Origin of the sequence: Streptomyces endophytica, assembly GCF_026153355.1 — a bacterium.
GTDB classification, from domain to species: Bacteria; Actinomycetota; Actinomycetes; order Streptomycetales; family Streptomycetaceae; genus Streptomyces; species Streptomyces endophytica.
Genome location: NZ_CP110636.1, coordinates 1,610,790 through 1,668,460, shown reverse-complemented (window position 1 = coordinate 1,668,460; position 57,671 = coordinate 1,610,790). Strand labels below are relative to the sequence as shown.

Below are 57,671 nucleotides of genomic sequence, written 5' to 3'. Positions count from 1 at the left end.
CTGCGCCATCTTGACCGCGGGGCAGATGCCGATGTCGCTGATCAGCTGCACGAAGTAGGTGTTGACCGACTTCGCGGTCGCCTCCTTCATGGCGTACGGGCCGACCTCCTTCCGGTTCTCGTTCTGCGTCGTCTCGCCGCTCCCGTTCCACTCGCCGTCACAGGTCTGCACCGGGCTCGGGTACGGCATCCGGTACGGCGAGGGGTACTCCTGCTCGGGGCTGGTGCCCTGCTCCAGGGCGGCCGCCGCGATCACCGGCTTGAAGGTCGAACCGGGCTGGTAGCCGGCGCCGCCGCCCATGTTGTGGTCGACCGAGAGGTTGATCATGGTCTGGTTCCCGCGGAAGCCGTACGGCCGCGACTGGCCCATGCCGAGGATCTTGCCGGTGCCCGGCTCCACGATGGTCGCGGCGGTGGCGACCTGGTCGTCCTCGTAGACGTGCTTGGCGATGGAGGCCTGGATCGACTTCTGGGTCTGTCGGTCGAGGGTGGTGCGGATGGTCAGGCCGCCCTGGTCCCAGCGCTTCAGACGGGCCTTGCGGGTCTTGCCGAAGGTTCTGTCGCCGAGAAAGGCCTTGCGGATGTAGTCGCAGAAGAAGCCGGCGCCGTCGGTGGCGGTGATGCAGCCGTTCTTGGGCCGGCTGATGGCCAGCTTGATCGGCTTCTTGGCGGCCGCGTCGGCCTGCTCCTGGGTGATGTCCTTCAGGTCGGCCATCCGCTGCAGCACGGTGTTGCGCCGCCGGGTGGCCTCCTGCGGGTCGTTGACCGGGTCGTAGCGGCTCGGCGACTGGACGATCCCGGCGAGCAGCGCCGACTCCTCCAGGTTCAGATCCTTCGCGTGCTTGCTGAAGTACCGCTGGGCGGCCGCCTCGACGCCGTACGCCTGCTGGCCGAAGAAGGTGATGTTGAGGTAGTTCTGCAGGATCTTGCGCTTGCCGAGCTCCTTCTCGACCTGGATCGCGTACTTGAGCTCCTTGACCTTGCGGCCGATCGTCTGCTGGGTGGCCTGCGCGACCTTGTCCGGGTCGTCGCCGGCCTCCTCGACGAACACGTTCTTCACGTACTGCTGGGTCAGCGTCGACGCGCCCTGGGAGACGCCGCCGGACTGGGCGTTCTTGTTGAGCGCCCGCAGGATGCCCTTCACGTCGATGGCGCCGTGCTGGTAGAACCGGGCGTCCTCGATGGCGACGATCGCCTGCTGGATGTACGGCGACATGTTCTTGAGGCTCACGACCGTGCGGTCGCGGGAGTAGACCTTGGCGATCTCGCCGCCGTCCGAGTCCAGGATGGTGGTCCGCTGGCTGAGCGGTGGCGTCTTGAGGTTCGCCGGGATCTCGTCGAAGCCCTCGACCGAACCCTTGGCGGCGAGGCCCAGCGCCCCGGCCGCCGGCAGCGCGAGACCGGCGAGCACCGCTCCGGCCAGGACGCTGACACCGAGGAACCTGGCGGTCCGCTGCGTCGTGGACAGACCCCCGCCATCGCGCTTCTTAGCCATGGGAGGCAGCCTAATCCGTTGCCACATACGTGCGGACGGAGCGGGGGGTGCGGGGCCGCTCGTACACCGGGTGGTGACCTCGGGGTGGTGCGGCCGTGACCTCGACGACCTCGGCGGCGACCCGCTCGGGTTTCCGCCCCGGGCCGTGCGTGACCTCGGGGGCATCCCGAGTCGATCTCCGGATCCGGCCGGATCCGATCTCCGTGCTCGGCCGGATGTGATCCCTCGATGGCCGTACGGGCGCGGTCGCGTCGCACGTGAGGTGCCGAGGTTCCCATTCGCCGGACAGGGGCGCACCTGTTCGCTTAGCCTGTACTCAGCTGCCACAGCCGAATGGTTACGCGTCAGTTCGTCAACCCCTACTCCTCGCGGACCGAGCCCCCACGCGTCCGCGTGTGCCCACAGAAACCCCGTGTCAGGGCGGCGAACTGTCCCGCCTTATGCGCTATGTGACGTATGCCGCACGGTCACTCCGTTGGGTGATCTGCCGCGTACGCATAGTCCGTTCGGGCCATTCAAGATTGGGCCCGAAGGGGGTGTTGCGCCCTGTCCGCCCGCCGTAACGTCCTCAACTGGCAACGGTGAATATGCCGTTTGCCGCCGTGGGGGAGCCTCGATTCGGGAGAGGACGGCGCCAGCATGAGCTGGGTAACCGACTGGAGTGCACAGGCAGCCTGCCGCACTACCGATCCGGACGAACTGTTCGTTCAGGGTGCGGCGCAGAATCGCGCCAAGGCGGTGTGCACCGGATGTCCGGTGCGTACGGAATGCCTGGCCGACGCCCTGGACAACCGGGTGGAATTCGGCGTGTGGGGCGGGATGACCGAGCGGGAGCGGAGGGCGCTGCTGCGTCGCCGCCCGACCGTGACGTCATGGCGTCGCCTCTTGGAGACGGCGCGCACGGAATACGAGCGCAGCACCGGCATTCTGCCGATGGACTGCGAGGACGAGACCTTCGACGAGTACGCCGCGGTCGGATAGCCGGACGGCCGGGATGCACCGGCCGGCGGAACAGGGCCGGTTGGGCGCTGGGCCCGGGTGTGGTTCGGTGCGTGCGTCGACGGTGGTTCGGGCGGTGGTTCAGCCGTTGCGGTGGTTCAGCCGTCGGTTCGGCCGGCGGTCGTGAGTCGTCGGGTCAGTCGTCGGTGTCGGGGTCCGTTGTGGTGCCGTCCAGCGCCAGGCGGTCGCCGATGGCGCGCAGGCCCGCGAGGTCGTGGACGTCGCCGGGCAGCGCGGCGACCTCCGTCACCGGGACCTCGGGATGGAGCGCGGTGAAGCGGTCACGGGTGCGCCGTTCGCGCGCGAGGACCTGCATACGTTCCGCGTGCAGGCGGAGGAGCCCGGCGGCCAGTTGAGCCGCCGAGGCGGAGGTGGGTGCTACCGGGTCCGCGGCAGCGGGGGAGAGGCCGCCAGCGGTACCGGAGGCATCCTTCCCGCCGTCGAGATCCACAATGCCGGTTGGTTCAAGATTATTTTCGGTGTGGACGCCATCGGAGCCGTCCTCCTCCGTGAGGCCCTCGCCGAGGGTCTCCGCGGCGGCCAGGGCCCGCTCGGCGCTGAGTTGGGCGGCGCCGCTGCCGTGCACGCGGTTGAGCACCAGGCCGGCCAGCGGCATCTGCTCGGCGGCCAGCCGCTCGACGAAGTACGCCGCCTCGCGCAGCGCGTCCCGCTCCGGCGCGGCGACCACGAGGAACGCCGTACCGGGGGCCTGCAGCAGGCGGTACGTGGCGTCGGCGCGGGTGCGGAAACCGCCGAACATGGTGTCCATGGCGGCCACGAACGTCTGGACGTCGCGCAGGAGTTGACCGCCCATGAGCTTGCTGAGCGTGCCGGTCATCATCGACATGCCGACATTCAGGAACTTCATGCCGGCCCGGCCGCCGACCTTCGCGGGCGCCATCAGGACCCGGATGAACTTGCCGTCCAGGAAGGAGCCGAGGCGCTTGGGCGCGTCCAGGAAGTCCAGCGCGGAGCGGCTCGGGGGCGTGTCGACGACGATCAGGTCCCACTCGTCGCTCGCGCGGAGCTGGCCCAGCTTCTCCATGGCCATGTACTCCTGCGTGCCCGCGAAACCGGCCGACAGCGACTGGTAGAAGGGGTTCTCCAGGATCGCGCGGGCCCGGTCGGCGTCCGCATGGCCCTCGACGATCTCGTCGAAGGTGCGCTTCATGTCCAGCATCATCGCGTGCAGTTCGCCGCCGGCGGCCTCGTCCACGCCCTTGACCCGGCGGGGGACGTTGTCGAGCTCGGAGATGCCCATCGACTGCGCCAGCCGCCGGGCCGGGTCGATGGTCAGCACCACGACCTTGCGGCCGCGCTCGGCGGCGCGCACGCCCAGGGCGGCGGCGGTGGTGGTCTTGCCGACGCCGCCGGAACCGCAGCACACGACGATGCGGGTGCGCGGGTCGTCGAGCAGTGCGTCGACCTCCAGCCACGGGGCCGAGGCGTCCAGCGTCGTGTCGTCGGAGGTCATATGGGCCCCTGTTTCCGCAGGTCTCTGGCCAGTTGGTACAGCCCGGCGAGGTCCACTCCCTCGGGGAGCAGCTCCAACTCGTAGGTGGGCAGGCCGATCGCGGTCAGCTCGGCGTACTCGGCGCGCTCCAGCTCGACCCGCTCGGCGTGCTCGCGGGCCTGCTCCAGCAGGGGGTCGATCAGCCGGTCGGCCAGCCCGCCGCGGCGGGCCCCGCCCAGCCCGGCCTGCGAAAGCGCCTTGGCGACGCCGGCACGTGCCCCGCGGGCCGCGAGAAGGTCGAGATCGCCGTTGTCCAGCAGCGCGGGACGGGTCATGTTGATGACGATGCCGCCGACGGGGAGGCCGGCGGCGCGCAGCTCGGCGACGCCGTCCGCGGTCTCCTGGACGGGCATCTCCTCCAGGAGCGTCACCAGATGGACCGCGGTCTCCGGTGACTTCAGGACCCGCATCACGGCCTGCGCCTGATTGTGGATCGGGCCGATCTTCGCGAGACCGGCCACCTCGTCGTTGACGTTCAGGAAGCGGGTGATGCGGCCGGTCGGCGGGGCGTCCATCACCACCGCGTCGTAGACGAACCTGCCCTGCTTGTCCTTGCGGCGGACCGCCTCGCACGCCTTGCCGGTCAGCAGGACGTCCCGCAGGCCGGGGGCGATGGTCGTGGCGAAGTCGATCGCGCCGAGCTTCTTCAGGGCCCGGCCCGCGCTGCCGAGCTTGTAGAACATCTGGAGGTAGTCCAGAAGGGCGCGTTCGGCATCGATGGCCAGGGCGTGGACCTCGCCGCCACCTGGTCCCACCGCGATCTTGCGTTCCTCGTAGGGAAGCGCTTCGGTCTCGAACAGCTGGGCAATGCCCTGCCGGCCCTCGACCTCGACCAGGAGGGTACGGCGCCCCTCGGTGGCCAGGGCGAGGGCGAGGGCAGCGGCGACCGTGGTCTTGCCGGTGCCGCCCTTGCCGCTGACGACATGGAGCCTGCTCACGCAAAGGAGCCTAACCAGTCCGCGTCGCGGCTACGCACGGGATACGCCTGGGAAGACCCGGAGATCCGTCCGTGCCGGACCCGGAGCCGGGTCAGGGATGTCCCGTAGGGGACGGCCCGGCCCGGGCCCGGGCGGCCCGCGGTGGACGGCGTCCGCCACCGCACCGGACAGGCATTACGCTCGGCCCATGACCAAGTGGGAATACTCGACCGTGCCGCTGCTGGTGCACGCGACGAAGCAGATTCTGGACACCTGGGGCGAGGACGGCTGGGAACTGGTCCAGGTCGTGCCGGGCCCGAACAACCCCGAGCAGTTGGTGGCCTACATGAAGCGGGAGAAGCAGGAGTACAAGGCGTGAGCGCGGCGGAGGACAAGATCGCGGAACTCGGCCTGAAGCTGCCGGACGTCGTGCCCCCGCTGGCCGTCTACCAGCCCGCGGTGCGCTCCGGCGCGTACGTCTTCAGCTCCGGCCAGCTGCCCATGGTGGGCGGCGCGCTGCCGGCGACCGGCAAGGTGGGCGCCGAGGTCAGCCCGGAGCAGGCCCAGCAGCTCGCCGCGACCTGCGCGCTCAACGCGCTGGCCGCCGTGAAGTCCGTCATCGGCGACCTGGACAAGATCCGGCGCGTGGTGAAGGTGGTCGGCTTCGTGGCCTCCGCGCCGGACTTCACCGGCCAGCCGGGCGTCCTCAACGGCGCCAGCGAGCTGCTCGGCGAGATCCTCGGCGACAAGGGCGTGCACGCCCGCTCCGCGGTGGGTGTGGCGGTGCTGCCGCTCGACGCGCCGGTCGAGGTCGAGATCCAGGTCGAGGTCGCCGACGAGGCGTAGGCGTTGCCGGTTCCGGCCGCCGGGACGGGGCTTTGTGCGGGCCGTACGGTCCGCAGGGCCTTCCCGGCGGCTTCATGGCGGCCGCGGGACGCGCGCGCCTCGTAGGAGCGCGCTCCCGCCGGCCCGCCGGAGCGGCCGCCGGCTGCGGCCCGGCGGAAAAGGACCCTCGAACATCCGCGCGTGAGCGCATAGCATCCGGCCATGTCGTCCACGACGAATGGCCAGTGGTACCCACCGGAGTGGCCGGGCCGCATCCGGGCGCTCGCGAACGGCGAGCTCACCCCTGCCGAGCCCCGCCGGGCCTCGACCGTCCTGCTGCTGCGCGACACCGGGACCGGCGGCCCCGCCGTCCACATGCTGCGCAGACGCACCTCCATGGCCTTCGCCGGGGGCGCGTACGCCTATCCGGGTGGTGCGGTCGATCCCCGTGACGAACGCCCGGTGGCCTGGGCCGGCCCGTCGCGCGCCCAGTGGGCGGTCCGGATGGGCGTCGATCCGGCCACCGCGCAGGCCATCGTCTGCGCGGCGGTACGGGAGACGTTCGAGGAGGCCGGCGTGCTGCTCGCCGGGGAGTCGGCGGACACGGTCGTCGCGGACACCACGGGCGAGGACTGGGAGGCCGACCGGGCCGCCCTGGTGGCGCACGAGCTGTCCTTCGCCGACTTCCTGAGCCGCCGCGGCCTGGTCCTGCGCTCCGACCTGCTGGCCGCCTGGGCGCGCTGGATCACCCCGGAGTTCGAGCCCCGGCGCTACGACACGTGGTTCTTCGTCGCCGCGCTGCCCGAAGGCCAGCACACGCTGCCCCAGGGACTGCCGGTGGGCCCCGGGGGGAACGCCGTCGCGGCCGGTGAGGCGGACCTCGCGTTGTGGACCCGGCCGGGGGAGGCGGCCGCCGGGTACGACCGCGGTGAGCTGCTGATGATGCCGCCGACGATCGCCACGCTGCGCGCGCTGGAGCCGTACGCCACCGTCGCGGACGTGCTGGCCGCCGCGGAGGCGCAGGACCTGACGCCCGTATTGGCGCGGGCGCGCCTGGTGGGCGGTGAGATCGTACTGAGCTGGCCGGGCCACGACGAGTTCACCAAGCACATCGCGCCGGGGGGCGGTGCCGGGGACGGTGCCGCTGAGGGCGGTTCCGCCACGGGCGGTTCCGTCGCGCACGGGGCCACGGAGGCGGGCGGCGATTCCGACGGTCCCTCAGGGGCCCAGCGGGCCACCGGCGTCCCGGGAGCCACCGGCACGCCCGGAGTCACCGGCACCTCGGGAGGGACCCCCACATGACCGAAGCAGCCGCTCTCCCGGGGCAGCCCCGGGGCGGAGTGATCTCCGGGCCCGCCACTACGCGGGCGCACTGCGTGCTGGCGCCCAACCCGTCGGCGATGACCCTGGACGGCACCAACACCTGGATAGTCGCCGAGCCGGACTCCGACCTGGCCGTCGTCATCGATCCCGGGCCGCTCGACGAGGGCCACCTCCAGGCCGTCGTCGACATCGCCGAACGGTCCGGCAAGCGCGTCGCGCTGACCCTGCTGACCCACGGGCACCCGGATCACGCCGACGGCGCCGCCCGGTTCGCCGAGCTGACCCGGTCGCCCGTCAGGGCGCTGGACCCGGCGCTGCGCCTCGGTGGGGAAGGGCTCGCCGCGGGGGACGTCATCACCACGGGCGGTCTCGACCTGCGGGTGGTGCCCACCCCGGGGCACACCGCCGATTCGCTGTCCTTCCATCTCCCGGCCGACCGCGCCGTCCTGACCGGTGACACGGTCCTGGGGCGCGGCACCACCGTGGTGGCGCACCCCGACGGGCGGCTGGGCGACTATCTCGACTCGCTGCGCCGACTGCGCTCCCTCACGGTGGACGACGGGGTGGCCACGGTCCTGCCGGGCCACGGGCCGGTGCTGAACGACGCCCAGGGGGCGGTGGAGTTCTATCTGGCGCACCGTGCGAACCGGCTCGCCCAGGTGGAGACCGCGGTCGAGGCCGGCCACCGGACCCCGGCCGAGGTCGTCGCCAATGTGTACGCCGATGTCGACCGCTCCTTGTGGCCGGCCGCCGAACTGTCGGTGCGGGCACAGCTGGAGTACCTCGGGGAGCACGGGCTGATCGAGGAGTGACACCGTCGGGGCGGGATGCCCCGGCGCGGTGTTTGCCCGCCCGGTGTCCTACGGGCGGGGAGCCTTCGCCCCGTGGACGGCGAGGTATTCGCCTGCCAGCCAGGGGGCCAGGCCGGAGAGCAGCTCGTCCAGCAGGTGGGGGTACGCGGCGGGAGCGCGGGCGGGCGGGCTGCGACGCGCATCTGGTCGGCGTGCGCCGGGTAGTAGCGGCCGAAGATCTCCGCGGACTCGGCCAGGTCGCTGGTCCAGCCGCCCCAGCGGGGCATGACCAGCGTGAACCCGGTGCGTACGAGCCGCCGCGTCACGCCCCGGGTGAGCCGGGTGCGCGCGGCCTCCGTAGTGGCCGCCTCGGCCTTCTTGCGCAGTCCGGGAGGTCGCGGAAGAGATCCCCGTTGGTCTCACGGGCAAGGAGCGAGGTGGGGCGGTAACGGGGCAGCCGGTCGGCGAGGTCCGGACCGTCGAGCGGGGTGCACAGACAGGCCACGAACCAGCCCAGGTCGTGCCGCTCCAGGTCGCTCAGCAGCCGGTCGGCCCCGAACAGCAGCAGCCCGACGCCGTCGACCTCCCGGAACGCGGTGTCCAGCGCCTCCTCGACGGCGCGGGCGGCGGCGTGGTCGTCGTCGGACGGCTCGTCCCGTAGGGCGAGGAGGGCGTCCAGATCGGAGACACCGGGGGCGGCGGTGCCACGGGGGATGCTGCCGAAGAGGTAGCTGCTGTGCAGGCGATCGCTGAAATGATCGGCGATACGGGAGCGCAGCCCCGCCACCACGGGCGCGAACGCCGGGGGCACCCGCTCCAGCGAGCCCTCCCGCACGAAGCAGCCGTCGTGGTCCAGGCCCCTGCCGGTGCCGGTGCCGGTGGCGGTGGCGTTGTGCGTGCTGTCGTGGGTCCCGTCGGGCGTCATGGCGCCACTATGGCGAGGGAGTGCGGCGGGGACGACCGTATTTCGCGGGAGGTTGGGGGTGCGGGGCCCGGGCCACCACGGCGAAGAGGCCGCTCACCCGGGGCCGCCTGCTCGGGACCGCCCACCCGGGGCCGCTCACCAGGGACCGCCCACTACGGCGAAGGGCCCCGCCGGAGCAGGGCCCTTCGCCGTAGTGGCAGGTGTGTCAGCGCGAGCGCTTGGCGAGCCGCTCGACGTCCAGCAGGATCACGGCGCGCGCCTCCAGGCGCAGCCAGCCGCGGCCCGCGAAGTCCGCCAGGGCCTTGTTGACCGTCTCACGGGAGGCGCCCACCAGCTGGGCCAGCTCCTCCTGGGTCAGGTCGTGCACGACATGGATGCCTTCTTCGGACTGCACGCCGAAGCGGCGCGACAGGTCGAGCAGGGCGCGTGCCACGCGGCCCGGCACGTCCGAGAAGACCAGGTCGGACATCTGGTCGTTGGTCTTGCGCAGTCGGCGGGCGACCGCACGCAGCAGGGCCGTGGCCACCTCGGGGCGGGCGTTCAGCCAGGGCTGGAGGTCGCCGTGCCCCAGGCCGAGGAGCTTGACCTCGGTGAGGGCGGACGCGGTGGCCGTGCGCGGGCCCGGGTCGAACAGCGAGAGCTCACCGATCAGCTCTCCGGGACCGAGGACGGCGAGCATGTTCTCCCGGCCGTCGGGGAGGTGCGGTGCAGCTTCACCTTGCCCTCGGTGACCACGTACAGGCGGTCGCCGGGGTCCCCTTCGTGGAACAGGGCGTCGCCGCGGGCGAGCGTGACCTCTCCCATTGAGGCGCGCAGCTCGGCCGCCTGCTCGTCATCGAGCGCCGCGAAGAGCGGTGCGCGCCGCAGAACGTCGTCCACGAGATCTCTCCTTGTCGACATGCTCCGGGGGACTGTGGTCCCCATCATGCCGGAATGCAAAACAGTGCGATCAATCACAAGTTTGCCGGACCGGTGGCCAGAGCCATAAGGCAGGGGGCCGATTGGAGTCAGGGATCACGGTGATCGAGCCGGATGTCAGTGGCTGGCCTTAGTCTGGCCGAGTGTCCAATACGCCGGTGAGAGCAGAGGACTGGGGGCCGGACGAGTGAGCGCGGGACGTGATTCCGCTGTGGGCGAACAGGCGTCCGGCGGAGCTTCCGAACCGGACAAAAGTAACAAATCGCCTTCCGGGGTGAGCTCGACCCGGAAGCCGACCGTCCGGAAATCCGGCGCGTCGCGGTCCGCGGCACAGGACACGAACGAGGCGGGCCCGACCTCGGTACGTACCAGCTCGGCAGGGAAGAAGGCCGCCGTGAACGAAACCCCCGAGAAGCCGGTGGCCGCGAAGAAGGCCGTCACGAAGAAGGCGACGGCCAAGAAGGCCGTCACGAAGAAGGCCGCCACCACGAAGGCGGCGGACCGGACCGCGCCCGCGAAGAAGACGGCCACCAAGAAGACGGCCACCACCAAGAAGACCGCGGCCAAGAAGACGGCTGCGAAGAAGACCGCCGCCAAGAAGGCCCCCGCGCGCAAGGCCGAGTCGCGCGCTGCCATGGTGCGCCGGGCCCACCAGATCAACGACGGACTCGCCGAGCTGTATCCGTACGCGCACCCCGAGCTGGACTTCAGCAACCCCTTCGAGCTGCTGGTCGCCACGGTCCTGTCCGCCCAGACCACCGACCTGAGGGTCAACCAGACCACTCCGCGGCTGTTCGCGGCCTGCCCGACGCCCGAGGACATGGCCGCCATGCCCCCGGAGGAGCTGGAGGAGCTGATCCGCCCGACCGGCTTCTTCCGGGCCAAGAGCAAGGCCCTGCTCGGCCTGTCCGCCGCGCTGCGCGACCGCTTCGGCGGTGAGGTCCCGGGCCGCCTGGAGGATCTGGTCACGCTCCCCGGGGTCGGCCGCAAGACCGCCAACGTGGTGCTCGGCAACGCCTTCGGCGTCCCGGGGATCACCGTCGACACCCACTTCGGCCGTCTTGCCCGCCGCTTCGGCTGGACCACCGAAGAGGACGCGGTCAAGGTCGAGGCGGACGTCGCGGCGATCTTCCCCGAGAGCGAGTGGACGATGCTCTCGCACCGCGTCGTCTTCCACGGCCGCCGGGTGTGCCACTCCCGCAAGCCCGCCTGCGGCGCCTGCGCCATCGCCCCGCTGTGCCCCTCGTACGGCGAGGGCGAGACGGACCCGGAGAAGGCCAGGAAGCTGCTGAAGTACGAGCTGGGCGGCCAGCCGGGCCAGCGCCTGAAGCCGCCGCCGGACTACCCGGGGCAGCCGGCGCCTCCGCTGGCGCCCCCGGCCGCCGCTTCATGACGGCAGCCACGACGCCCCCTCGGGGGACCGATGATCCACGCCAGGCCTGAGGGGGCGCGTATGCGGAGTGCACGGGAGCAGCAGTACGGCGAGGAGGCGGGCGTCAGCGCGGCTCCCGGCGGGGAGGTCACGGTCTCGGCCGACGGCCTGCCCGAGTGGCTGGAACCGGTGGCCCGCGCGGCCGCCACGGTCGAGCCGCACCAGCTCAGCCGCTTCCTGCCGCCCGAGGACGGCGGCCGGCAGTCCGCGGTGCTGATCCTCTTCGGCCACGGTCCGCGCGGCCCCGAGCTGCTCCTGATGGAGCGGGCCGGCACCCTGCGCTCCCATGCGGGCCAGCCCTCCTTCCCCGGTGGCGCCCTCGACCCGGAGGACGGCGATCCGGAGGGCGCCGGTCCGGTGCGGGCGGCGCTGCGCGAGGCCCGGGAGGAGACCGGGCTGGATCCGTCCGGTGTGCAGGTCTTCGGCGTGCTGCCACGGCTGTACATCCCCGTCAGCGGCTTCGTGGTGACCCCGGTCCTGGGCTGGTGGCGGCGGCCGAGTCCGGTCGGCCCGGTGGACGAGGCGGAGACCGCCCGGGTGTTCACGGTCCCCGTGGCCGATCTCACGGATCCCGCCCATCGTGTGACCACGCGCCACCCCAGTGGTCACGTCGGTCCGGCCTTCCTCGTCGAGAACGCCCTGGTCTGGGGCTTTACGGCCGGAGTGATCGACCGGATCCTGTACTACGCGGGGTGGGAGATTCCGTGGGACCGTGACAAGCAGGTCCCGCTCGACTGGCGCTCGTGAGACGGTGTCCGGCGTGAACGTCCTGGACATTCTGCTGCTGGTCGCGGCCGTGTGGTTCGCGATCATCGGGTACCGGCAAGGTTTTGTCGTCGGCATCCTTTCCGTGATCGGCTTCCTCGGAGGCGGCCTGATCGCGGTCTATCTGCTGCCCTTGATCTGGAACGAGGTCACCGGCGACGCCACGCCCGGTACCTTCGCGGCCATCGCGGCGGTCGCCATCGTGATCGTGTGCGCGTCCGTGGGCCAGGCGCTCACCACCCACCTGGGCAACAAGCTCCGCCGCCACATCACCTGGTCACCGGCGAGAGCGCTGGACGCGACCGGCGGCGCGCTGGTCAACGTCGTCGCGATGCTGCTGGTGGCCTGGCTGATCGGCTCGGCGCTGGCCGGGACGTCGCTGCCCACGCTCGGCAAGGAGGTCCGTAACTCCAAGGTGCTGCTCGGGGTTTCCCGGGTGATGCCGCCGCAGGCCAGCACCTGGTTCGCGGACTTCTCGTCGGTGCTCGCGCAGAACGGCTTCCCGCAGGTCTTCACGCCGTTCTCCAACGAACCGATCCACAACGTGCCGGCGCCCGACCCCCAGCTGGCCACCAGCCCGGTGGCCGCGCAGGCCAGGCGCAGCATCGTCAAGGTCGTCGGCACCGCCCCGAGCTGCGGGAAGGTCCTCGAAGGCAGCGGTTTCGTGTTCGGCCGGCACCGGGTGATGACCAACGCCCACGTGGTCGGCGGGGTGAACGAGCCGACCGTCCAGGTGGGCGGCGAGGGCCGGACGTACGACGCGAAGGTCGTGCTCTTCGACTGGCGGCGCGACATCGCCGTCCTGGACGTGCCCTCCCTGGACGCCCCGGCGCTGCACTTCGCCAAGACGGACGCGAGCAGCGGCAAAAGCGCCATCGTGGCCGGCTTCCCGGAGAACGGCGGCTACGACGTCCGCGCGGCCCGCATCCGCAGCCGCATCCAGGCGAACGGCCCGGACATCTACCACCGCGGCACGGTCGGCCGTGACGTCTACTCGCTCTACGCCACGGTCCGGCAGGGCAACTCCGGCGGTCCGCTGCTCACCCCGAACGGCGACGTCTACGGCGTCGTCTTCGCGAAGTCGCTGGACGACTCGCGCACCGGCTACGCGCTGACCGCCGACGAGATCCGCCAGGACATCGTCAACGGGCGTACGGCCGAGCGGCAGGTCGACAGCCAGGGCTGCGCGATCTGAGCGCCCTCACGGGGCTTCAGGGGGGCGTACGCCCCCTGTCGTCGCCGGCGCGGGGGGTGCGGTCAGGTGCGGGGATGGCGCAGGCGCGCGCTCATCCAGCGCGCCCGGCGGCGCAGGATGCGCGGAATGCCCATCGGATGCGCCGGATCGGGGGACGCGCCGGACCTGAGGTCCGGAGTGCCCCTGTCCTGAGTGCCCACTGCAGCGGCACTGCTGCGGCGGTTGCGTGCCACGTCACGGTAGTCGTGCGTCCAGCCCATACCCTCGACTCTGCCCGTGGCCCAAGGTCCGTAACCGCCTCGGGGACGGCCAATTGGCCTATGCGCCGGGCAAGTCGCCATTCGCCATACGAACGTTCGAGCGCCGGGTGAGCGCGCTCCGCCGAGCGGTACGCGCCGTCCTGGTCAGCGGTCCGGTTCCGGGTCCTTCAGCCAGTTGATCAGCTCGGTGGAGAACGCCACCGGGTCCTCCTCGTGCGGAAAGTGCCCGAGGCCGTCGAACAGCCGCCAGCGGTACGGGGCTTCGACGTACTCGCCGGAACCGGCCGCGCTGCGGGTGCGCATCACCGGGTCCAGCGACCCGTGCAGATGCAGGGTCGGGACCCGGACCGGCAGCTTCATCCGGCGGTTGAACTGGATGCCGTCGGGGCGCGCCAGCGACCGCACCATCCAGCGGTACGGCTCGATCGAGCAGTGCGCGGTCGACGGGATGCTCATCGCCCGCCGGTAGACCTCGACGGCCTCGTCGTCGGGGAGTTGGGGGCCGGACCAGTCCCGGATCATCCGGCCGACCAGCGCCGCGTCGTCCGCGGTCAGCCGCCGCTCCGGCAGCCAGGGCCGCTGGAAGCTCCAGATGTGCGAACTCCGGGCGCTCTGGCGGACGTCGGCGAGCATCGCCGCGCGCCAGCGCCGCGGGTGCGGCATCGAGGCCACCGCGAGCCGGCGCACCAGTTTGGGCCGCATCACCGCCGCGGTCCAGGCGAGATAGCCGCCGAGGTCGTGCCCGACGAGCGCGGCGTCCGGTTCGCCCAGGGACCGTATGACGCCGGTGACGTCCAGCGCGAGGTTCGCCGGGTCGTAGCCGCGCGGCGTGCGGTCGCTGCCGCCGACGCCGCGCAGGTCCATCGCGACCGCGCGGAAGCCCGCGTCGGCGAGCGCCGGGAGCTGCTGCCGCCAGGTCCACCAGAACTGCGGGAAGCCGTGCAGCAGGAGCACCAGCGGGCCGTCGCCCATCTCGGCGATGTGGAAGCGCGCGCCGTTCGCCGCGACGTCGCGGTGCGTCACCTCTCTGTCGCCGGGGACGTCCAGGCGGACGACCGAGGCGGTGCTGTCAGGGGCTGTCATACCGATGAGCGTGTCACAGACTCCAGGACCGGATGGTCCTTGGTCTCGATGCGCGGGTGCGGCTTGGCGTTCTGCAGCACGGCCGCGGTCTCCCTGGCGGAGTTGATCGACTTCTCCGGCTTCTTGATCTTCTTGATCTTGGCCATGGCGATGAGGGCCAGCAGACCGGCGAGGACCAGGAAGGCGCCGCCCACGATCAGGAAGGACCAGGCGAGCCCCAGGCCGAGGTTGTGGATGCCGTACGCCGCCGCGAAGCTGAGCACCGGCAGCGCGAACAGCGCCAGTGCGCCGGCCACCATGAACGCGGCGCTGCCGATGCCGGCCCGCTTGGCGTCCTGCCGCAGCTCCGCCTTGGCCAGCGCGATCTCGTCGTGCACCAGTGCGGACATCTCGGCGGTGGCCGAGGCCACCAGCTGTCCGAGGCTGCGGTCCGCGCCTGTGTCGGCTGCGCTCATCGCCGTCTCCCTCATCTCGTCAACCGGATGCAAAGCCTCTCAGATCATGCCGGACCATCGTCTCCGGCGTGCGTGCCGGAGGCCACTTCGGCAAGCCGCCGGTGTTCGGCGGCCTTTGCCTCGTGGATCGCCGCCATCCGAAGGTGATATTCCGGTTTGTCGAGCTCGTAGACGTCGGGGATGCCGTCCTGGTCCTCGTCCCGCTCCTCGTCCTCGGTCAGCTTCTTGTACTTCGCGTTGCGGATCTTGAGCAGGACGCCCGCGAAGACGGCCGCGAGCAGCGAGCCGACCAGCACCGATGCCTTGATCTCGGCGGTCAGTGCGGCATCGCCGGCGAAGGCGAGCTCGCCGATCAGCAGGGAGACGGTGAAGCCGATCCCGGCCAGCGAGGCGACCGCGAAGACGTCCGGCCACTTGAGGTCGGGGTTCAGCTCGGCCCGGGTGAAGCGGGCGGTGCACCACGTACCGCCAAAGATGCCCAGCGCCTTGCCCACTATCAGGCCGAGGACGACACCGAGCGTCTCCGGGCGGGTGAAGACCTCGTGGACGGCGCCGCCGGAAAGCGACACCCCCGCGGAGAACAGGGCGAACAGCGGCACCGCCAGCCCGGCCGACAGCGGGCGGACCAGGTGCTCGATGTGCTCGCCGGGGGACCGGGTCTCGCCGTCGCGGCGGTGGCAGCGCAGCATCAGGCCCATGGCGACGCCCGCGATGGTGGCGTGCACCCCGCTGTTCTCCATCAGCGCCCAGATGACCACGCCGAGGGGCACGTAGACGTACCAGCCGCGGACGCCCTTGCGCAGCAGCAGGTAGAAGACCGCCAGGCCGACGGCGGCGAAGCCGAGCGCCAGGAAGTTGATCGTCGAGGTGAAGAAGACCGCGATGATCAGGATCGCGAAGAGGTCGTCGACGACGGCGAGGGTGAGCAGGAAGGCGCGCAGCGCGGAGGGCAGCGAGGTGCCGATCACGGCGAGGACGGCGAGCGCGAAGGCGATGTCGGTGGCGGTGGGGACGGCCCAGCCCTGCAGCGAGCCGCCGCCCAGGACGGTCACGGCGACGTAGACGAGCGCGGGGGTCACCATGCCGCAGAGGGCGGCGATGACGGGGAGCGCGGCGGCCTTGGGGTCGCGCAGTTCACCGGCGACCAGTTCGCGCTTGAGCTCGATGCCGGCGACGAAGAAGAAGACGGCCAGCAGGCCGTTGGCGGACCAGTGCTGGAGCGAGAGGTCGAGGCCGAGGGAGGCCGGGCCGAGGTGGAAGTCGCGGACCGCCTCGTAGCTTCCGCTGAGGGTGTTCGCCCAGATCAGCGCGGCCACGGCGGCGACGAGGAGGAGGACCCCGCCGACGGTCTCGGCGCGCAGTGCTTCGGCGACGAAATTCCGCTCGGGCAGGGACATCCGCCCGAGGAATATGGAACGGCGGTTGCTCGTGGGCGCGCTCACGCGGTGACCTCCGGCCTTCGGCAGCTGTGTACGGCTGTGTCAGTTGCCGACCAGACTTCCCGGCGCACCCAGAGTTTCTTAGCGCGTCATTGACGCCCTTCCCACTGTACCGGGCGGGTGCGAGGGAGTACTCGGTGGCCTCACTTTACGGGCAATTCGGGCGGGTGGCCGCCGGGGCGGAGGGCCGAGTGCCGGGGGATGTTGCCGTACGCGCGAGGGGGCACCGGGCCGCTGCCGGCCCGGTGCCCCCTCCGCGAACGGTCCGGCTCAGTCCTCGGAGGCCGCGCTCGGCAGCTTCGCCTGGATCAGGTCCATCACCGAGGAGTCGGTGAGCGTCGAGACGTCCCCGAGGTCGCGGTTCTCGGCGACGTCACGCAGCAGCCGCCGCATGATCTTGCCGGAGCGGGTCTTGGGCAGCTCCGCCACCGGCAGGATCCGCTTGGGCTTGGCGATCGGGCCGAGCTGCTGGGCGACATGGGCGCGCAGCTCCTCGACCAGCCCCTCGTCCTCCGCCGCGCTGCCGCGCAGGATGACGAAGGCGCAGATGGCCTGGGTGGTCTGCGGGTCGGTGGCGCCGACGACCGCGGCCTCGGCCACCTTCGGGTGCGAGACCAGCGCGGACTCGACCTCGGTGGTGGAGATGTTGTGCCCGGAGACCAGCATCACGTCGTCGACCCGGCCGAGCAGCCAGATGTCGCCGTCCTCGTCCTTCTTCGCGCCGTCGCCGGCGAAGTACTTGCCCTCGAAGCGGGACCAGTACGTGTCGAGGTAGCGCTGGTCGTCGCCCCAGATCGTGCGCAGCATGGACGGCCACGGCTCGGTCAGGACGAGGTAGCCGCCGGCGCCGTCGGGGACCTCGTTGGCGTCGTCGTCCACGACGGTCGCCGAGATGCCGGGCAGCGGCAGCTGCGCGGAGCCGGGCTTGGTCGCCGTGACGCCCGGCAGCGGGCTGAGCATCATCGCGCCGGTCTCGGTCTGCCACCAGGTGTCCACGATCGGTGCCGAGTCCGCGCCGATGTGCTTGCGGTACCAGATCCACGCCTCGGGGTTGATCGGCTCACCAACCGAACCCAGGACGCGCAGCGACGACAGGTCGAACTTCGCCGGGATGTCGTCGCCCCACTTCATGCACGCCCGGATCGCGGTCGGCGCGGTGTAGAGGATCGTCACGCCGTACTTCTGGACGATCTCCCACCAGCGGCCCTGGTGCGGGGTGTCCGGGGTGCCCTCGTAGAGCACCTCGGTCGCGCCGTTGGCGAGCGGGCCGTAGACGATGTACGAGTGGCCCGTCACCCAGCCGACGTCGGCGGTGCACCAGTAGACGTCCGACTCCGGCTTCAGGTCGAAGACGGCGTGGTGGGTGTACGACACCTGGGTGAGGTAGCCGCCGGTGGTGTGCAGGATGCCCTTGGGCTTACCCGTCGTCCCGGAGGTGTAGAGGATGAAGAGCGGGTGCTCGGCGTCGAACGCCTCGGGGGTGTGCGTCTCGCTCTGCCGGTCGACGATGTCGTGCCACCACACGTCGCGGCCCTCGTGCCAGGCGATGTCCTCCTGGCCCGTACGGCGCACCACGAGCACGCTGCGGACGTTCTCCGTGCCGGGCCTGGTCAGGGCCTCGTCGACGGCCGGCTTGAGGGCGGACGCCTTGCCGCGGCGGTAGCCGCCGTCGGCGGTGATCACCACGCGGGCGTCGGCGTCGTTGATCCGGGTCGCCAGCGCGTCCGCGGAGAAGCCGCCGAAGACGACCGAATGCGGCGCGCCCAGGCGGGCGCAGGCCAGCATGGCGACGACCGTCTCCGGGATCATCGGCAGGTAGATGGCGACCCGGTCGCCGGCCCGCACGCCCAGCTCGGTGAGGGCGTGGGCGGCCTTGGAGACCTCGCGCTGCAGCTCGGCGTAGGTCAGCGAGCGGCTGTCGCCCGGCTCGCCCTCGAAGTGGATGGCGACCCGGTCGCCCAGGCCGTTCTCCACATGGCGGTCGACGCAGTTGTAGGCGACGTTCAGCTTGCCGTCGGCGAACCACTTCGCGAAGGGCGGGTTGGACCAGTCGAGGGTCTGGGTGGGCTCGGTCTCCCAGGACAGGCGACGGGCCTGCTCGGCCCAGAAGCCCAGCCGGTCCGCCGCGCCCTGTTCGTACGCGGCAGCCGTGACGTTGGCGTGCGCGGCCAGCTCGGCGGGTGGTGCGAACCGCCGTTCCTCTTTGAGCAGGTTGGCCAGGCTTTCGTTGCTCACGACTTCTCCCAATCACAGGGGTGTCCGATGTGTCCCAGGCCATAGCTCATCAGCCCGCACCGGCCCCTGACAAGGGCTGTGGACAAAAAGTGGTGTAGACCTGTTGACGGCCAGTCGGTTCCGTGCTGCCGAGCGGGCTGCCGTGCAGGTCAGGCCTGACCGGGGACGCCTCGCCGCGGACCGCGCGGAACCGCCCGGTGGCCTCGTCGAGCACGTACGCCTGGGCCTCGCCGACGTGGAAGTACATCCCGTGCAGGGTGAGTGTTCCCTCCGCCACCCGGCGCGCCACGCAGGCGTGCGCCCTGAGGTGGTCGAGCTGCTGCCGGACGTTGACGAGTGCCAGCCGCTCCTGATCGTCGCTCACCGGACGGCCGCACAGCGCGACTTCGCCCCGGCCCAGCCGTCCGATGCGCTGCATCCGGGCCAGGCTCGGCAGGCCGTGCCGCAGCCAGCGGGAGAGCGGGGTCGGCTCGCCGTCCTCGGGTGCCGCGGCATTCAGCAGGGCTCCCATGGCGCCGCATCCGGAATGCCCGCACACCGTGATCGAGCCGACCCGCAGGACCTCGACCGCGTACTCGATCGCCGCGCCCACGGAGTCGCACGAGGCGTCCGAGCCGGGCGGGGGCACCAGATTGCCGACGTTGCGCACGGTGAACAGGTCGCCCGGGCCGCTGGCGGTGATCATGCTCGTGACCAGCCGGGAGTCGGCGCAGGTCAGGAACAGCTGGGTGGGCCGCTGGCCCTCGCGCGCCAGCCGCGCCAGCTCCTCGCGCACCAGCGGGGCCGTATGGCGCTGGAACGCGCTGATCCCGCCCAGCAGTTGGCTGCCGCTCTCCGGAGCCGGGTCCTGGTCCGGGCCGGGCCGGGTGCACTCGTGGTGGCGCCACGGTGTCCACGGCCGGCAGGAGTGCGCGTCGGCCGGCTCGGCGACCGGCCGGGCCGAGCGGCCGCCGAGGGTCACCCAGCCACCGTGTGCCCGATGGGCCGCCGACCAGGACTGCAGCGCCTCGTAGGCGGCGTGGTCCATGAAGGAGCCGCGGAGTTCGATGACGACATCGGTGTGGGCCGGGACCAGCGCCAGCGCCCGGGTCAGCCGCGGCACCGCCAGGAACGTCAACTGGCCGCTGATGCGCACCCGGTAGCCCTCGCCCTCCTTCGTGACGGTGACGCGCGTGTGGGTCAGCCGGCGCAGTGCCAGGAAGGCCGCGACGGCGATGCCGGTCAGCACGCCCTGGAGGACGCCGAGCAGGACCACCCCGCCCAAGGTGGCGGCGTAGACCGGGAATTCGCGGTGCCGCTGTACGTGCCGGATGTGCGCAAAGCTCACCATCCGTACGCCGACCACCATCACCAGGGCGGCCAGTGCGGCGAGCGGGATGAGCTCCAGGGCGGCCGCCGCCAGGCCGGCGCACAGCAGCACCCACACGCCGTGCAGCACGGTGGCGCGGCGGGTGGCGGCGCCGGCCCGCACGTTGGCCGAGCCGCGGATCGCGCCGCCGGAGACGGGCAGGCCGCCGAGCAGGCCGGAGACGGTGTTGGCCGCTCCCTGGGCGGCCAGTTCGCGGTTGAGCCGGAGGCGGCCGGTGGGAGCCTCGGACCGCTCGGCGGCGAGCCGGTCCACGGCCACGGCGGACAGCAGCGACTCCATACTGGCGACGAAGGTGACGGTCAGCACCGCGGCGGCCAGGGCCGGAACGGACGCCTCCGGCAGCGTCGGGAGCGTGGGCACCTGCCAGGACGGCAGCGCCACACGCGGCACCGCCGACCCCGCGCCGACCGCGGTCGCGGCGGCCACCGCGACCAGCGGCGCCGGCAGCGCCCGTGCCCACCGCCCGGCGCGGCCCGGCAGCCGCCCCCAGCCGGCGAGTACGGCCACGGTGACGGCGCCGATCAGCAGCGCGGTGGGGTGCGGATGCGCCAGCTGGCCGGGGAGGGCAGCGATGTTGTCGAGCGCCGAACTGTCGGGCCGGCCGCCGAGCACCACATGGAGCTGCCCGATGGCGATGGTGGTGCCGATGCCGGCCAGCATGCCGTGCACGATCGCCGGGCTGACGGCCAGCGTGGCCCGGGCCACCCGCAGGGCGCCCAGGGCGAGTTGGGTCAGGCCGGCCAGGACCGTGATCGCGCAGGTGGCCCGCCAGCCGTAGCGCTGGACGAGGTCGGTGGTGACCACTAGGAGGCCGGTGGCGGCGCCGCTCACCTGGAGGGGCGCGCCGCCGAGCAGACCGGCGACGATGCCGCCGACGACCGCGGCGATCAGTCCGGCCTGGAGCGGGGCCCCGGTGGCCAGCGCGACGCCGAGCGACAGCGGGACGGCGAGCAGGAACACGACGGCCGAGGCGGAGAGGTCCCGGAGCCAGGCGGCCCGGCCGGTCCGCTTCGTCCGGGGTTCGGCTGCCTGGGGGCCGGGCTCGGGAGGAACGGCCGCTCGAAGGGAGCGGGGCGGCTGCGGCGGCGATTTCTCGATCTGCGACATTCCCGTCTCCTCCGGGGCGACGCGGTCGCGCGGGGCGCGATCGTGGGCGGCGGTGTACTGCGGCGGGTCGCGAGCCGGCCGGTGGGCGTCGTGGTGGGTGACGGTCCGGTGACTCTCAAGCAGCGGTAAACGAAGCGTAATGACGCGTAAAGGTCCGGAGAAGGGTTTGCAGGCATTCGCCCCAATTCACCCCTCTATCGGGTGAAGATCCTGGCTCCGGCGTTGCCGAGGCGGGTAAACGGGGGCGGCCGCCCCGGTGGGCCCGGCGCGAGCCGTGCGACGACTCGCGCCGTCCGGTGATCAGGCCGGCTGCGGGGTGGCCGCCCCCTCGGAGAGGACGAACGCCGGGTCGACCTGGGCCGCGAGATCGACGCCCGTCTTGGCGTTGCCCCAGCTCTCCGCGTTCTTCAGGTGGAAGTGCACCATCTGGCGCGTGTAGCGCTCCCAGTCGCGGCGTCCGTAGGAGGCGTCGGCCGCGTCGTGCAGTGCCTCCAGGGCGCGGCGGTTGGCCTGCTCCAGATAGGCGAAGCGGGCCGGCCGGCCCTTCTCCATGGCGCGCACCCATTCCGAGTGCCCGACCGTCACCAGCAGGTCGTCGCCCGCCGCGTCGCGCAGGAAAGCCAGGTCGTCCGGGCTCTGCACCTTGTTGCCCACCACCTTGAGGGGGACCCCGAAATCCCGGGCGTACTCCTTGTACTGGCGGTAGACCGCGACGCCCTTACGGGTCGGCTCGGCGACCAGGAAGGTCATGTCGAAACGGGTGAACATCCCGGAGGCGAAGGAGTCGGAACCGGCCGTCATGTCGACCACGACGTACTCCCGCGGCCGTCAACAAGGTGGTTCAGGCAGAGTTCGACGGCGCCGACCTTGGAGTGGTAACAGGCCACGCCGAGGTCCGACTCGGTGAACGGCCCGGTCGCCATCAACCGGACCGGGGTGCCGTCCAGTTCCACCGTGCGGGCGCACGCGTCGTACACGGGGTTGTCCTCGCTGACCCGCAGGAGGCGCGACCCCTCGCCGGGGGGGTCGTCTTGATCATGGCCTCGGCGGACGGGATCCGGGGATTGCTGCCGCGCAAGTAGTCCTTGAGCAGCGGGAGATGGGCGCCCATCGCGGGAAGCGCGGCGGCCTCCGCCTCGTCGAGGCCGAGGGCGGCCCCCAGGTGTTGGTTGATGTCGGCGTCCACGGCGATCACGGGGACCCGGGCCGCGGCGAGATGGCGGATGAACAGGGAGGAGAGGGTGGTCTTGCCGCTGCCGCCCTTGCCTACGAAAGCGATCTTCATGTTCACGAAGGGTAATCCGGCTGTTCCTCTGAGTGAGAGGTCTGCGTGAAGAAGACCACTCCTTCGAGGGGTTCGGGCCGACGGTGCGTAGGGTCGTACCCATGGCTGGCAACTCCCCGGGACCACCCCCGCACCCCGAAGGCGAGCGACGATCCGCTCGCGACCCTGGCCTTGCTCCCGGGAGTCACCGACTCCGTGGACTCCGTACGCAAGGGCGTCGACCGGGTCTACGGGCACCGGATCATGCGGCGCCGCAGCAACGAGGTCAGTTCCGAGGCGGCGCTGCGCGGAGCGCGCGGTTCCGCGGCCCTGTCGGGCGCCGACTGGGCGCTCGAAGAGGTCAGGCGCCGGACCGACTTCGGCGTCGAGGGCGAGTCGCTGACGGTCGGAGCGGCCCTGCGGCTGACCGCCGAGGCCGGCCAGCTGCTGAGCGTGTGGCGGCAGTCGCCCCTGCGGGTGCTGGCGCGGCTCCACCTCGTGGCGGCCGGCAAGGAGGCGGCGGACGACACGGTGGGGCGGCCCCGGCTCGCCGCGGAGCCGGTCGAGGAGCCGCTCATCGAGCTGCCGCTGCCGGACGCCGACGAGGTGGCCGGGCGGCTGGACGGCCTGTCGCGGCTGCTGCTGGCCGGCACGGAGGCGCCCGCCCTGGTGCTCGCCGCGGTGGTGCACGGCGAACTGCTGGCGCTGCGGCCGTTCGCCTCGCACAACGGGCTGGTCGCGCGGGCCGCGGAGCGGGTCGTGCTGATCGGCAGCGGACTGGACCCCAAGGCGATCTGCCCCGCCGAGGTGGGGCACGCGGAACTGGGCCGGGCGGCCTACGTGGCGGCCCTGGAGGGCTACGTCTCGGGCACCCCGGAGGGCGTCGCCGGATGGATCGCCCACTGCGGACGCGCGGTGGAGCTCGGCGTACGGGAGAGCACGGCGGTCTGTGAGGCCCTCCAGCGCGGCGCGGCATGAGCGGCGGAGGCGCGGTATCCGGCCGGTGAGGGCGGCGGTATCCGACCCGGTAGCCGGAATTCCGGAACGCATTGCTTGATTTGGCCCGACACAGGGTTGCGGCGGTACCAATCGGTGGTACCGCCGCTGGCATGTCTGCCGGGTTACCAGGCGTGCTCGAATATTTGCCCATCAGGTCGGAATCTTCGTCCGGTTACCTGGTGCGGCTGGCCCGTAATCGACGGGTCGGCGTCGCGTGGGTGCCCGGCATTCATGCATCGGTCCGTGGGCCACTTTGCTGCGTTAAAGGTGTTCCTCTCGGATGTCCTTGGTCTCGCGGGCCGTTAAGTCCTTTGTACTACTCGTGCCGGGCAAGCGGAACCCCGGGCCGCAGATCTTTACGTTTGGCTTCAAACGCGGTCAATACGGGCGGCGCGGCCGATCCGGCCAATACGAGCGAGGGGCGGCTTAGCGGCTTTCCGCCGGCTCGCGTACCAGACCAGGGTGGCGGTGGCGGCCGCCGCGCCCACCGCGGCCATCGCGGCGAGCGCCGGCCGGGACGGCATGGACAGCGCCGGCAGCCGCTGCTTGAGCGGAACCGGGCGGTTGAAGGAGAGGATCGGCCAGCCCCGGGCGACGGCCTCGCGGCGCAGCGCGCGGTCCGGATTGACCGCGCACGGATGCCCCACGGCCGACAGCATCGGGACGTCGGTTGCCGAATCGCTGTACGCATAACAGCGCTCCAGGTCATAGCCCTCCGACTCGGCGAGCTCCCGGACGGCCTCCGCCTTGGTGGGACCGTAGGCGTAATACTCCACCTCTCCGGTGAATCGGCCGTCCTCGCCGACGACCATACGGGTGGCCACGACCCGGTCGGCACCGAGAAGTTCCCCGATCGGTTCGACCACCTCGGCACCCGAGGTGGAGACAATGACGACATCACGCCCGGCGGCGTGATGTTCCTCGATGAGTGAGGCCGCCTCGTCGTAAATGATCGGGTCGATCAGATCGTGCAGTGTCTCGGCGACGATCTCCCGCACCTGGGACACATCCCAGCCGCGGCACAAGGAGGAGAGATATTCCCGCATCCGCTCCATCTGATCGTGATCGGCGCCGCCCGCGAGGAACACGAACTGGGCATACGCAGTGCGCAGTACGGCCCGCCGATTGATCAGGCCGCCTTGGTAGAACGACTTGCTGAAGGTCAGCGTGCTCGACTTAGCAATGACGGTCTTGTCCAAGTCGAAGAACGCGGCAGTACGGGGCGTCGAGTGAGGCACGGAGTGGTTTTCCACGGGGCGAGCATAGGCGGCCCACCATTCGGCGTAAGGTCTGGCGCGTGGGTTTGCCTGAGAAGGCTCTCGGGTACACCATGGAAGTCACGGATCGTTCGCGACCGTGCTAACCCGGTCCGGCTCCTCCCCCCCCCGAGTCGGCCGTGGGGACGACCCCCGCTCTCCCCCCGCGGGGGTCGTCGCATGTCCGGGGGCCTTTTCCGCCGTGAGGCACCGATCCGCCCGTCTTTGCGCCCGCTCGGGCCCTGCCTTCACGACGCCGTCCTCCCCTTACGCACCGTAGTCAACTTGCTGCTCTGAGGAAGGCCTCGACGGGTCGCCCCCTCGTGCCCCTGGAGCACCTCGCGAGGCCCTCTTGTGTCACGGAAGTGGCCGCCGGTCGCTGGAATAGGTGACGGGGATATTCACAGGCGCGGAGTTGTCCACAGATTTGGACCAAGATCCACTCGGATTTCCCGATCCCTGCATCGTAAAAGTCCGCGAGTTCGCGGAGTGCGAGTCGCGTAGCGATAGGGGACGGGACATGGCTGGAACCACGCGATCGGAAGGGCCGGCCCGGGCCGGCGAAGAGTGGGGCGGCCCGCTGATCATCACCGAGGACGAACGGCTCCTCGACGACCTGCTGCGGCTGTGCGCGGCGGCCGGCGCGCTGCCCGAAGTGGCGCACGGCCTGCCGGCCCGCAAGGGAGGCTGGGAAGCGGCGCCCCTGGTCATCGTCGGGGCCGACTGCGCGGGCAGGTTACGCGGTGCCGGGCGGCGTCCGGGCGTGATCCTCACGGCCCGGGGCACCGACGACCGGGAGACCTGGCGGCAGGCCGTCTTCTTGGGCGCCGAACGGGTCCTCGGCCTTCCCGACGGGGAGCGCTGGCTGGTCGACCGGATCGCCGACGCGGTCGAGGGGGACGGGCCGCCGGCCCTCACGGTCGGCGTCATCGGCGGCCGCGGCGGCGCCGGGGCGAGCACCCTGGCCGCCGCGCTGGCCGTCACCGCCGCGCGGACCGGGCGGCGCACGATGCTCGTCGACGGCGACCCGCTGGGCGGTGGGCTGGACGTCCTGCTGGGCGGGGAGAAGGAGAAGGGGCTGCGCTGGCCGGCCTTCGCCGAGTCGCGCGGCCGGGTGGCGTGCGGCGCCCTCGAGGAGTCCCTGCCCCGGCTGCACTCCCTACGGGTCCTCAGCTGGGACCGCGGCATCGAGGTCGCCATTCCGCCGCCGGCCATGCGTGCGGTCGTCTCCGCGGCGCGCCGGCGCGGTGGGGTCGTGGTGGTGGACCTGCCGCGGCGCGCCGACGAGGCGACGGCGGAGGCGCTTTCCCAGGTGGACGTCGGACTGCTGCTGGTCCCCACGGAGCTGCGGGCGGTGGCGGCGGCCCAGCGGGTGGCCGCCGGGGTGCAGCCCCTGGTCCGCGATCTGCGGCTGGTGGCGCGCGGAACCCCCGACCGCCACGGACACGGCCTGCCCCGGCCGAGATCGCCCGCCTCATGGATCTTCCGCTGGCCGGTGAACTCCCTTGGGAGCTGGGCCTGTTCGCAGACCTTGCCCGCGGTCTGCCGCCGGGCTCCCAGGTGCGCGGTCCGCTGGCGGGCTTCTGCGCGGAGTTCTGGTCCCGGGCGACGGCGGGCCGGGACGGCGGCGCGCTTCCGGGAGCGGAGCGGAAGGGTGCGCCCGGCGGCGCCGGCCCCGCGGCCGCGGGCCCGGACGGAGCGGACGGAGGCCGGCCGTGAAAGAGGGCGAGGGCCTGCTAGAGGCGGTGCGGCGACGGCTCGCCGAATCCGGGGCGGAGCCGACCCCGGCCCGGGTGGCGGTGGCGCTGCGCGAGGAGGGGCGGCTGCTGGGGGACACCGAAGTGCTGGGCGTGGTGGGGGCGTTGCGCTCCGAGATGGTGGGCAGCGGACCGTTGGAGCCGCTGCTGGCCGCGCCCGACGTGACGGACGTCCTGGTCACCGCGCCGGACGAGGTGTGGGTGGACCGCGGCGGCGGCCTGGAGCGCACGGACGTCCGCTTCCGGGACGGCACGGAGGTCCGCCGGCTGGCCCAGCGGCTGGCGGCGGTGGCCGGCCGGCGGCTGGACGACGCCCGGCCCTGGGTGGACGCCCGGCTACCGGACGGCACCCGGCTGCACGCCGTCCTGCCCCGGTGGCGGTCGGCGGGACCTGCCTGTCCTTACGGGTGCTGCGGCCCAGGGCCTTCGCGCTCGCGGAGCTGGTGGCGGCCGGGACGGTCCCGCCCGGCGGCGACCGGCTGCTCCGGGCGGTGCTGGCGGCCCGGCTGTCCTTCCTGATCAGTGGCGGTACGGGCTCCGGAAAGACCACGCTCCTCAGCTCGCTGCTCGGCCTGGTCGGCCCGGCCGAGCGGATCGTCCTGGCCGAGGACTCGGCGGAGCTGCGCCCCGACCACCCCCATGTGGTGCGGCTGGAGACCCGGCCTGCCAATCAGGAGGGCGCGGGCCGGGTGACGCTGCGGGACCTCGTACGCCAGGCCCTGCGGATGCGGCCCGACCGGCTGGTGGTGGGCGAGGTGCGGGGTGCGGAGGTCACGGACCTGCTGGCCGCCCTCAACACGGGCCATGAGGGCGGTTGCGGCACGGTCCATGCCAACGCCGCCTGCGACGTCCCGCGCGCCTGGAGGCTCTCGGCTCGACCGCGGGCCTGGATCGGGCCGCGCTGCACAGCCAGTTGGCGGCCGCGCTCTCCGTCGTCCTCCACCTGGTGCGCGACCGGACCGGCCGCCGCCGGATCGCCGAGGTCCACGTCCTCGAACGCGATCGCGACGGCTGCGTGGTGACCGTCCCGGCGGCGGTCTGGAGCCCGGACGGCTTCCAACGGGCCCCGGCTGGGACCGGTTGAGCCGCCTGTGCGAGCGCGGCGGGAGCGAGTGGTCATGAACGGCGCCGGGGTGGCGCTGGTGGGCGCGGTGGTCTGTGCGGTGGCCGCGGCCCGGCTGGCGGCCGGGAGGCGGGAGGACGTACGGCGGCGGGCCCGGGCGGTCCTCGGGGGTGATGCGGGCGATCGCACTGCCCAGGGGTGGTCCCGCTGGCTGGGGGAGGAGGTGCGGACATGGTGCGCGGGGCGGCTGACCGACGGGGAACGGCGATGGCGCCTCGGGCGCCGGACCGACATCGGACGGGAAGTGTGGTGTCTGCCGGCCGGGCTGGCGCTGGGCGTGCTGGGCGGTTCCGTGCTGCCGGTGCTCGCGGCACCGGTGGCCGGGTACCTCGTCCGGCGGTGGCTCGCCGGCCGTCGGGCGGAACGGGCCCGCGAGCGGCGGACCACCGAGGTGATCGGGCTGTGCACGGCGGTGGCGGGTGAGCTGCGGGCCGGCCGGCAGCCGGCCCAGGCGCTGTACGCCGCGGGGGCACCCCCGGCGCTGGGCCCGGCGGTCCGGTCGGCGGCCGCGGCCGCGCGCTACGGCGGGGACGTGCCCCGCGCGCTACGGGCCGCGGCGCGGCAGCCCGGGGCCGAGGGGCTCACCGCCGTGGCGGCGTGCTGGCAGGTGGCGGTCGAGGGCGGTGCGGGCCTGGCCTCCGGTCTGGAGCGGATCGCGGCCGGACTCCGCGCCCGCCGGGAACTGCGCGAGGAGCTGCGGGCCCAGTTGGCCGGTCCCCGGACGACCGCGCTGATGCTCGCGCTGCTCCCGGTGGGCGGCCTCCTGATGGGCGCCGCATTGGGCGCCGACCCCCTGGGGGTGCTGCTGCACTCCCCGGCCGGCTGGGGCTGCCTGGTGCTCGGTGGGCTCCTGGAGTGGGGCGGGGTGGCGTGGACGGCCCGGATCGTCGCGGAAGCGGAAGGCACGGGCGGTACGGGCGGCACGGAGGGCGTGCGAGGCGCGCCAGGGGCGGACAGCGCGGAAGGCGCGAAGGTGCGGAACGTACGGAACACACGGAAGGCGCGGAAGGCGCGGAAGTGCCGGACGAGGCCGCGGGCGTACGGAACCCGCACAGAAGGGACATGTGGTGAGCGCAATGGCGGGGGCGGGGATCGGCGCCGCGGACGTTGTCCACAGGGTGGGGATGACGGTGGGCGTCGCGGTGGCTGTCGCGGCGGTGGTGCTGTGCGCGATGGCGACGGGGTGCGGCATGGCGGTGCTGGACGAGGTGCGCCGGCGCCGGGTCGTACGGAGACGGGTGGTGGCAGTCCTGGGCCACGGGCCGGACGGGGACGGTCGTCGGGGGAGCGGTGACGGGCCGTCGGGTCGAGCCGGCTCCTGGTGCCCGGACGGCGCGCGGGGCGTCCGCGGGGAAGGCCCGGGACGGCCCAGCGGGAGCCGGTGGGCCGGCGAGATGGGCCGGGCCCCTGGGCGCGGCGGTCTTCGTGACCCTCCTCATCGGCGGGGCGATCGGCGTTCTGGCGGGACTCGTCGCGGGTTTCGTGGCGCACCGCAGGCTGGCGCGCCACCAGGAGGCGCAAGCCGCACGGTCGGCGGCCGAGGAGGTGCACCGGCAACTGGCGCCGGCCGGCGATCTGTTGGCCGCCTGCCTGGCGGCGGGAGCCGGCCCACGGGAAGCCGCCGAAGCGGTCGGCCGGTCCCTCGACGGACCGGTGGCCGAACGGCTGCGGCAAGTCGCGGCGGAGCTGCGACTGGGAGGCGAACCCGCCGTCGTATGGGGGAGGTTGTCCGCACTGCCGGGTGCCGGGGAGCTCGCCCGCTGTATGGAGCGCGCCGGAATATCCGGTGTGCCGGCGGTGGAATCCGCGTCCCGGATCGCCGCCGCTCTGCGCGCCGAACGGGACAGAGCCGCGGCCGCGCGGGCCCGACGGGCCGGCGTGCTGGTCACTCTCCCGCTGGCCGGGTGCTTCCTCCCGGCGTTCGTCCTGCTCGGGGTGGCACCGGTGCTCATCGGGCTCGCGGACGGCCTGCTGGGGCGCAACTGACAGCGAGGGCTGACCGCGAGGGCGGACGGCGAGGCCTGAGCCGAAATGGCGACGCGAGACGGCGCCGCCAGCCAACGCCAACGCCAACGACCCAACAACGACGACAACAACAACGACTCAAACAACGACCACAACCGAACAACAACAACGACAACGACCGCGACCCAGACAAACGACCCAGACAGACGACCAGACAAACGACCAGACAACGACGACGAACCGGTCGGGAGGCGGCCGGGGAACGGGGGTTGGAATGTTCCGGCGATGGAGGAAGCGGCTGTGCGGGAGGGCGGCCGACGACCGCGGGATGGCGACGGCCGAGTACGCGATCGTCACGCTCGCGGCCTGTGCGCTGGCCGTGGTGTTCTACCGGCTCATCACGAGCGGCACCGTGCGTGCGGCGCTGCGGTCATTGATCGAGCAGGCGCTCCATGCGCCGTCGTAACGGCGGATGGCCGCTCCGCGGGGCCCGCGCGGCCCCGCGGAGGGCGCGCGACGCCGGCTCTGTGACCGCGGAGACGGCTCTGGTCCTGCCGGTGCTGGTGATGGTCGTGGCGGCCCTCATCTGGGGATTGATGGCGGCCTGTGCCCGCATCGAGTGCGTGGACGCGGCGCGGGCCGGGGCCCGGGCGGCGGCGCGGTCGGAACCGCGGGCGGCGGTGCTCTCGGCCGCGCGGCGCGTGGCGCCCCGGGGCGCGCGGGTGGCGCTGGCCCGGGAGGGCGATCTGGTGCGGGTGCGGGTCGAGGCCGCACTGCCCGGTGTCGGGGAGCTGACGGTACGCGTCGGAGGGGAGGCGGTGGCTCTTGCGGAGGAAACGGTGGGGCGATGAGGGCTCGGCGACGGTCTGCACGGTCTTCGCCGCCGCGGCACTGTGCGCGGTCTTCCTGGCCCTGATGGGCCTGGGCCAGGCCGTCACGGCACGCCACCGGGCGGGTGGCGCCGCCGACCTGGCCGCTCTGGCCGCCGCGGACCGCGCCGTACGGGGCCCGGGCGCTGCCTGCGCGGCCGCGGGCCGGGTGGCGGCTGCGCAGCACACACGACTGGTGCGCTGCGCGGTCTCCGGCCCGATCGCGGACGTCTCGGTGGAAGCAGGCAGCGGTCCCTTCACCGCCCAGTCACGCGCCCGCGCCGGCCCGACGACCCAAGGGACACCCGCTGCCCGTACAGCGGCCCAAGGGACGCCCACTGCCAGCACAGCTGCGCAGCGGACGTCCGCTGTCCGTACGGAGGCGCAGACGAGTTCCGTCGCCCGTACGGAGGCGCAGGGGCGTTTCGTGGCCCGTACGGAGGCGCAGGGGCGTTTCGTTGCCCGTACGGAGGCGCAGGGGCGTTTCGTGGCCCGTACAGCGGCGCAGGAGCGTTCCGTTGCCGTACGGAGGCGCAGAGGCGTCTCTTGGCCCGTACAGCGGCGCAGGAGCGCTCCCCAGCCCGTACGGAGGCGCAAGGGCTGTCCCTTGCCCGCCAGGTGGCACACGGCGCACCCGCCGCCGCTCGTACGGCAGTGGAAGGGAGACCCCCTGCTTGCCAGGGTGCGCGTGGGGCAGCCGCCGTTCGTGCGGCGGCGCAGGGGAGGCCCACCGGTCACCGCGGAGTACGAGGGACGGCCCCTGCCCGCCCATCGCCCCCGGCGCGTACGTCAGACCGCGGTCTTCGGGGCCCCGCGGAGGAGTTCGCCCAGGAGGCGGATGGCGCCGCGTTTGTGGAGGGGGTCGTTGCCGTTGCCGCATTTGGGGGACTGGATGCAGGACGGGCAGCCGGCCTCGCACTCGCAGGAGGCGATGGCGCTGCGGGTGGCGGTGAGCCAGTCGGCGGCCGTGTGGAAGGCGCGTTCGGCGAAGCCCGCGCCGCCCGGGTGGCCGTCGTAGACGAACACGGTCGGCAGCAGGGTGTCCGGGTGCAGCGGGACGGAGACCCCGCCGATGTCCCAGCGGTCGCAGGTGGCGAAGAGCGGCAGCATGCCGATGGAGGCGTGCTCGGCGGCGTGCAGCGCGCCGCCGAGCTGCTGGGGGCCGACGCGGGCGGCGTCGAGCTGGTCCTCGGTGACCGTCCACCACACCGCGCGGGTGCGCAGCGTACGCGGCGGCAGATCGAGCTTGGTCTCGCCCAGGACCTCGCCGGTGATGAGCTTGCGGCGCAGGTAGGACACGACCTGGTTGGTGACCTCCACGGAGCCGAAGCACAGCCGGGCGTCCCCCCAGGGGACCTCGGTGTCGGTCTCCAGGATGGAGATGGCCGTGGTGTCGCGGGCCGTCGTGGAGTACGGCGGGCTGGCCTCGTCGACGAGCGCGACGTCGTCGTGCAGGTCGAGCTGGCGCACGACGTAGGTACGGCCCTGATGGAGGTGGACCGCGCCGTCGTGCACGGTGGTGTGCGCGGCGGCGGCGTCCACGGTCCCCAGCAGCCGCCCGGTGCCGGCCTCCACGACCTGCACCGGCGCACCGCCCTGGCCGCGGATGTCGGTGAGGTCGGCGGCCCGTTCGCGGCGCGTCCAGTGCCAGGCGGTGGCGCGCCGCCGCAGCAGGGCCGCGGCCTCCAGCTGTGGCATCAGCCCTTCGGCCGCGGGCCCGAAGAGCGGGAAGTCGGCCTCGGTGAGCGGGAGTTCGGCGGCGGCGGCGCACAGGTGCGGGGCGAGCACGTAGGGGTTGTCGGGGTCGAGGACGGTCGACTCGACCGGCTGGTCGAAGAGCGCCTCGGGGTGGTGGACGAGATAGGTGTCCAGCGGGTCGTCGCGGGCCACGAGCACCGCCAGCGCGCCTGCCCGGCCCGTCCGGCCCGGCCGGCCTGCTGCCACAGGGACGCGCGGGTCCCCGGGTAGCCGGCGATGACCACGGCGTCCAGGCCGGAGACGTCCACGCCCAGCTCCAGCGCCGTGGTGGCGGCCAGGCCGAGGAGTGCGCCGCTGTGCAGGCTGCGTTCCAGGGCGCGGCGCTCCTCGGGCAGATAGCCGCCCCGATAGGCGGCGATCCGTGCGGGCAGCGAGCGGTCCACCTCGGCGAGCCGTTCCTGGGCGATCAGCGCGATCAGTTCCGCGCCGCGCCGGGAGCGTACGAAGGCGACCGTGCGCACGCCCTGGACGGCGAGGTCGGTGAGCAGGTCGGCGGTCTCGGCGGTGGCCGTGCGGCGCACCGGGGCGCCCTGTTCACCGTGCAGCTCGGTCAGCGGCGGCTCCCAGAGCGCGAAGACCAACTCGCCGCGCGGCGAGGTGTCCTCGGTGATCTCCACCACGGGCAGACCGGTGAGCCGGGTCGCCGCCCGGGACGGTTCGGCGGCCGTGGCGGAGGCGAGCAGGAAGACCGGTTCGGCGCCGTAGCGGGCGCAGACCCGGCGCAGCCGGCGGATCACCTGGGCGACGTGCGAGCCGAACACGCCGCGATAGGTGTGGCACTCGTCGATGACGACATAGCGCAGCGCGCGCAGGAAGGAGGACCACCGGGGGTGGGCCGGCAGGATGCCGCGGTGCAGCATGTCGGGGTTGGTGAGCACGTAGTTCGCGTACTGGCGGACCCACTCGCGCTCCTCGACGGGGGTGTCACCGTCGTAGACCGCGGGCCGCACGGCGTTGCCCAGCGGGGCGGCCAGCTCGCGTACGGCGCGCCGCTGATCGGCGGCCAGGGCCTTCGTCGGGGCCAGATACAGGGCCGTGGCGCCCCTGCCGTTGGGCGCCTGTGAGCCGTCCAGGAGCGTGGAGAGGACCGGCGCCAGATAGGCCAGGGACTTGCCCGAGGCGGTGCCGGTGGCCACCACGACCGACTCGCCGCGCAGCGCGTGTTCGGACGTCCGTGCCTGGTGGGCCCAGGGACGCTCGATTCCGGACGAACGGATCGCGTCGATCACTTCCGGCCGGATCCGATCGGGCCAGTCGGCATGGCTGCCGATGCGCGGGGGCAAGTGCTCCGTATGAGTGATGCGCGCAGCGCGGGTCGCGCCCCGGGCGAGACGTTCGAGAATCATGCCTGGGGAAGGGCGCGCGCCCGCATCCGGCGGGACTCGATTGGAGGCCATCGGCACCGAGTGTGTCACCGGAGTGACGGACAATGCTCAAAGGGCGTCGTGCACGCCTGCTGGTAAGTGATTGAATGCCATCGCGGCTGCCAGATCCGCCCCTACCTTCGGTGGGGAGGCCCCAGGGGGGCGACCGCTCGATAGCAAGGTGCTGGAGGATCCGTGGACCTGTCCCTGTCGACCCGGACCGTTGGCGACCGTACGGTCGTCGAGGTCGGTGGCGAGATTGATGTATACACCGCGCCCAAGCTGCGGGAGCAGCTGGTCGAGCTTGTGAACGACGGAAGCTACCACCTCGTGGTGGACATGGAACGTGTCGACTTCCTCGATTCCACTGGGCTCGGCGTCCTGGTCGGCGGACTCAAGCGGGTGCGCGCCCATGAGGGCTCGCTGCGCCTGGTCTGCAACCAGGAGCGCATTCTCAAGATCTTCCGTATCACCGGTCTGACCAAGGTGTTCCCGATTCACACCTCGGTCGACGAAGCCGTCGCAGCCACTGACTGACGGCTTGCCGGGCCCCCGCGCCGGCAGGCGCGGGGGAAGGAAGGAGTGGGGGGTACCGGACGGCTGTCCGGCCCCCTGCGTCGCACGCCCGCATATCGAGGGGGATGGCATGGCCACCGTCGAACTCCGTTTCAGCGCCCTTCCCGAGCACGTCCGCACCGCGCGACTGGTCGCGGCTGCCGTGGCACGGCGGGCCGGGGTGGACGAGGCCGTCCTCGACGAGGTGCGGCTCGCGGTCGGCGAGGCCTGCAGCCGGGCCGTGGGGCTGCACGAGAGCCATGACATCGCGTCGCCGGTGCGGGTGCTGCTGATCGAGGACGAGAAGAAGTTCTCGATCGAGGTCGGCGACGGCGTGCCCGGCGGGACCACCGCGGCGGGTGCCCGGGGTGCCGGCGAGGCCGAGGGCGCCGCGGAGAGCGACGCCGAGGGCGAGGACGAGATGGGCCTCGCGGTCATCAGCGGGCTGGTCGACGACGTCGAGGTGACCGCCGGTGAAGAGGGCGGCATGATCCGCATGAGCTGGCCCACGACGACGGCGGCAACGATCCCGTAGCCGCGACCGGGGCTGCCCTGCCGCGGCCCGTACCCGCCGGTACCCGCGCTCGTGCCGCGCGTCTGAGGTCTTCCTGCCGTTCCCCTGAATGTTCCTGGCGTGCCCCTGCACGCCGCTCTGCGCGGTGACCACGGGCTTCCGCCACCCGCTCCCCATGCGTTGCGATCCGGACTCGATCTGACGGGCCCTCATGGGCCGTCGTGAGTTCTCACGGGCCCTCAGAGGGGCTTCTGTGGGCGGTGGGTCACCCGTTCGGCCGCGGCCGGGCGGCTCAATTCTCTCCGGGGTCACCCGTGCCTCATTCGGCGCAACCGCCGGGGCGGTGTCCTTGAGCAGCGGAGATCAATGCGTGATCAAGCAGTGATCAGTACGACGAAGAGATCATCTGCCGACGGTCAGTGAATTCAGCGCATTCCTTCGTCCGGGCGAATTCCGGGCGCCGTCTACCTTTTGATCTTCGCGACTACCGGCGAATTCCCTTTGAGGCGCCCTGTTTTGATCAACCGGGGCTCCCTACAATCCGTCCACATCTCTTGCTCAGGACGCCTGAGCGTGCTTCCGCGCGCCCATGTGCCAAACGTCAAGGAGGACGAATGGCGGGGCCTTACACCCCTCAGTTGCTTGACACCCGCTCTTTTCTGGCCGGGCCGTCACTGACCGCGGGCAACCGCGGCATCGTGCTGGTGATCGCCGTGGTGGCGCTGGCGGCGCTGGCCGTCGCGGCGGTGCTGGTCCGCCAAGTGCTCGCGGCCGGCGAGGGAACCGACAGTATGAAGAAGATCGCGGCGGCGGTGCAGGAAGGCGCAAATGCCTACCTGGCACGGCAGTTGCGGACCCTCGGCGTATTCGCGGTCGTGGTGTTCTTCCTGCTCATGCTGCTGCCCGCGGATAACTGGTCGCAGCGTGCCGGACGCAGCGCCTTCTTCTTGATCGGCGCGGCATTCTCGGCGGCCACCGGCTATATCGGCATGTGGCTCGCGGTGCGCAGCAATGTGCGTGTGGCGGCGGCCGCCCGGGAGGCCACTCCGGCCGAGGGCGAATCCCGGGAAAAGGATCTTACGGCGGTATCCCACAAGGCGATGAAGATCGCTTTCCGTACCGGCGGCGTGGTCGGCATGTTCACCGTGGGACTCGGTCTGCTCGGTGCGTCCTGTGTGGTCCTCGTCTATGCGGTCGACGCGCCGAAGGTGCTGGAGGGCTTCGGCCTCGGTGCCGCGCTGATCGCGATGTTCATGAGGGTCGGCGGCGGCATCTTCACCAAGGCCGCCGACGTCGGCGCCGACCTCGTCGGCAAGGTCGAGCAGGGCATCCCCGAGGACGACCCGCGCAACGCCGCGACCATCGCGGACAACGTCGGCGACAACGTCGGTGACTGCGCCGGTATGGCCGCCGACCTCTTCGAGTCGTACGCGGTCACCCTGGTCGCCGCCCTCATCCTGGGCACCGCGGCCTTCGGGGACGCCGGCCTCGCCTTCCCGCTGCTGGTGCCGGCCATCGGTGTGCTCACCGCGATGATCGGCATCTTCGTCGTCGCGCCGCGGCGCCGGGACCGCAGCGGCATGACCGCCATCAACCGCGGCTTCTTCGTCTCCGCGGGCATCTCGCTGGTCCTGGTGGCCGCCGCGGTCTTCACCTACCTGCCGTCCAGCTACCGCGACCTGACCGGCGTCAGCGACCCCCTGGTCCTGGGCCACAGCGGTGACCCGCGGATGCTGGCCCTGGTCGCGGTCGCCGTCGGCATCGTGCTCGCCGCGCTGATCCAGCAGCTGACCGGCTACTTCACCGAGACCACCCGGCGGCCCGTACGGGACATCGGCAAGACCTCGCTGACCGGCCCGGCCACCGTCGTCCTCTCCGGCATCTCGGTCGGCCTGGAGTCGGCCGTCTACTCGGCGGTGCTGATCGGGCTGGCCGTCTACGGGGCGTTCCTGCTGGGCGGCGCGTCCATCACCCTGGCGCTGTTCGCGGTGGCGCTGGCCGGCACCGGCCTGCTGACCACCGTCGGCGTGATCGTGGCGATGGACACCTTCGGACCGGTCTCCGACAACGCCCAGGGCATCGCCGAGATGTCCGGTGACGTCTCCGGGGACGGCGCGCAGGTGCTGACCGACCTGGACGCGGTCGGCAACACCACCAAGGCCATCACCAAGGGCATCGCCATCGCGACCGCCGTACTGGCCGCCTCCGCGCTCTTCGGCTCCTACCGGGACGCGATCGCCACCGCCGTACGCAACGTCGGCCGGGCGGCCGGCGGCATGGGGCTCAGCCTGGACATCTCGCAGCCCAACAACCTGGTCGGGCTGGTCCTCGGCGCCTCGGTCGTGTTCCTGTTCTCCGGGCTGGCGATCAACGCCGTGTCGCGGTCGGCGGGAGCGGTGGTCTTCGAGGTGCGCCGGCAGTTCCGGGAGAAGCCTGGGATCATGGACTACACCCAGACGCCCGAGTACGGGCGGGTGGTCGACATCTGCACCAAGGACGCGCTGCGCGAGCTGGCCACCCCGGGCCTGCTGGCGGTGCTCACCCCGATCGCGGTCGGCTTCGCGCTGGGCGTCGGCGCGCTGGGCTCGTTCCTGGCCGGGGCGATCGGCACCGGCACCCTGATGGCGGTCTTCCTCGCCAACTCCGGTGGCGCCTGGGACAACGCCAAGAAGCTGGTCGAGGACGGTCACCACGGCGGCAAGGGCAGCGAGGCACACGCCGCCACCGTCATCGGCGACACCGTCGGCGACCCGTTCAAGGACACCGCCGGACCGGCGATCAACCCGCTGCTGAAGGTGATGAACCTGGTGGCGCTGCTGATCGCGCCCGCTGTGGTGAAGTTCTCATACGGCGAGGACAAGAACATCGGCATCCGGATCGCGGCGGCCGTATTGGCGCTCGCCGTCATCGTCGGCGCCGTGTACGTGTCCAAGCGGCGCGGGATCGCCGTGGGTGACGAAGACAACTCCGAGGAGCCCGACGGCGTCGCCAAGTCAGCCGAGACGGCGGTGGCGTCCTAACCGGAACCGACCGTTCGGAAGGGCTCACGGACCGCTCAACTGGGCGGGTGGACGGCGCTTTTTGCAGGCGCCGGACACCCGCCCTCGGTCTGCCCGGGTGGCCCTGCGCTCCTTGGTGCAAATGGCTGCAATGAGGGCCGGACCGACTGCCCGACCCAGGGACCAGGCCGTTCGGACGTGTATGTTCCGGGGCCGAGAGCCATGGAAGGGACCAATCCGGTGAACAAGAAGCTTGTGGCTGCACTGTCCGGCGGGGCGGCACTGATGCTCGCGCTGACCGGCTGCAGCGAGGACAACAGCAAGAAGCTCAATGACTGGGCGAAGAGTTTCTGCGACCCCGCGCAGGCCCCGTTCAAGCAGATCCAGGACGCCAACGCCGCCATGCAGACGGCCGACAACGGCAGCGCGGACTCCAAGAAGGTCCAGCGGACCGACTCGGCGGCCTTCCAGAAGATTTCGCAGGCGTACGCCTCGCTGGCCAAGTCCCTGCAGCAGGCCGGGGCGCCGCCCACCGACCAGGGCAAGCAGGCGCAGGAGAACGCGGTCAAGGAGCTCAACTCGCTCTCCAAGGGCTACGCGGACCTGCAGAAGCAGGTCAACAACCTCGACACCTCGGACAAGCTCAAGTTCGCCGACGGGCTGCGTGACCTGTCCAACGGCATCAACAAGCTCAACAAGCAGAGCGAGGCCGCCTTCAAGAACCTGGAGGCCGGTGACGTCGGCGCCGCGATGGCGAAGCAGAAGGGCTGTCAGAACCAGGCCGCGTCCGGTTCCCCGGTGCCCACGCCGTCCAAGAAGTCGTAACGCCTCCGCGGGCCTTTCACCGGCCCGGCGACGCGCCCGGGAAGGGCGTGCCGCCGGGCCGGTGCCGATTGTCGGTGGCAGCACGGACAATGGTCGGCGTGAGTACGCACCTCCCCACCGCCGATGTCCAGGACCCCGAGAGCAACGCCCGCACCGCCCGGCTGCGCGAGGCGCTGTTGACCGCCGCCTTCACCGCCGACGGGCTGCTGGACCTGCTGGGCGCGCCCGCCTACGCCGCGCTGGCGCGCAACGAGACCGTCCCCGCGTTGCGCGCGACCCGCGGCGACAGCCCACTGGAGACCCTGGTGCGGCTGTTCCTGCTGCAGCGTCCGGTGGGGTTGGGCCGGGCGCGGGCGACCCTGCCGGTCGAGGACTGCCTCGCCGACGGCTGGGTGGTGCAGGACGGCGACACCCTGCGCGCCACGGTGGACGTCCGCCCGTACGGCGGCCCCGAGGGGCAGGACTGGTGGATCGTCTCCGACCTGGGCTGCGCGGTCGGCGGCGCCGGCGGCATCCGGGGCGCCGGGGAGACCGAGCGCGCGCAGCTGGTGCTCGGCGTCGGCGGCGCGTCCACCACCCTCGCCGGGATCACCGTCCGCCGGCCGGTCGGCAAGGCGCTCGACCTCGGGACGGGCTCCGGCATCCAGGCGCTGCACGCCGCCCGGCACGCCACCCGGGTCACCGCCACCGACCTCAACCCCCGTGCCCTGCGGATCACCGCGCTGACGCTGGCGCTCTCCGGGGCCGGCGCGGCGGACCTCAGGGAGGGCTCGCTGTTCGAGCCGGTCGGGGACGAGACGTACGACCTGATCGTGTCGAACCCGCCGTTCGTGATCTCGCCCGTAGGGCCGGACGGCGCCCGGCTGACGTACCGGGACGGCGGGATGGGCGGCGACGACCTGTGCCGGATCCTCGTCCAGCAGTCCGCCGCGCACCTCAACGACGGCGGGTACTGCCAGATGCTCGCCAACTGGCAGCACGTCGAGGGCGAGGAGTGGCACGACCGGCTGCGCTCCTGGGTGCCGCGCGGTTGTGACGCCTGGATCGTGCAGCGCGAGGTGCAGGACGTCACCCAGTACGCCGAGCTCTGGCTGCGGGACGCCGGTGACCACCGCGCCGGTGACGAGGAGTACGCCGCGCGGTACGACGCCTGGCTGGAGGAGTTCGCGGCCCGGAAGACCAAGGCCGTCGGCTTCGGCTGGATCACGCTGCGCAAGTCCGGGTCCGACGCCCCGTCCGTCACGGTCGAGGAATGGCCGCATCCGGTCGAACAGCCACTGGGGGACGCGGTCGTGGCCCACTTCGCGCGCCAGGACTACCTGCGCGCCACGGATGACGCCGCACTGCTGGCCGGGCGCTTCCGCCTCGCCGACGGCGTGGTCCAGGAGCAGGTCGGGCTGCCGGGGGCCGAGGACCCCGAGCATGTGGTGCTCCGTCAGAACCGCGGTATGCGGCGGGCGACGAAGGTGGACACCGTCGGGGCGGGCTTCGCCGGCGTGTGTGACGGCACGCTGCCCGCCGGACGGATCCTGGACGCCATCGCCCAACTCGTCGGCGAGGACCCGGTGCTGCTGCGGGACCGTACGCCCGCCTCGATCCGGATGCTGGTCGAGCAGGGCTTCCTGGAGCCGGTGGCGGAGGAGGAGTAGGGAGGAGCCAGGGGGCGCGGCGGGGCGGCGCGGGGCTTCGTACAGGACGGGCGGAAGGCGTTCATCCGGTGTTCGCCGGGACGCCGCCCCGGGGTGCCACGCTGCCCGCATGGAGAGAGGACCCGAGGCATTCGCCGGCGTGGCGTTCGCGCTGTTCGGAGCCGGACTGCTGGTGTGGACGGGGGCGTGTGCCCGGACCGGTACGCCGGTCGCCGAGGGGGTCAGCCGGCCGGTGGCCGCGGTCACCGCGCTGTTCGCGGGGGTGCTGTTCCTGGTCGTCGGGGGCTGGCTGCTGGTGGCGCTGTAGGCGGGCGGTCGGAGGTCCGCCCGCGGTGTGCGTCCAGTTCCAGACAGTTCTGTCACAGATGGCCGATCTGTGACGGTGCGCGGAACGTCCGCGGGCCGTCCGTCATGTTCCTCGGTGAAGGTCACCACGGCCCACACACCGACAGTGAGGAACTCTCATGAACCGCGCACTCCGCTACGCCACCGTCGGCGTCATCGCCGTCTCCCTGTTCGCCGGGGGCTCGGCCGCCGCCTTCGCCGCGCCGCAGGACCTCCACGCCGCCAAGCCGGTCGTGGCCACCGCCCCGGCCGCCGCGTCGCTGACCGCCAAGGCCAGCGTGAACTCCGTCAAGGCCTGGCAGGAGTTCCGGGTCTCCGGCGCCGCCAAGGGCATCACGGCGGGCACCAAGGTCACCGTGCAGCAGAAGCAGGGCACCAAGTGGGTCTCGCTGCCCGCGCAGTCCCCGATCGCCAAGAGCGGTGCCTACTCGGTGCGGGTCAAGCTCGGCATCAAGGGCGTCAACCAGCTCCGCATCGCCGCGGCCAAGACCGTCTCGCCGGTGGTCTCCGTCACCGTCCGCTGACCCCGGAAGCCTCCGTCACCGTCCGCTGAACCCGGCGCTCACCGTCACCGTCCGTTGAGGCCGCCGGGCGTCAGCCGGCGAGATTGCGGACGAGCATCCACGCCGCGGCGATGCCGAACACCACGGCATTGCCGCGGCCCGTGAGCTGCAGCCGGTAGGCGCGTCCGCGCAGCCCCTGGACCAGCCAGCGCAGCAGGACGTACGCGATCGCCGGCACGCCCAGGACGAGCAGCACCGCGTTGTCGTGGAAGGCCCGCACCACCTCGCCGTGCAACAGGTCGTACGCCATCCGTGTGCCGCCGCACGCCGGGCACAACACCCCGGTCATCAGCCGGAACGGGCAGGGGATCAGCACCTGCCCGGACTGGTGCGGATTCGTGTGCCAGAGATAGACGGCGGCCGCCGCACCGGCGGCGAGGGCGAGCGACGCCCGCCGGACGGTGCGGCTCCGGATCGCCGCCCCGGAGGGCGGCCCGGACCGTTGCACGTCGCTCACACGCTCAACGACCGTGCGTAGTTGACCTGGTTGAGCACGAACATGACCTGCTCGCGCGACTGCACCGGGACCATCGTGGAGTGGTGCCGGCCGCCGCTGGCGACCGTGACCTGCACGAAGCCGGTCGTCGTGCGCTCCTTCATCAGCAGGAAGAGCAGCCCCAGCAGGCAGAAGAAGAAAAAGATGATGGCGAGCACGACCGCGTGGGCCGGCATCTTCTCCTCGGTCCGCGACATGTCCGTCGCGGTCCACACGGCGCCCTTGAGCGGCATCGACCCGGTCGGCGTCGTGATCGTGTCGCCGCTCACCGCGATGTCCCCGAGCGACAGCGCCATCCCGGCGGGCTGCGGACCGGCCTGGAAGCCGCCGGGACCCGGCGGCGGGGGGCCGGCCGGAGCGCCGGGGGGCGGGAATCCGGGTGGCGGGGGCGTCGAGCCGGGCTGCGGATAGCCGTACCCGGGCGCGCCGGGGCTGCCGCCCTGGGGATAGCCGTAGGCGGAGTCGGCCGGGCCGGGCGGCGTGGCGTACGGATTCTGGCCGGGCTGAGCGGGCTGGCCGGGCTGCTCCGGTGGCGGTCCGGGGTACTGGTTCGCCATGGGTGAGATTCCCCCCGAGAGTGTCACGTGACGACGGCGGTATCCGGCCCGAGCGGTGGGCCGTGCCGTGTCCATCCTGCGCCCATCCTGCCAGCAGGCTCACCTGACGTATCAAGGCGATGACAGGATCCGGGGCCGCCTTGTGACAGTCGCCTCGGCGGCACGCGGACCGCGGATCCGGATCATGCGCGGGCCTCCGGGAGGTGCCGCGGGGCCGTCATGATCCAGATGGCGCGTGCCGGACCCGTGGTGGGCGGCTGAGGTGGTCCAGGCGGCATGAAGGCATGTAGTCGGGTTACCGTTCGAGTGGCGTTGCGGGGTTTTTCCGTTTGACACGGGGGCGGGAGGTACCGTCACACTCCGCAGCGTCAAGCGTCACCGCAGTGCGCCCCCGCATCCGGCCGGGGGGCATTTTCCGCGTCGACCGGAGAGAAGAGCGAAGTTGTCCCCGACCAACGAAGCCACGAAGGGCGGCGGCCGCCGACTTGTCATCGTCGAGTCGCCTGCCAAGGCGAAGACGATCAAGGGCTACCTCGGCCCTGGCTATGTGGTCGAGGCCAGCGTGGGGCACATCCGTGACCTGCCCAACGGCGCGGCGGAGGTGCCGGCGAAGTACAAGGGCGAGCCCTGGGCCCGGCTCGGGGTGAACGTCGACGCCGATTTCCAGCCCATCTATGTGGTGAACAGTGACAAGAAGGACCAGGTCAAAAAGCTCAAGGAGCTGCTGGCCGAATCCGACGAGCTCTACCTCGCCACCGATGAGGACCGCGAGGGCGAGGCCATCGCCTGGCACCTCCAGGAGATCCTCAAGCCCAAGGTCCCGGTCCACCGCATGGTGTTCCACGAGATCACCAAGGACGCGATCCGCGAGGCCGTCGCCAATCCGCGCGATCTGAACCAGAAGCTGGTCGACGCCCAGGAGACCCGCCGGATCCTCGACCGCCTCTACGGCTACGAGGTCTCGCCGGTCCTGTGGAAGAAGGTCATGCCGCGGCTGTCGGCCGGCCGGGTGCAGTCCGTGGCGACCCGTCTCGTCGTCGAGCGGGAGCGCGAGCGCATCGCCTTCCGCTCCGCCGAGTACTGGGACCTGACCGGCACCTTCTCCACCGGGCGGGCCGGTGACTCCAGCGACCCCTCGACGCTGACCGCGCGCCTGAACAGCGTCGACGGCCGCCGCGTCGCGCAGGGCCGCGACTTCGGCCCCAACGGTCAGCTCAAGAACAGCGATGTGCTCCACCTGGACGAGGCGAACGCCCGCGCGCTCGCCGCCGCCCTGGAGAACACCGACTTCTCGGTGCGCTCCGTGGAGTCCAAGCCGTACCGGCGCTCCCCGTACGCGCCGTTCCGGACCACGACCCTCCAGCAGGAGGCCAGCCGTAAGCTCGGCTTCGGCGCCAAGGCGACGATGCAGGTGGCGCAGAAGCTGTACGAGAACGGCTTCATCACCTATATGCGTACGGACTCCACCACGCTCTCGGACACCGCGGTCGCCGCGGCCCGGGCGCAGGTGACGCAGCTGTACGGCGCCGGCTACCTGCCGGACAAGCCGCGCACGTACGCCGGCAAGGTCAAGAACGCGCAGGAGGCGCACGAGGCGATCCGCCCCTCCGGCGACCGCTTCCGCACGCCCGCCGAGACCGGGCTGACCGGCGACCAGTTCAAGCTCTACGAGCTGATCTGGAAGCGGACCGTCGCCTCCCAGATGAAGGACGCGACCGGTAACTCCGTCACCGTCAAGATCGGCGGTACCTCCGCCGACGGCCGGGACGCCGAGTTCAGCGCGTCCGGCAAGACCATCACCTTCCACGGCTTCCTCAAGGCCTACGTGGAGGGCGCCGACGACCCCAACGCCGAGCTGGACGACCGCGAGCGCCGGCTGCCGCAGGTCGCCCAGGGCGACGCGCTGGCCGCCCGGGAGATCACCGCCGACGGGCACGCCACCAAGCCGCCCGCCCGCTACACCGAGGCCACGCTGGTCAAGGAGCTGGAGGAGCGGGAGATCGGCCGCCCGTCGACGTACGCGTCGATCATCGGCACCATCCTCGACCGCGGCTACGTCTTCAAGAAGGGCACCGCGCTCGTCCCCTCCTTCCTCTCCTTCGCGGTGGTCAACCTCCTGGAGAAGCACTTCGGCCGGCTGGTCGACTACGACTTCACCGCCAAGATGGAGGACGACCTCGACCGCATCGCCCGTGGTGAGGCGCAGGCCGTGCCGTGGCTGCGGCGCTTCTACTTCGGCGAGGGCGAGGACGCGAGTGCGGTGGGTGCCGCGTCGGACGCCGGCAACGGCGACGGCGACCACCTCGGCGGGCTCAAGGAGCTGGTCACGGACCTGGGCGCGATCGACGCCCGGGAGATCTCGTCCTTCCCGGTCGGCGAGGGCATCGTGCTGCGGGTCGGCCGCTACGGCCCGTACGTCGAGCGCGGTGAGAAGGACAGTGAGGGCCACCAGCGCGCCGACGTGCCCGAGGACCTCGCGCCCGACGAGCTGACCGTGGCGTACGCGGAGGAGCTGCTCGCCAAGCCGAGCGGCGACTTCGAGCTGGGCATGGACCCCGAGAGCGGCCACCAGATCGTCGCCAAGGACGGCCGCTACGGCCCGTACGTCACCGAAATCCTCCCCGAGGGCACCCCGAAGACCGGCAAGAACGCGGTCAAGCCGCGCACCGCCTCGCTCTTCAAGTCGATGTCCCTGGACACCGTGACGCTGGCGGACGCGCTCAAGCTGATGTCGCTGCCGCGCGTCGTCGGCAAGGACCCCGAGGGCGTGGAGATCACCGCGCAGAACGGCCGCTACGGCCCGTACCTGAAGAAGGGCACGGACTCGCGCTCCCTGGAGAACGAGGAACAGCTCTTCACGATCACCCTCGACGAGGCGCTGGCGATCTACGCCCAGCCCAAGCAGCGCGGGCGGGCTGCCGCCAAGCCGCCGCTGAAGGAGCTGGGCACGGACCCGGTCAGCGGCAAGCCGGTGGTGGTCAAGGACGGCCGGTTCGGCGCGTACGTGACCGACGGCGAGACCAACGCGACGCTGCGGCGGGACGACGACGTCGAGACGATCACCCCCGAGCGCGGCTACGAGCTGCTGGCGGAGAAGCGCGCCAAGGGGCCGGCGAAGAAGAAGACGGCGAAGAAGGCGCCGGCGAAGAAGACGGCCGCCAAGAAGACGGTGGCGAAGAAGACCGCGGCCAAGAAGACCACCGCGAAGAAGACGACCGCCAAGAAGGCCACCGCGAAGACCGCGGCGGCGAAGAAGACGGCGGCTTCGGCGGAGGACTGAGGCCCACCGGGACCGGGGCCCTGCGCCCCTGGTCAGGCATGGTGTGCGGGCGGGCACGACGGATGCGTTCCGTCGTGCCCGCCCGTTTGTACGGGCGGCGCTCGACGGTGTGCGCCCTCCCGATAGGCTGGCGGGATGACGCGTGCCGAGCAGCCAACGGTCGTGACCCCCACTTCTGGCGCCCTAGCGGCGGATTCCCGCGAGCGCGCCGTGCGAGCCCTGCTGCGCTTCCCCCCACTGAAGCGGCTGTGGAGCGCCCAGTTCGTCGGGGGCATCGGCGATGCCCTGTCCATGCTTGTCCTGGTGGTGCTCGCCCTGCAGGCGGCGCTGTACGTGCCGCTGGGGGTGAGGCCGTCTTCGGCGGCGGCTATCGCGGTGCCGCCCTCGCGGTCACCGCGGTCTTCGGTACCCGGATGCTGGCGACGTTGCTCTTCGGGGCCGTCCTCCTGGGCCCGCTGTCCGCGCTCACGGCGCCCTCCGGGCCGCTGGACCGCCGCTGGACGATGATCGCCGCGGACGTGCTGCGGCTCGCACTGCTGGTCATCGCCCCCCTCTGGATCGACTGGGCCCCCGGCAACGCCCTCGCCTGGGTCCTGGTCACCGTCTTCGTCACCGGCGTCGCCGAGCGCTTCTGGACCGTCGCCAGGGAGAGCGCGGCGCCCGGCCTGCTGCCCGCGCCGCCGCCCGAGGGCGCCGCGGTCCGGCCGCTGCCGGACAACCTGGACGCCCTGCGCCGCCTCTCGCTGCGCACCACCTTCATCTCCCTGCCGATCGCGGCCCGCCCCCTGGTGGTCGTCACCCTCATCAGCAAGCTCCTGGGCACCGGCATCGACTGGTTCCAGCTCCACCAGGTGGCGCTCGCCTCCTATGTGGCGGCCGGCCTGTTCGCCGCCTCCGTGTCGATCCTGTACTTCATCGAGCTCCCCGGTGGGCAGACGCCGCGGCCGCGCTCCCCCCTGGAGGGGCTGCGCCGCCCGAAGGCCGCGAAGTCCGCGCAGGGCGAGCCGGCCGGCGCCGACAAGGCCGTACGGGCGCCATCCCGCTGCTGGTCACGGCCTGTGCGGCGGTCGCCGCCGGGATCGCCGCGGCCGTCTCGCTGGCCGTGCTGCACGCCTACGACCTCGCGGGCGGACCGGCCTCCTTCGCCCTCCTGGTGCTCACCCTCACCGGCGGTACGGCCGCCGGCATCCGCGGCGCCCACCGGGTGCTGCCGCGCTCTCCCGGCGCCGGCTGCTCGCCCTCGCGGTGGCCGCCACCGGCGTCGCCCTGCTGGCCATGGCCTGGTCCCGGACCCGACGACCGTCCTCGTCCTCGCGCTGCTGGCCGGCGTCAGCGCCGGCATCGCGGCCAATACGGGGCACGTCCTGCTGGACCAGGAGGCCGAGGAGTCCCGGACCGCCCGTACGACCGAGCACCTGCAGGCCGTCGTACGGCTCGCGATCGCGCTGGCCGCCATCGTGGCGCCGCTGCTCGCCGCCCTCATCGGGCCGCACCACCTGGGCAACGACACCTTCGACTTCGCCTACGGTGCGCCGCCTACACCCTGATGCTCACCGGCGCGCTGCTGCTGCCGGTCGCCGTCCTGGTCCTCGGCAAGGTCGACGACCGGCACGGCGTCCCGCTCCGCCGCGACCTGCGGGAGGCGCTGCGCGGCGGCGACCCGGCGCAGGCGCCCGCGCCCACCGGCTTCTTCATCGCACTCGAAGGCGGCGACGGGGCCGGCAAGTCCACCCAGGTCGAGGCGCTCGCCGAGTGGATCCGCAACAAGGGCCACGAGGTCGTGGTGACCCGCGAGCCGGGCGCCACCGCCATCGGCAAGCGACTGCGCTCGATCATCCTGGACGTCGCGACGACCGGGCTGTCCGACCGGGCGGAGGCGCTGATGTTCGCCGCCGACCGCGCCGAGCACGTGGACAGCGTCATCCGGCCCGCCCTGGAGCGCGGCGCGGTCGTCATCTCCGACCGGTACATCGACTCCTCGGTGGCCTACCAGGCGCCGGGCGGAACCTCGCCCCCACGGAGATCGCCCGGATCAACCGCTGGGCAACGGACGGCCTCGTCCCGCACCTGACCGTCCTGCTCGACATCTCCCCGAGACCGCCCGGGAGCGCTTCACCGAGGCGCCCGACCGGCTGGAGTCCGAGCCCGCCGAGTTCCACCAGCGGGTCCGGGCCGGCTTCCTCACCCTGGCCGCCGCCGACCCCGCGCGCTATCTGGTCGTCGACGCGGTCAGGACCCCGAGGCCGTCACCACCGTCGTACGGCACCGCCTCGACCAGGTGCTTCCGCTGTCCGAGGCCGAGACCAAGGCCCAGGAGGAGGCCCGTAGGGCGGCCGAGGAGGAGGCCCGCCGCCGGGCCGAGGAGGAGGCCGCGCGCAAGGCCGAGGAAGCGCGCCTGGAGCGGGAGCGCCAGGAGCAGCTCGCCAAGCTGCGCGCCGAGGAAGAGGAGCGCAAGCGCCAGGAGGCGAGCAGGCCAAGGCGCTGGAGGCCGCCCGCCAGGCGGCGGAGGCCCGGCAGCGCGCCGAGGAGGCCCGCCAGGCGGCCGAGGCCGAGCGGCAGCGCCGGGAGGCCGAGGAGCGGGCCCGCCAGGCCGAGCAGGAGCGGCTGCGCAAGCAGCACGAGGAGCAGGCCCGGCTGCGCAAGGAGGCCGAGGAACGCCGCCTGGAGAAGCAGCGCAAGGCCGAGGAGGCCCTGGTCCGCGCCGAAGAGGCCCGGATCGCGGCAGCGGAGGCGGCGGCCGCGGCGGAGGCGAAGGCGGCGGCCGAGGCGGCTGCCGAGGCCGAGGCCGCGGAGGCGCCCACCAAGGAGACGCCGGTGGCGGACCTGCGGAAGCGGCTGAGGGAGGAGAGCGGGGACGGCTCCTCGTCCGGGCCGGCGACGTCGGGTTCGGGAGCGTCCGGTTCCGGGTCGGAAAACCTCCGGTTCCGGTTCGGCGGTGCCGGTCAGGCGGGTGTCGAGCCGCACGAGCGGACGGAGTCGCTGCCGCGGCCCGAGGCGCGGGGCGGCAACGCGCCCGGCGCGGCGGACGAGACGGCGGTGCTGCCGTCGGTCCGCGACGCCGGCCCCGACGCGGGCACCGACGCCGAGCAGACGGCCGTCCTGCCGCCCGTACGGGACACCCGGCAGGGTGGTCAGGACGCCTGGCACCAGGACACCCGCGGAGCAGCGGAACGACCGGCAGGGCCGGAACGACTGGCAGGCGCGGGGACACCCGGGGCGAGGACCCCACCGAGCGGGTGCCGTCGTGGATGTTCCGCAAGGAGACGCCGAGCGGCGCCTCGGCCCCGGAGTCGGGCGCCGAGCGCACCCGCGAACTCCCGCAGATCGACCCGTCCACGGGTCACCCGTCGGAGACCCGCCGCGCGCCCGCCGGCGACCCGAATGGGCGGAAGAGACCCCGCTGGACGATCTGCCCACGCTCGCCGACGAACTGCTCGGGCCGCGTGACGACGAGGACGCGGACGACGGCGCGGCGACGACGGCCGTCGCGGGGCCGGGGCCGGCGCCGCTAGCCCGGACGGGAGCCGTCGCGGACGTCGTGGCAGGCACGGGCCGTGGCCGCAGTGGGAACACTGCGGCCACGGCCTTTTCGCGCCTTCCGCGGGCTCGTGCGCAGGCTCCCGGGGCGGCCGACGGGGTCCGCGCGGCCCCGTCCGGCCGCCCCGGCGCCGGCTTCCGGATTCGTTTGTCAGTGGGTTGCACCACAATGGTCAGGTCGCGGGCGACGCGCGGACGGCGATCCCGGCCGCGGCGGCGACCGGCGGTCACAGACACGAAGGCACCGGAGAAGAGGGACGGCGGCAGCGATGGCGGGTGGGACGACGTGGTCGGCCAGGAGCGGGTGACGGCTCAGCTGGCCGCTGCCGCCGGACGCGGGACGCCCTCGTCACCGCCGAAGCGGCGGGCCGGGCCGGGCAGCTCAGGACCGGACCGGCACGCCGCCCGCGGGCGAGCGGGGCGGTGCCTCCCAGATGACGCACGCCTGGCTGTTCACGGGCCCGCCCGGCTCCGGCCGGGCCACCGCCGCGCCGCCTTCGCCGCCGCCCTGCAGTGCGTCAGCCCCGACCGCGCCCTCGGCGGGGCCCCGGGCTGCGGCTTCTGCGACGGCTGCCACACCACCAGGTGGGCACCCACGCCGACGTCGAGATCGTCCGTACGGACCTGCTCTCCATCGGCGTGAAGGAGACCCGCGACCTGGTCCGCCGGTCCTCGCTCTCCCCGGCCGGCGGCCGTTGGCAGGTGATCGTCCTGGAGGACGCCGACCGCCTCACCGAAGGCGCCGGCAACGTCCTCCTCAAGGCCGTCGAGGAGCCCGCGCCCCGTACGGTCTGGCTGCTCTGCGCGCCCTCCATCGAGGATGTCCTCCCCACCATCCGCTCCCGCTGCCGCCACCTCTCGCTGCGGACCCCGCCGGTCGCCGCGGTCGCCGACGTCCTCGTCCGCCGCGACGGCATCGCCCCGGAGGCCGCCGACCGCGCCGCCCGCGCGACCCAGGGCCACATCGGCCGGGCCCGCCGCCTGGCCACCGACGAGCGCGCCCGCGCCCGCCGCGCCGCCGTCCTGAAGCTCCCGCTCCGCATCGACGACATCGGGGGCTGCCTCAAGGCCGCCCAGGAGCTGATCGACGCCGCGGGGGAGACGCCAAGCAGGTCGCCGAGGAGGTCGACACCAAGGAGACCGAGGAGCTGCGCGCCGCGCTCGGCGCCGCCGCCGGACGGGCGGCCGGGCTGCCCCGCGGCACCGCCGGCGCCATGAAGGAGCTCCAGGACAAGCAGAAACGCCGCGCGACCCGCACCAGCGCGACAGCCTCGACCTGGCCCTGGTCGACCTCACCGGTTTCTACCGCGATGTCCTCGCCCTCCAGATGGCGCCTCGGTGCCGCTCGCCAACGACGAGGTGCGCGACAGCCTGGAGCGCATCGCCGCCGGTTCCACCCCCCAGCGCACCCTCCGCCGGATAGAAGCGGTGATCGCCTGCCGCGAGGCCCTGGACCGCAACGTCGCCCCCCTCCTGGCGGTCGAGGCGATGACCGCCGCCCTCCGCGCCGGCTGACCACCCGCCCCGCCCCGTAAAGCCGCAGCGGACCCCCGCCCACCCGACCAGCCACCGCTCAGGACTGCCAACAGCCCACCCGCACCCGCTCTTCAGCACCACCGAAGCAGTGGCGAAGCACCGCCGAAGTAGTACCGAAGCGCCACCGAAGCCACCGAAGCACCGCCCAAGCACGAGAAGCACCACCGAGAAGCACCACCCGAGCCCCACCACCACGAGGTATCCACCACCCCGACCACCGGCTCTCCCGGCTACCAGACCAGGCTCCAGCTTTCAGGGACCGCGACCAAGGGACCGTCCATGGCCACCAGCCGTCTGCTCCGCACCTCCGCCGCCGTCGCGGCGGCCACCGCTCTGCTGATCTCCGCTGCTCCTCGGGCAGTTCGTCCCCCGATGCCCATGCGTCGTCCGCCGTACGACGGAGGCCGGCGCCCAGCGGCCCGCCGATGACGCCACCCTCCGGCCCCTGCCGGCCGCATCCCGGCCAACCTGCGCCCGTACTACGACCAGAAGCTCAGCTGGCATCCCTGCGGGGTCGCCGCTTCGAGTGCGCGACGATGAAGGCCCCCCTGGATTACGCGCACCCCTCCGCGGCCACCGACCTGAAGCTCGCGGTGGCCCGTAAGAAGGCCACCGGCCCCGGCAGCCGGCTCGGCTCCCTCATGGTCAACCGGGCGGCCCCGGCGGTTCGGCGATCGACTACCTCCAGCAGTACGCCCCGCAGCCCGCGTCGGTCCGCGCGCGCTACGACATGGTGGCGATGGACCCGCGCGGCGTGGCCCGCAGCGAACCGGTCGAGTGCCTCACCAACCAGCAGATGGACCGCTACACCCAGACCGACCAGACCCCGGACACACCGGCCGAGGTCAGCAAGCTCGTCACCGCGTACCGCGACTTCGCCAAGGGCTGCCAGGCCCGCTCCGGCAAGGTGCTCCGGCACGTCTCCACGATCGAGGCGGCCCGTGACATGGACGTCCTGCGCGCCGTCCTGGGCGACAAGAAGCTGACGTACGTCGGCGCCTCCTACGGCACCTTCCTCGGAGCCACCTACGCCGGTCTCTACCCCTCCCGCACCGGCCGCATCGTGCTGGACGGCGCCATGGACCCGCGCTGGACTCCCGCAGGATCAACCTCGACCAGACCAAGGGCTTCAACACCGCCTTCACCGCGTTCGCCGCGGACTGCGTCAAGAAGAAGGACTGCCCGCTCGGCCACAAGAACGCCGCGGACGCCGGCAAGCAGCTCGCCGCCCTGTTCAAGAAGCTCGACGCCCACCCGGCGGAGACGGGCGAGGCCCGCAAGCTCACCGAATCCCTGGCCACCACGGGCGTCATCGCCGCGATGTACGACCAGCGCGCCTGGCCGGTCCTGCGCGAATACCTCGCCCAGGCCGAGGCGGGCAACGGCCGCGGACTGCTCACCCTCTCGGACAGCTACTACGAGCGCCCCCAGCGGCAAGTACGCCAACCAGATGTACGCGAACCCCGCCGTCAACTGCCTCGACCTGGCGCCCCCCTTCACCGGCCTCGACCAGGTCCGCGCCGCCCTCCCCGCCTTCCGCAAGGCCTCCCCGGTGTTCGGCGAGAGCTTCGCCTGGTCCGCGCTGAGCTGCGCGTACTGGCCGGTCAAGCCCACCGGCACGGCTCACCGCATCCCCGCCAAGGGCGCCGCCCCGATCGTCGTCGTCGGCACCACCCGCGACCCGGCCACCCCGTACGCCTGGGCCCAGCCCTCGCCGCCCAGCTCTCCAGCGCCACCCTCCTCACCTACGAGGGCGACGGCCACACCGCCTACGGCCGCGGCAGCAGCTGCATCGACAACGCGATCAACAGCTACCTCCTGACCGGCACACCCCGCCCAAGAACAAGCGCTGCACCTGACCGCACCCCGGCCTACCGCGTGACCCACCCCACACCCCACCCGCCCACCTCTGACCACCCCGCAATCGGTTACGGACCACCCCTCACTGTGTGTAGACTGGGCCGCGCACCACGCCGCCTTAGCTCAGTTGGCCAGAGCAACGCACTCGTAATGCGTAGGTCTCGGTCGAATCCCGAAGGCGGCTCATCTTGAACCCCAGGTCGGATCTACTCCGACCTGGGTTTTTCTCGTTCAGCGATATTAGGACGGGCGCCGAAAGTGGCAGTGTGCCTGTCAGCGGTCTCAGTCTTGGTCTCAGTCATGCGTTCAGACGGGCACCGAGGGGCTTCCAGCCGGGGCCGCTGTAGAGCTAGAAGCGCATGGATTGGCTACTCATCGATCCAATCGGAGGTCGGGGGGGACGCCTTGCTGAGGGCCTCCCGTGCGGCGCTCGTGAACCGTTCCCGGCTGAGTTCTCGCGCTTGCTTGTTGCGTAGGAGTACCTCCCCCATTGAGAACGCCTCGCTCGCAGCAGCGGAGATTCGCTCAAAGTTCGCGCTCAGCGCTTCCCGTGCCTCTCCAGAAGCCTGCCGATATCGCTCCATGCCCTCCATTGCCGCCTGTAGGAGGGGTGGCCATCTAGCTCGCGCATGTCACGCCCCTGACTTCGATGGGCGGTTACAAGTTCTACAAGCTGATGGTTGCGCCGCCGCATCTCCTCCGTCGCCTCGACGCAGCCTCGGTGGGTATCGGGTGTCCGTCGACCTCTGCTACCGCAGCTTCGGCCACCTCGATGAACCGACGGCAACTTTGACGTCTTCCTGCATCGACTCCGCCAGGGACTCAGCTGCATGCGTGACTTCAGGAGGGCCCAGATTGCGATGCGTCGTGCGCGCTCCGCCATACGGTCTGCGGCCAACCGAAGATCCTCGAGGCCCGTTGAGTCTGGGGCGTCAGCTTCTGCGGATGCTTGGGTAAGACGTAGACACTCGTCCCAGGCTTCGAGGAAGCTCTCATAAGTATTGAAGCGCTGCTGTCTTAGCCAATGACCGTGCTCCACGGCGCCCTGGTCCTGAACCTGCCGTCGGACTGCCTCGCGCTTTTCTCGGCACCGAACTTGGTTGCTCGCGCTCCAACAATGGCTCCCAGCCCGGTAGCGGCTAACCCGATCACAGCGACTACGAGAGGAATCACAAAGTCCTTCACGCTGGTTCATCATGGTGGTACAGCCAGAGCTTGGGAACCTTGTGTCGTATCGACGCTGTACCCCAGGCCGAAGTGACTTCGGCCTGGGGCTTGTTGGTCAGCGGATGCGGCGACGACGTGAGCGGGTTGCGTGATTCCCGACGGAAGCAGCCTTGATCGCGGCGGGGCGCTCGGGAGCCGCAGGTCTGCCACGCGCATCAAGGCCCGACCGGCGGAGAAGAAGAAAAGGATCCAGCCATCCTGTGGTTCCAGATCGGTGCCGCCAGCGGGGTGCGGCGGCGGACCGCATATGCGCGCCGACGACCTGACCACCGAGATCGGCCACCCGTAGTCCCTCGGGGTCGAAATTCGGATCGAGCAGGATCAGCGTGCGGAAACGGGCGGCGGTGATCGGTCCTCAGGGGCGCTCCGGCACCAGGCCCCACTACGGCGGGTCCGTCACCACGACGGAAGGAACGCAGGCGCGGCTCCATCGGCACTCCCGGCGTGTCGGCGTACGGCGGGTGCGGCGGGTGCGGGGACGGCGGGTGGCGCGTACGGGGGCGGCCCCATGCGGCCCGAACCGCGCCGTGGTGCCGTACCGCACCGCACTGGCATACCGCACCGCACCGGCATACCGCACCGCCCCCGGCATACCGCAGAACCCGGCGCTTGGCGAGGCGCCGGGCGCGGCCTCACGGATGCGGCCGCCGGGTCCGGAATGGACGCGTGCCCGCAGGCCGTTCACCGGCCTCCCCGCTCATTTCGCTCCCTCCTCTCAGCACCGGCTCTGACCTGGGAAACCTGGGGAAACCTGCGGAGAGGCGCCGCGGCGAGCCAGTGGCGCAGCGCCCGCGCCCGCCCCTCACCGGACCGTCCGTGTGGCCGACCCGCCGGGCCGCAGGCACGTTGAAGGTCTACGAGTCCTCTGCGTCCACGGCCTACGTGGCGGGGGCCCGGCGTGCGCGGCCGAGCGGGAGGCTGCGGCATGCTTCGGAGATCGTTGCGAATACCCGCCGCCGGAGTCGCGTATCTGGTGACGGCGGCGATGTCGTCGTCGGCCATGGCGTCGGGGCCGGAGGAGTACGCGGACGTCGCCGTGAGCAGCGGGCGCGGGCCGGGCCCGGCACCCCCGCCGCCATGGTCATCGCGCACCGCGGCGCCTCCCGTTACGCGCCGGAGAACACGCTGGCCGCCGTGGACGCGGCACATCGCCGCGGCCTCATATGGGTGGAGAACGACGTGCAGCGCACCCAAGGACGGCCGGCTGGTGGTGATGCACGACACCACGCTCGACCGGACCACCGACGCCGCGAAGGTGTTTCCCGGGCGCGCCCTGGCGAGTGGGGGACTTCACGGCCGCCGAGATGGCGCGGCTGGATGCCGGAGCTGGTTCGGCAAGCGGTTCGCGGGGGAGCGGATCCCGACCCTCGCCGCCTATCTGCGGCGCCTGGACCGTAATGGGCAGCGCCTTCTGCTGGAGATCAAGTCCCCTAAGGACTATCCCGGAATCGAGGCCCAGGTCGTCCGGGAACTGCGGTCCCGTGGCTGGCTGGATCGCGACCATGTGCGGAGCCGACTGGTGGTGCAGAGCTTCAGCGTGACCACCGTGAAGGCCGTGCACGAACTGGTGCCACAGGTGCGTACGGGAATCCTGGAGCGCCCGATGTGCACAAACTGGCGGCCTATGCCCGCTTCGCCGATCAGATCAAACCCCCGTATGTCGGCGCTGAGTTCGCGCTGGCTGGCGGCGCGGTCCACCGGCTGCGCGGCCCGCACGGGCGCCCCTTGCAGGTCTACGCCTGGACGTGGCGAAGAACACCACCGCGCGGTCCGTGCGCGCCAGGGGAATCGAAGGTGTTATTGAATAGCGGTGGCGTCGCCGACGGTGCGCCGGCCGGCTCCGGCCCCTGACGGTGCGTGAAGGTGCTGTGGAGGGTGGATGGGTGCCGGGTGGCCGCGCCAGGCGGGGATTTACGCGATTCCCGCCGCGCAGCTAAGGTGCCTGGGATGTTCGACGCCGCCACCCTTCCCGTAAAAGAACTAAGACGCAGGATTTGGCTTTTGGGTTCCGATTTGCGGCCCGCGCGGGCCAGCTTCCGGCTTCTCCCGTGGGCCCGTTCCGGGAGGCTTCTTGAACAACGATTTTCCGGTATACGGCCAACGGCGGGTCCCGCTCCCACCGCCGCGGCAGACGCCGAACGGCACGAACGACGGCTCCGGGGCTGGCGCCCCGTACGCCTCCTCGTACTCCGCGCCGCATTCCTCCGCGTCCTCGTATGCATCCCCCCACTCGTCCCCGCACTCGTCCCCGCACTCGTCCTCCTACGCCTCCCCGGCAGCAGCGACGGCCGCGACGACGATGGCGCCCGCTGCCTCGGAGTCGTCCGTGTCCGAGCGCTCCATGGGTGAACACTCCATGGGTGAACGGGCCCTGAGCGACGGGGTCATGGCGGACGGGTCGGTGGCGGAACGTTCCGCGGCACCGGCGGACGGACGGCTCCCGGCTCGGCCTCGCACGCCAGGCCCCGGGGCCGCGCCAAGGGCCGGGGACGGGCCGCGCCGCGCACGACGGCACCGTCGACGCCAAGGCCGGCACCCGTGCCCAGGCCGCGGGCGGCGCCAAGCCGAAGTCGCGCGACGCGTTCTTCGACAACGCGAAGTACCTGGCCATCGTGCTGGTCGCGATGGGGCACTCGTGGGAGCCGCTGCGCGACGGCAGCCGGTCCGCGGCGGCGCTGTATATCACCGTCTACGCGTTCCATATGCCGGCCTTCATCATCATCTCGGCTATTTCTCGCGCAGTTTCGATATGCGCAAGGACCGTTTGCAGCGGCTGATTACCGGCGTCGCCGTGCCGTACATCCTCTTCGAAGTCGCCTATACCTTCTTCAAGAAGTGGGCGGATGACGACCCGCACTACCCGATAAGCCTTACGGATCCCTGGTATCTGACCTGGTTCCTGCTGGCCCTGTTCATCTGGCGGCTGACCACCCCGCTGTGGAAGATCGTGCGCTGGCCCGTACCGCTGGCGCTCACCATCGCCGTCCTCGCGTCCGTCTCCCCGGACATCGGCGATGACCTGGACCTCCAGCGGGTGCTGCAGTTCCTCCCGTTCTTCGTGATCGGGCTGTCGCTGCGGCCCGAACACTTCAGGCTGGTCCGTCGCAAGAAGGCCCGGATCGCGGCCGTCCCCGTCTTCGCGGGTGCACTGGTCTTCGCGTACTGGGCGGCCCGCGTATGAACGCCGCCTGGTTCTACCACCGGGATGGCACAGGAACTGGGCGCTCCGTGGTGAGCGGTGCGGTGATGACGCTGGCGATGTTCGGGTGCTCGCTGGTACTGGTGGCGTGCTTCTTCGCATGGGTACCGGGCCGCACGATGTGGTGCACGGCGCTGGGCGCGGCACCCTGTACGGCTATCTGCTCCACGGGTTCCTGCAAAGGATCGCGCTTCTGGAACTGGTACGACGTGCACTGGGTCCACACCCCGTGGGGCGCGTGCTGCTCACCCTCGCCGCCGGCACCGTCATCACGCTGCTCTGCACACCACCGGTCCAGCGGATGTTCCGCTGGGCCATGGAGCCGAAGATGACCTGGGCCTTCAAGAAGGACCCGGTGGAATGGCCCGCGGACGCACCTGACCACCGCCGAGGGCGGCAAGAACAGCACCAGGGCGCCTGCGCCGCCGGAATCCGGCGCGCGGGCGCCCCTGGCGCGTACGGGCGCCAAGCGCGTACCGCCGGTCGTGGCGCGTACCGCCGACCCTGGCGTGTACTGCCGGTCCTGGCGTGCACCGGGCCTCATCCGGGGCGGAGCCGGGCTGCCTCGGCGGCAAGCCCTAGGACGAACAGCCGATCCCACCGCGGCGACGGATCTCCTACCCTCGGAAAGGGAAAACCCAGGTCAACGGGGAGACGAAGCGTGCGTACCCATACCGCTTGGGCGGTGATCAGCTGGACCTGGAGGCGTATCTCGCCCGCATCGGCTACGAGGGCGACCGCCGGCCCACCCTGGACACTCTGCACGCACTGCACGCCGCCCACCTGTCCTCGATCGGCTTTGAAAACCTCGAGATCGTGCTGGGTCGTCCCGTCCCGCTCGACCTGGAGTCCTTGCAGACCAAGATGGTCGCGCAGCGCCGCGGCGGCTACTGCTACGAACAGAACCTGCTCTACGCCGCCGCTCTGCACCGCCTCGGCTTCCGGATCTCCGGCCTCTGCGCCCGGCCCCGTATGGCGACCGGCGCATCCGCCCGGCCACACACGCGCTGCTCAAGGTCGAGCTGGACGGTGAGGACTGGATCACGGACGTCGGCTTCGGCGCCGAGGGGCTGCTCGAACCCCTTCCGCTACGGGACGCGTCGAGTCCCACCAGGGGAGTGGACCTTCG

34 protein-coding genes, 1 tRNA gene and 13 pseudogenes (2 of these 48 cut by a window edge) are annotated in these 57,671 nt (G+C 72.0%); 32 read left to right on the top strand and 16 right to left on the bottom strand.

The annotated features are described in order from the left end of the window. Positions 1-1,494, bottom strand: partial view of a transglycosylase domain-containing protein gene (locus tag OJ254_RS07565; protein WP_265361732.1) — the 5' portion only. Its footprint begins 702 nt before the window's first position; 1,494 of the gene's 2,196 nt are visible here — the first part of the coding sequence; its start codon is at positions 1,492-1,494; its stop codon lies off the left edge, out of view. A gap of 639 nt (positions 1,495-2,133) precedes the next feature. Between OJ254_RS07565 and OJ254_RS07560 the strand changes: the two genes are divergently transcribed. After that, positions 2,134-2,475, top strand: coding sequence for a WhiB family transcriptional regulator (locus OJ254_RS07560; RefSeq protein ID WP_030412585.1), 342 nt, complete (start codon positions 2,134-2,136; stop codon positions 2,473-2,475). A gap of 154 nt (positions 2,476-2,629) precedes the next feature. Here OJ254_RS07560 and bagB read toward each other — a convergent pair whose 3' ends face one another. Together bagB and bagA are read right to left on the bottom strand one after the other, a co-directional pair. After that, positions 2,630-3,967, bottom strand: coding sequence for an ATPase BagB (bagB, locus tag OJ254_RS07555; RefSeq protein ID WP_265361731.1), 1,338 nt, complete (start codon positions 3,965-3,967; stop codon positions 2,630-2,632). Continuing rightward, a complete protein-coding gene (gene bagA, locus OJ254_RS07550; protein ID WP_265361730.1) occupies positions 3,964-4,944 on the bottom strand; it encodes an ATPase BagA in 981 nt (326 codons plus the stop codon). The genes bagB and bagA overlap by 4 nt, the downstream gene beginning before the upstream one ends. A gap of 187 nt (positions 4,945-5,131) precedes the next feature. On the opposite strand from bagA, the gene sp36 reads away from it, so the two are divergent. The 4 genes and pseudogenes from sp36 to OJ254_RS07530 all read left to right on the top strand — a co-directional run bounded on the left by sp36 (position 5,132) and on the right by OJ254_RS07530 (position 7,883). Further along, positions 5,132-5,302, top strand: coding sequence for a Sp36 family protein (sp36, locus tag OJ254_RS07545; protein WP_261956499.1), 171 nt, complete (start codon positions 5,132-5,134; stop codon positions 5,300-5,302). Next, positions 5,299-5,769, top strand: a complete 471-nt coding sequence (locus OJ254_RS07540; protein WP_265361729.1) for a RidA family protein — start codon at positions 5,299-5,301, stop codon at positions 5,767-5,769. Before sp36 ends, OJ254_RS07540 begins: the two co-directional genes overlap by 4 nt. A gap of 201 nt (positions 5,770-5,970) precedes the next feature. Next, positions 5,971-6,894 (top strand): annotated as a pseudogene (locus OJ254_RS07535) (NUDIX hydrolase); the annotation flags it as partial. Positions 6,895-7,046: 152 nt separating this feature from the next. Then, positions 7,047-7,883 (top strand): MBL fold metallo-hydrolase, encoded by an 837-nt coding sequence (locus OJ254_RS07530; RefSeq protein WP_265361727.1) that lies wholly within the window; start codon positions 7,047-7,049, stop codon positions 7,881-7,883. 48 nt (positions 7,884-7,931) lie between these two features. Here the strand turns inward: OJ254_RS07530 and OJ254_RS07525 are convergent. Both OJ254_RS07525 and OJ254_RS07520 read right to left on the bottom strand, forming a co-directional pair. Then, positions 7,932-8,787, bottom strand: a pseudogene (locus OJ254_RS07525) (nucleotidyltransferase domain-containing protein). Between the two features lie 205 nt (positions 8,788-8,992). Next, positions 8,993-9,666 (bottom strand): annotated as a pseudogene (locus tag OJ254_RS07520) (Crp/Fnr family transcriptional regulator). Between the two features lie 250 nt (positions 9,667-9,916). Here OJ254_RS07520 and nth point away from each other — a divergent pair. From nth to OJ254_RS07505, 3 genes are read left to right on the top strand one after another with little or no spacing between them, the layout of a single operon-like run. After that, positions 9,917-11,098 carry an endonuclease III gene (gene nth, locus OJ254_RS07515; RefSeq protein ID WP_423835857.1) on the top strand — a complete coding sequence of 394 codons (1,182 nt, stop codon included), beginning with the start codon at positions 9,917-9,919 and terminating at the stop codon, positions 11,096-11,098. A gap of 60 nt (positions 11,099-11,158) precedes the next feature. Next, a complete protein-coding gene (locus OJ254_RS07510) occupies positions 11,159-11,884 on the top strand; it encodes an NUDIX hydrolase (RefSeq protein ID WP_265361725.1) in 726 nt (241 codons plus the stop codon). Between the two features lie 13 nt (positions 11,885-11,897). After that, the gene (locus tag OJ254_RS07505; RefSeq protein ID WP_265361724.1) at positions 11,898-13,097 is read left to right on the top strand and encodes a MarP family serine protease; all 1,200 of its coding nucleotides are present in this window, start codon (positions 11,898-11,900) and stop codon (positions 13,095-13,097) included. 62 nt (positions 13,098-13,159) lie between these two features. Here the strand turns inward: OJ254_RS07505 and OJ254_RS07500 are convergent, their stop codons facing one another. From OJ254_RS07500 to OJ254_RS07470, 7 genes and pseudogenes are all read right to left on the bottom strand, one after another. Then, complete coding sequence (locus OJ254_RS07500; protein ID WP_078866024.1) at positions 13,160-13,357, bottom strand: hypothetical protein; 198 nt, start codon at positions 13,355-13,357, stop codon at positions 13,160-13,162. 144 nt (positions 13,358-13,501) lie between these two features. After that, positions 13,502-14,440, bottom strand: a complete 939-nt coding sequence (locus OJ254_RS07495; RefSeq protein ID WP_265361723.1) for an alpha/beta fold hydrolase — start codon at positions 14,438-14,440, stop codon at positions 13,502-13,504. Beyond that, complete coding sequence (locus OJ254_RS07490) at positions 14,437-14,895, bottom strand: phage holin family protein (RefSeq protein WP_265361722.1); 459 nt, start codon at positions 14,893-14,895, stop codon at positions 14,437-14,439. Before OJ254_RS07490 ends, OJ254_RS07495 begins: the two co-directional genes overlap by 4 nt. A 44-nt stretch (positions 14,896-14,939) precedes the next feature. Next, on the bottom strand, positions 14,940-16,337 hold the full coding sequence (gene nhaA / locus OJ254_RS07485) for a Na+/H+ antiporter NhaA (RefSeq protein ID WP_265361721.1): 1,398 nt from the start codon (positions 16,335-16,337) through the stop codon (positions 14,940-14,942). A gap of 267 nt (positions 16,338-16,604) precedes the next feature. Further along, complete coding sequence (gene acs, locus OJ254_RS07480) at positions 16,605-18,569, bottom strand: acetate--CoA ligase (RefSeq protein WP_265361720.1); 1,965 nt, start codon at positions 18,567-18,569, stop codon at positions 16,605-16,607. 49 nt (positions 18,570-18,618) lie between these two features. Beyond that, positions 18,619-21,045, bottom strand: coding sequence for a SulP family inorganic anion transporter (locus OJ254_RS07475; protein ID WP_265361719.1), 2,427 nt, complete (start codon positions 21,043-21,045; stop codon positions 18,619-18,621). A gap of 300 nt (positions 21,046-21,345) precedes the next feature. Then, positions 21,346-22,330 (bottom strand): annotated as a pseudogene (locus OJ254_RS07470) (ATP-binding protein). Between the two features lie 105 nt (positions 22,331-22,435). Between OJ254_RS07470 and OJ254_RS07465 the strand changes: the two are divergent. Next, the gene (locus tag OJ254_RS07465; protein WP_265365084.1) at positions 22,436-23,287 is read left to right on the top strand and encodes a Fic family protein; all 852 of its coding nucleotides are present in this window, start codon (positions 22,436-22,438) and stop codon (positions 23,285-23,287) included. A 389-nt stretch (positions 23,288-23,676) separates the two neighbouring features. On the opposite strand, the gene OJ254_RS07460 is transcribed toward OJ254_RS07465, so the two are convergent. Next, a complete protein-coding gene (locus tag OJ254_RS07460; protein ID WP_265361718.1) occupies positions 23,677-24,561 on the bottom strand; it encodes an HAD family hydrolase in 885 nt (294 codons plus the stop codon). Between the two features lie 523 nt (positions 24,562-25,084). Between OJ254_RS07460 and ssd the strand changes: the two are divergent. The 7 genes and pseudogenes from ssd to OJ254_RS07425 form a co-directional block, all read left to right on the top strand. After that, positions 25,085-26,283, top strand: a pseudogene (gene ssd, locus OJ254_RS07455) (septum site-determining protein Ssd). A gap of 14 nt (positions 26,284-26,297) precedes the next feature. Further along, a pseudogene (locus tag OJ254_RS07450) lies at positions 26,298-27,443 on the top strand (TadA family conjugal transfer-associated ATPase). Then, positions 27,440-28,738, top strand: a complete 1,299-nt coding sequence (locus OJ254_RS07445; RefSeq protein WP_341483577.1) for a type II secretion system F family protein — start codon at positions 27,440-27,442, stop codon at positions 28,736-28,738. The pseudogene OJ254_RS07450 and the gene OJ254_RS07445 overlap by 4 nt, the downstream one beginning before the upstream one ends. Before the next feature lie 131 nt (positions 28,739-28,869). After that, positions 28,870-29,430 carry a type II secretion system F family protein gene (locus tag OJ254_RS07440; protein ID WP_341483576.1) on the top strand — a complete coding sequence of 187 codons (561 nt, stop codon included), beginning with the start codon at positions 28,870-28,872 and terminating at the stop codon, positions 29,428-29,430. A gap of 307 nt (positions 29,431-29,737) precedes the next feature. Continuing rightward, positions 29,738-29,875, top strand: a complete 138-nt coding sequence (locus OJ254_RS07435) for a DUF4244 domain-containing protein (protein WP_234326474.1) — start codon at positions 29,738-29,740, stop codon at positions 29,873-29,875. Continuing rightward, on the top strand, positions 29,862-30,260 hold the full coding sequence (locus tag OJ254_RS07430) for a TadE family type IV pilus minor pilin (RefSeq protein WP_265361716.1): 399 nt from the start codon (positions 29,862-29,864) through the stop codon (positions 30,258-30,260). Before OJ254_RS07435 ends, OJ254_RS07430 begins: the two co-directional genes overlap by 14 nt. Beyond that, positions 30,235-30,507, top strand: a pseudogene (locus tag OJ254_RS07425) (Rv3654c family TadE-like protein); the annotation flags it as partial. The gene OJ254_RS07430 and the pseudogene OJ254_RS07425, both read left to right, overlap by 26 nt. 560 nt (positions 30,508-31,067) lie before the next feature. Here the strand turns inward: OJ254_RS07425 and OJ254_RS07420 are convergent. Then, a pseudogene (locus OJ254_RS07420) lies at positions 31,068-33,433 on the bottom strand (DEAD/DEAH box helicase). Positions 33,434-33,595: 162 nt separating this feature from the next. Between OJ254_RS07420 and bldG the strand changes: the two are divergent. The 7 genes from bldG to OJ254_RS07385 all read left to right on the top strand — a co-directional run bounded on the left by bldG (position 33,596) and on the right by OJ254_RS07385 (position 40,811). Next, the gene (gene bldG / locus OJ254_RS07415; RefSeq protein ID WP_004571875.1) at positions 33,596-33,937 is read left to right on the top strand and encodes an anti-sigma factor antagonist BldG; all 342 of its coding nucleotides are present in this window, start codon (positions 33,596-33,598) and stop codon (positions 33,935-33,937) included. 109 nt (positions 33,938-34,046) lie between these two features. Then, positions 34,047-34,490: an ATP-binding protein gene (locus tag OJ254_RS07410; RefSeq protein ID WP_261956476.1), complete on the top strand. Its 444-nt coding sequence runs from the start codon at positions 34,047-34,049 to the stop codon at positions 34,488-34,490. A gap of 593 nt (positions 34,491-35,083) precedes the next feature. Continuing rightward, positions 35,084-37,489 (top strand): sodium-translocating pyrophosphatase, encoded by a 2,406-nt coding sequence (locus OJ254_RS07405; RefSeq protein WP_265361715.1) that lies wholly within the window; start codon positions 35,084-35,086, stop codon positions 37,487-37,489. Between the two features lie 219 nt (positions 37,490-37,708). Further along, positions 37,709-38,293 carry a small secreted protein gene (locus tag OJ254_RS07400; RefSeq protein ID WP_265361714.1) on the top strand — a complete coding sequence of 195 codons (585 nt, stop codon included), beginning with the start codon at positions 37,709-37,711 and terminating at the stop codon, positions 38,291-38,293. Between the two features lie 98 nt (positions 38,294-38,391). Further along, positions 38,392-39,942 (top strand): DUF7059 domain-containing protein, encoded by a 1,551-nt coding sequence (locus OJ254_RS07395; protein ID WP_265361713.1) that lies wholly within the window; start codon positions 38,392-38,394, stop codon positions 39,940-39,942. A 109-nt stretch (positions 39,943-40,051) separates the two neighbouring features. Continuing rightward, on the top strand, positions 40,052-40,249 hold the full coding sequence (locus OJ254_RS07390; RefSeq protein WP_265361712.1) for a hypothetical protein: 198 nt from the start codon (positions 40,052-40,054) through the stop codon (positions 40,247-40,249). A 157-nt stretch (positions 40,250-40,406) separates the two neighbouring features. Next, positions 40,407-40,811, top strand: a complete 405-nt coding sequence (locus OJ254_RS07385) for a hypothetical protein (RefSeq protein ID WP_265361711.1) — start codon at positions 40,407-40,409, stop codon at positions 40,809-40,811. Between the two features lie 70 nt (positions 40,812-40,881). Here the strand turns inward: OJ254_RS07385 and OJ254_RS07380 are convergent, their stop codons facing one another. Then, positions 40,882-41,307 carry a DUF2752 domain-containing protein gene (locus OJ254_RS07380; RefSeq protein ID WP_265361710.1) on the bottom strand — a complete coding sequence of 142 codons (426 nt, stop codon included), beginning with the start codon at positions 41,305-41,307 and terminating at the stop codon, positions 40,882-40,884. Then, entirely contained in the window at positions 41,304-41,903 is a 600-nt protein-coding gene (locus OJ254_RS07375) for a hypothetical protein (RefSeq protein ID WP_265361709.1), read from the bottom strand. The genes OJ254_RS07380 and OJ254_RS07375 overlap by 4 nt, the downstream gene beginning before the upstream one ends. Positions 41,904-42,345: 442 nt before the next feature. Here OJ254_RS07375 and topA point away from each other — a divergent pair, with 442 nt between their 5' ends. The 9 genes and pseudogenes from topA to OJ254_RS07330 all read left to right on the top strand — a co-directional run. After that, the gene (gene topA, locus OJ254_RS07370; RefSeq protein WP_265361708.1) at positions 42,346-45,183 is read left to right on the top strand and encodes a type I DNA topoisomerase; all 2,838 of its coding nucleotides are present in this window, start codon (positions 42,346-42,348) and stop codon (positions 45,181-45,183) included. A 135-nt stretch (positions 45,184-45,318) separates the two neighbouring features. After that, positions 45,319-48,630, top strand: a pseudogene (gene tmk / locus OJ254_RS07365) (dTMP kinase). Positions 48,631-49,006: 376 nt separating this feature from the next. Then, positions 49,007-50,235, top strand: a pseudogene (locus OJ254_RS07360) (DNA polymerase III subunit delta'). Positions 50,236-50,535: 300 nt separating this feature from the next. Next, positions 50,536-52,089, top strand: a pseudogene (locus OJ254_RS07355) (alpha/beta hydrolase); the annotation flags it as partial. A gap of 139 nt (positions 52,090-52,228) precedes the next feature. Then, positions 52,229-52,300: transfer RNA gene (locus OJ254_RS07350), tRNA-Thr, on the top strand. 2,120 nt (positions 52,301-54,420) lie between these two features. Then, a pseudogene (locus OJ254_RS07345) lies at positions 54,421-54,486 on the top strand (hypothetical protein); the annotation flags it as partial. A gap of 70 nt (positions 54,487-54,556) precedes the next feature. Beyond that, positions 54,557-55,147 (top strand): glycerophosphodiester phosphodiesterase, encoded by a 591-nt coding sequence (locus tag OJ254_RS07340; RefSeq protein ID WP_265361707.1) that lies wholly within the window; start codon positions 54,557-54,559, stop codon positions 55,145-55,147. Positions 55,148-55,881: 734 nt separating this feature from the next. After that, positions 55,882-56,903 (top strand): annotated as a pseudogene (locus tag OJ254_RS07335) (acyltransferase family protein); the annotation flags it as partial. 317 nt (positions 56,904-57,220) lie between these two features. Beyond that, a protein-coding gene (locus OJ254_RS07330; protein WP_423835855.1) for an arylamine N-acetyltransferase family protein crosses the window boundary here: on the top strand, positions 57,221-57,671 show its 5' portion. Its footprint extends 230 nt past the window's final position; 451 of the gene's 681 nt are visible here — the first part of the coding sequence; the start codon lies at positions 57,221-57,223; its stop codon lies beyond the right edge, outside the window.

Bases quoted from the DNA above. Each gene is read 5' to 3' on its own strand.
- sp36 (WP_261956499.1), top strand. From the start codon at position 5,132: ATGACCAAGTGGGAATACTCGACCGTGCCGCTGCTGGTGCACGCGACG.
- OJ254_RS07560 (WP_030412585.1), top strand. From the start codon at position 2,134: ATGAGCTGGGTAACCGACTGGAGTGCACAGGCAGCCTGCCGCACTACC.
- OJ254_RS07475 (WP_265361719.1), bottom strand. From the start codon at position 21,045: ATGTCGCAGATCGAGAAATCGCCGCCGCAGCCGCCCCGCTCCCTTCGA.
- OJ254_RS07500 (WP_078866024.1), bottom strand. From the start codon at position 13,357: ATGGGCTGGACGCACGACTACCGTGACGTGGCACGCAACCGCCGCAGC.
- OJ254_RS07405 (WP_265361715.1), top strand. From the start codon at position 35,084: ATGGCGGGGCCTTACACCCCTCAGTTGCTTGACACCCGCTCTTTTCTG.
- OJ254_RS07510 (WP_265361725.1), top strand. From the start codon at position 11,159: ATGCGGAGTGCACGGGAGCAGCAGTACGGCGAGGAGGCGGGCGTCAGC.
- OJ254_RS07530 (WP_265361727.1), top strand. From the start codon at position 7,047: ATGACCGAAGCAGCCGCTCTCCCGGGGCAGCCCCGGGGCGGAGTGATC.
- OJ254_RS07340 (WP_265361707.1), top strand. From the start codon at position 54,557: ATGCACGACACCACGCTCGACCGGACCACCGACGCCGCGAAGGTGTTT.
- OJ254_RS07430 (WP_265361716.1), top strand. From the start codon at position 29,862: ATGCGCCGTCGTAACGGCGGATGGCCGCTCCGCGGGGCCCGCGCGGCC.
- OJ254_RS07445 (WP_341483577.1), top strand. From the start codon at position 27,440: ATGAACGGCGCCGGGGTGGCGCTGGTGGGCGCGGTGGTCTGTGCGGTG.
- OJ254_RS07385 (WP_265361711.1), top strand. From the start codon at position 40,407: ATGAACCGCGCACTCCGCTACGCCACCGTCGGCGTCATCGCCGTCTCC.
- bagB (WP_265361731.1), bottom strand. From the start codon at position 3,967: ATGACCTCCGACGACACGACGCTGGACGCCTCGGCCCCGTGGCTGGAG.
- OJ254_RS07435 (WP_234326474.1), top strand. From the start codon at position 29,738: ATGGCGACGGCCGAGTACGCGATCGTCACGCTCGCGGCCTGTGCGCTG.
- OJ254_RS07375 (WP_265361709.1), bottom strand. From the start codon at position 41,903: ATGGCGAACCAGTACCCCGGACCGCCACCGGAGCAGCCCGGCCAGCCC.
- OJ254_RS07495 (WP_265361723.1), bottom strand. From the start codon at position 14,440: ATGACAGCCCCTGACAGCACCGCCTCGGTCGTCCGCCTGGACGTCCCC.
- OJ254_RS07390 (WP_265361712.1), top strand. From the start codon at position 40,052: ATGGAGAGAGGACCCGAGGCATTCGCCGGCGTGGCGTTCGCGCTGTTC.
- OJ254_RS07410 (WP_261956476.1), top strand. From the start codon at position 34,047: ATGGCCACCGTCGAACTCCGTTTCAGCGCCCTTCCCGAGCACGTCCGC.
- OJ254_RS07490 (WP_265361722.1), bottom strand. From the start codon at position 14,895: ATGAGCGCAGCCGACACAGGCGCGGACCGCAGCCTCGGACAGCTGGTG.